Here is a 57671-nt window from a genome sequence, read left to right as displayed (position 1 = left end):
GCGGCAATCCAGGATGGTAACTTCCCCCGTTGGAAGCTCAAGGTGCAGATAATGCCGGAAGCCGATGCCAATACGTACCATATCAATCCGTTTGATTTGACCAAGGTATGGCCACATAAGGACTACCCGCTGATTGAGGTTGGGGTACTGGAGCTCAATCGTCTGCCACAGAACTACTTCGCTGAAGTAGAGCAGGTGGCACTGGCGCCAAGTAACCTGGTTCCCGGTGTTGGCGCGTCGCCGGACAAGATGTTGCAGGCTCGCCTGTTTGCCTATGCCGATGCCCAGCGTTATCGGATAGGAGCCAACTATAACCAGTTGCCGGTGAACTGCCCCCATGCGACTCAGGCCAATCACCATCAACGTGCCGGTGCCATGGCCGGGGCTCAGTGCCCTTATCAAGGAAGCCAGACAGGTGGCGATGCGGCGGCAAACTATGGCCCCAACTCGCAGCCAAGCGGCCTGCAGGATGCCACAGAGTTCAAAGAGCCGCCGCTGCGCCTGGATGGTGAAGCTGACAGATACAGCCGTTATGGTCAGGATGATTACACCCAGGCTGGCAACCTTTACCGCTTGTTGCCGGAAGAGGAAAAGGCCAGGCTTATCAGCAATATCTGCGGTACTCTGAGCCAAGCGACTCAGGATGTGCAGCAGCGAATGATAGGTCACTTCAGTCAGGCCGATGCCGACTACGGCCGCCGGGTGCAAGAGATGCTGGCCAGCTGATAATTGCACGCCGGAAATAACAGGGGCAGCTTGAGCTGCCCCTTTTGCGCTGTCAGCGGTTGCCCTATTCCCACAACAGGGTGGCAATCCCCAATAGGGCAAACAGCAGGGCGCAACCTCTGTGGATCCAGGTCATGGGCAGCTTGTCGGCACTGAAATGGCCGGCCAGTACCACGGGAACATTCGCCAGCAGCATGCCGACAGTGGTGCCTGATACTACCATCAGCAGGCTATCGTATTTGGCTGACAGCACCACGGTTGCGACCTGGGTCTTGTCACCCATTTCGGCGATAAAGAACAGCAAACAGGTGGCCACGAAAGGGCCATAGCGGTAGAAGCGGCTCTCTTCGGCATCGACCTTATCGGGCACCAGCACCCAAAGGGCGATGGCAAAGAAACTGCCGGCAACAAGGTAACGGCCGATATCGGCGCTGAGCCAACCCATGGCCCATTGGCCCAGCCAGGCGGCGGCAAAATGGTTGAGCAGGGTGGCGATAAGGATCCCTGAGATGATTGCGGTCTTGTTTTTGAAACGGGCGGCCAACAATAGGGCCAACAGCTGAGTCTTGTCACCGATTTCGGCTACGGCGACAGTGAGAGTTGAGGCGATGAGAGCTTCCAAAATGGGCGTTCCTTCGGGGTGGCAAAATTCCAAGCACAGTCTACCGCCCACCCCTTTATAATTAGTGCGGTATACCGTACTCAGGTCTTGCCGGGCAAGCCTAAGCTTGCTGTAAGCACCATGGCATGAGGCCAAGTGTGTTGATACTTACCCCTGGGCTGGACCCAGGTTAGCTACTCCCCTAAGACAGAGGCGGCCATTATAACTATAAAGTTCGTTATGGCAACACTGCTCTGATTTCGATAAAAATGAGATTTCTTTATCTGGGAAAGAGGGGGCTGTCGATTTTTTACGCCGCTGAAAGTCGAGAAAATGGTTTATGTTTCCGTTTGACAGCCCTGTATCAGGAATCAAGTCGAAGCATAGGGTAACTGGCCGATAGTCGCGCTTCCCCGCTTGCCCAAGGGCTGTGGCTCTGTTAATGTCCCGGTTAAGTTAATTTTTGAGAAAGAGCCTCAGTGTTGAGTTTGCATCTTTGCAGTCCCCAATTCCGCTGTCCACGATTTAGTTAGCCCCAGTGGCTTGGTGGCATACCTCTTCTGTTTGCTGAGCTGTTGGGGCCAATGAAACTCCGTAAGGCGGAATTTCATCTGCGGCCAAGACGTTACAGCTTGCCAGCTGCGCTGACAATTCGCCTTTCCCCTTGGGTAAATCTGACCTTAAAGATAACAAGACAAAAGAACAGGACGAATTTTAGTGAACTTTAAAATATTGGGCTCTGTAGCCATAGTCGCAGGTACAGCGATAGGCGCCGGTATGTTGGCCTTGCCATTGGCAACGGCTGCTCTGGGCTTACTGCCGGCCCTGCTATTGATGTTGGTCATTTGGGGCATTTCTGCCTACACCTCATTGTTGATGTTGGAAGTCAATCTGCGCTCCGGCGTGGGGGATAACCTGCATGCCATCACAGGTAAAGCCTTGGGTAAGACGGGGCAACTGATTCAAAGCGCCGCCTTTCTCAGCCTGCTGTTTGCCCTGACCGCTGCCTATCTGACCGGCGGCGCCGATCTCCTGGTGCTCAAGGCCAAGGCCTGGTTCGATATGACCCTGGATGGCCAGGACGCGGTACTCTTGTTTACCCTGGCTCTGGGCAGTTTTGCCGCCTTGGGAGTCGGTTGGGTCGATAAGCTCTCCCGCGGGCTGTTTTCTGCCATGATAGTCATGCTGGTGCTGGTGGTACTGTTTCTGTTGCCTGAGGTGAATATGAGCACCTTACTGGAGCAGGCGCCGACCGATTCCTATGCCAATGTGTGGCTGGCCGCCGTGCCTGTGGTATTTACCTCTTTTGGTTTCCATGTCTGTATTGCTACTCTGGTGCGCTATCTCGATGGTGACACGGTTTCCCTACGCAAGGTGCTACTGATAGGCTCCGGCATTCCGCTGGCCTGTTATCTGCTTTGGCTGCTGGTAACCCTGGGTACCGTCGGCGGCGATACCATTCACGGCTTTGGCGGTTCACTGTCGAAACTCATCAGTGCCTTGCAGGCTATCAGCGAGCAGCCTTTGGTGAGCAAGTGCATTGGGCTGTTTGCCGACTTGGCGTTGATCACCTCGTTTCTTGGAGTGACCCTGAGCCTGTTTGACTTCAGCGCCGAGCTTATCCGCGCCAAGAGTAACTTTGTCGGCCGCTTGCAGACTTGGTTGCTGACCTTTATTCCGCCGCTGGCCTGCGCCCTGTATCTGCCGGAAGGTTTTTCAGCGCTGCTGGGTTTTGCCGCCGTGCCTTTAGTGGTGATCATCATCTTCCTGCCGATAGCCATAGCGCTGAAACAGCGGCGTGAGTCGCCGGAAGGCTACAAAGTTGCCGGTGGCAAGCCGGCGATGGCGCTGATGGCCCTCCTGGGGATAGGCATTATAGCTGCCCAGCTGTATGCGACGCTGGGGGCCTAAGCTAAGCCCTTTGTAAGGGAATTTTTCCGAGTCTGTAGCCGCTTGGGAGTCTGTGTTAAAGTCGGGACTTGTGCCCGGCTTTTTTGTTGCACAAAAACAACAAATTGAACTAATACCAGCGAATGGACTTACTAGAATGAAAAAATGGTTACTTGCAACGGCCATAGCCACCAGTTTTGGTGTACAGGCTGATGAGGGCATGTGGCAGCCCTACCAACTGCCGGCCATGGCCGATGAACTCAAGGCCAAGGGACTGGAAATAGACGCCAAGTCTATTTCCAAGCTGACCGAATTCCCGATGAACGCCGTGATAAGCCTGGGGGGCTGCACCGCGTCTTTCGTTTCGCCCAAGGGTCTGGTGGTAACCAACCATCACTGTGCCTACGGCTCCATCCAGTACAACTCCACCCCGGAGAAGAATCTGCTGCGTGATGGCTTCCTGGCGAAAAACTTTGCCGAAGAATTGCCGGCAACTCCGGGCTCGCGGGTATATGTCACCGAAGAGGTCACCAATGTGACCAACAAGGTCAAGCAAGGCCTGGACAACAAGCAGGGCGACGCTTTCTACAAGGGCGTCGAGGCGGCCGAGAAGTCACTGGTGGCCCAGTGTGAAAAAGAAGATGGCTATCGCTGTCAGGTTTACAGCTTCCACGGTGGTCTTGAGTACTATCTGGTGAAGCAGCTGGAAATCCGTGATGTTCGCCTGGTGTATAACCCGGCGGCCAGCGTGGGTAAGTACGGCGGTGATGTCGACAACTGGATGTGGCCGCGCCATACAGGCGATTTCTCCTTCTACCGCGCCTATGTCAACAAAGATGGCAAGCCGGCCGATTTCTCCAAGGATAACGTGCCTTATGAGCCCAAGAGCTTCCTCAAGGTGTCGGCCAAAGGGGTCAAGGAAGGGGACTTTGTGATGGTGGCCGGTTATCCGGGTCGCACCAACAGATACCGCACCGGCAATGAAGTGGAAAACCAGTTTGAGTGGTCCTATCCACAAGGCAAGGAGCTGCGTGAGCGCTTTATCGAGATCATTAAAGAGACGGCCCCGGAAGGCAGTGACGAGCGCATCAAGTACGAGAGCCTGATCGCCGGTCTGGCCAACTATGCCAAGAACTTCACCTCGATGATCGAGTTCTACGGCAAGTCGACCATGCTGGAAGACAAGCGAGCCCTGGAAGCCAAGCTCAAGAGCTGGATCGATGCCGACAGCAGCCGCAAGGCCCAGTATGGCGAGGTGTTGGCACAGCTGGACAAGCTGGTCGCTCAAAGCCAGGCGGATCAGCAGCGTGATATTATCCTGGGCTATCTGGGGTATACCACCATGTTGCCAACGGCCCGCGAACTCTATCGTCTGGCCAATGAAAAGGCGCTGCCGGACATGGAACGCGAGCCGGGTTTCCAGGAGCGTGACATGATCCGCTTCAAGGCCGGTATGGAGCGTATCGATCGCCGTTATGCCGCCAGTGTCGACAAGGCGCTGGTGTTTGAGATGCTCAAGCGTTATGCGGCGCTGCCCAAGTCTGAGCGACTGCCGGCGCTGGACAAGTACTTCGGCATAGGCAACAAGCTCGATGAGGCCAAGCTGAAGAAGACTCTGGACAAGATGTACAAGAATACCAAGCTGGATAACAAAGATGTGCGTCTGGCCTGGATGGACAAGTCGGTTGCCGATTTCAAGGCCTCGAAAGATCCTATGATCCAGTTTGCCGTGGCCTTCTATGACACAGGTATGCAGCTGGAGCAGAAAAAGAAAGAGTTGGCCGGTGAGCTGATGAAGGTGCGTCCTCAGTACATGGAAGCCATCATTGCCTACAACCGTGAGCAGGGTAAACCTGTGTATGCTGATGCCAACTCCAGCCTGCGGGTGACGGTGGGGCATGTGAAGGGCTACTCACCCAAAGACGGTCTCTACGCCGTACCTTTCACTCGTCTGGAAGGCATAGTGCAGAAAGACACCGGGGTTGAGCCTTTCGATGCTCCCAAGAAAGAACTGGAGCTTATCAAGGCCAAGCAATACGGTGACTTCTACTTCAAAGATATTGACTCGGTACCGGTCAACTTCCTCTCAACTCTGGATACCACAGGCGGTAACTCAGGCTCGCCAACCCTCAACGGCCGCGCTGAGCTGGTGGGACTGCTGTTTGACGGTGTTTATGAGAGCATCATAGGTGACTGGAACTACGACGATAACATCAACCGCTCCATTCAGGTGGACAGCCGTTACATGCTGTGGGTGATGAAGTATCTGGATAATGCAGATAACTTACTGCAAGAGATGGAAATCGTTAAGTAAGCTTCGCCATTAATCTGAATCCCCGCCAAGTTGCGGGGATTTTTTTAACTAGCGCTGGGGGGGGGAGAGTTGCAGGGCCTGATTCAACAGCTGGCATACCTCGGCGGCCGGGCGCTCAACCTTATCGGGCAAAGATTGCGGTACCCCGCGGGCCTTGACCAATGATGATTAGGAAGTCTGCTGTCTTACGGTAGGGAAATGTTTCTTTGGGCCCCTTGCAGGGCCCAAAGCGCGCAGGCTTAGCCTTTGATACTGAAGCTGCCTTGCATCACGGCCCAGTGGCCAGGGAAGGAGCAGAAGAAGTTATAGCTTTCTTCCGGTGTCATGCCTTCGGTGCTGAAGCTGATGCTGACTGATTCGCCGCCACCAACCAGAGGTGTGTGGGCAATGACCCGTTCATCACCGGCTTTAACATAGGCGGCATCGGCGCCTGCTGCCATACCATCAGTGGCAATGCCCTGCATATCGGCGCTCTTGCTCAGAACCCAGTTGTGGCCCATGGCTATCACAGGTAGGGTGCCGGAATGAGTCAATGTCAGTTCTACCGTCTTGCAACTGGCGGGAACGCTGAGTTCTTTGGTATCAAATTGCATCGCATCGTTGGCTGTGATGGTCAGGCTGCATTCGTTGGCGCTGGCAGTACTGCTGATAACGGCGCCGGCTCCCAATAGGGCAATACCCGCGAGTCTCTTGGTTAACTTATTCATTTTCAATTCCTTTTCTGGTTTTAGGGTCGATATTTCTCTCGACAGTACGAGAGCCCCGCAGGCTCCCGCCTGGGTTAATCATAACGGTATCTAGCTTAAATGAGAATTAATCTCAGAATTTTAACTATCAGCCGCGGCCGGAGCAGCTGACAGCTGTTTGGGTTGTGATAGACTGACAGTCGAATCAATATTTGCCACGGAGGCACTCATGAAAGGTCCTGGTTTTTGGTCATCTCTTGTTCTGGGTGGTGTATTGCTCACCAGCCCTTTGGCGTTGGCCGATGACAGCGCTCGCCGGGCCCAGGTGGAGCAACTGCTGCTGGAAATGCAGATGGACTCCATGATGGACACGGCTTATACCCAGATGGAACAGATGATTTTGAGCATGCAACAAGAGTTCAATATCAAGGAGAGTGAAAAGCCTTTATTTGAAGAGTTTGCCCGCAAGAGTACGCAGATCTTCAAGCAGGAGCTGGGCTGGGACCGTCTGAAGCAGCCACTGACAGATATTTATGTAAAGCACTACAGTGACAAGGAAATTGCCGATATGCTGGCGTTTTATGCCAGTGACACAGGGCGCTCCATGGTTGCCAAGATGCCGGCCGTGATGCAGGAGTCGATGATGATGACTCAATCGCTGAGCCAGGGACTGCTGCCCAAAATGGAGCAACTGCAGCAAGAGTTTACCAATAAGCTCAAGGCTCATAGAGAAGCCAATCCAGGCGAATAATTTGACTGGCAGCCAGCATAAAAAACGGGAGTCTATGACTCCCGTTTTTGTGTTGTTAGTGGCTTGATTACAGCTCGCGGCGGTAGGGAATACCGCGCTGGGCGCCATGACGGGTCACGGCTATGGAGGCTGCCTTGTTGGCAAAATCCACAGCTTGCTCCATGACCAGCCCTTCACTTAAGGCCACCATCAGGGCACCGTTGAAGGTGTCTCCTGCGGCTACAGTATCAATCACCTTGACCGGATAGCTAGGCACCAGGCCCTCAAACTCGGGATGGCGCACGTAGGCACCGCGGCTGCCGAGGGTGATTACCACTGTACCAACCCCTTTGGCTTGCAGAGCGGCTGCCGCTCTGGCAGCGCCGGCCTCATCTTCGACCTCGATACCGGTAAGCGCTTCGGCCTCGGTCTCGTTGGGAGTGATGATATCCACCAAGGCCAGCATATCGTCTGCCAAGGGGCTTGCGGGAGCCGGGTTGAGTATGGTCACTGTGCCCTGTTGCTTAGCCAGTTGCAGTGCAGTTTTGACTGATTCCAGAGGCGTTTCCAGCTGTGCCAACAGATGGCTGGCGCCTTCGAACAGGTCTTGATGACAGTGGACATCGGCAGGTTCCAGGCTGGCGTTGGCACCCGCGGCCACTCCGATACAGTTTTCACCGTTATCACCGATGAAAATCATCGCACTGCCGGTCGCCATTGCCGGCATCTTCTTCAACCCCTGTGGGTGAATGCCATCGTCCAACCAACTCTTAATCATGGTATCGGCAATGGCGTCGTCCCCAAGATGGCAGATAAAGTCCACTCGGGTACCAGGCTGTGCCAGTCTGGCGGTGGCGACCGCTTGGTTGGCCCCTTTGCCGCCATGTTCCAACCGGTAGCTGCGGCTCATCAGTGTTTGCCCAGGCTCGGGCAGGTGACTGAATTCCATCACATGATCGGCGTTGGCACTGCCGATTATCACTAGTCTGCTCATATTTTAATCCTGATAGGCGTAGAGGCTATCAACCAGCAGATCCACAAAGCCTTCACGATCCAGATGCATCAGCACCTTGGCGTTGGCGGGTTTACCGGTCAGGTGGTAACGATCGACAACAGTCATCCCTACAGTCAGTTCGCTCTGGGTTTCGATGGCCACATGGCAGTCCAGGCCGATGAACAGCTCAGGCTTGAGCAGCCAGGCTATGGTGCAGGGGTCATGCAGTGGTGCGCCATCAAAGCCCCACTTGGGATCCTTGTGGTAGATAACAAAGAATTCCAGCAGATCGGCAACACACTTGGCAACCTTGTTGGGAATAGCGCGGAAACGGGCCACATCCTGTTCCATGATCTGCGCCTCATGGGTCACATCCAGCCCGGCCATGACGATGGGGATATCTGACTTGAACACCATGTCGGCCGCTTCCGGGTCAACAAAAATGTTGAATTCGGCGGCAGGAGTCCAGTTGCCGACACCGGCGGCGCCGCCCATCAGCACTATCTGTTCGATACGGGATTTGAGTTCGGGATAGGCACTCAGGAAAATCGCGATATTGGTTAATGGCCCGGTGGGCACCAGAGTCACCGGCTGGCTGCTTTGGCGGATTTTTTCGGCCATCAGTTCCCAGGCCATTACCGGCTGAGGTTCAAAGGCGGGATCCGGTAGTTCAGGACCATCGAGCCCGGATTCACCGTGAACATTGTCGGCAATGATCAGCTCTCTTGCCAAAGGCTTGGGGGCACCGCTGGCTACAGGTATATCGGTTCTGCCCAGTAGAGTAAGCACTCGCATGGCATTGTTGAGTGTTTTTTCCTGGGTTTGGTTACCGGCGCTGGTAGTCACGGCCAATAGTTCCAGTTCAGGGTTGGCCAGGGCCAGGATCAAGGCAATGGCATCATCATGGCCGGGATCGCAGTCGAGAATGATAGGGCGTTTCATGCTGTTACTCCTTTCGCAATTTGCCCGAGCATAGCATGACTCAGTGGCGTGCGCAGACCCCAATGGCAAACTGTGAAGTGTTCCTCAACTGATTGTTGAAATCTGCTACAATCCGCGGCCTTAAAGGATTGAATCAAAGGGGGCTCGGTGGGAAAGATACGGGCAATCTGGAAAGACCTGGCTTTTATCGGCTCTTTTGCGCTTGCCGGTGGACTGTTCTCGGCTCTTGGGCTCTTTTTTGTCAAGGATAGTGTTGAATCCTGGCAGGAAGTGAATATCCTGCTCGAGCGAGGTGTCGAGACCCAAGGTTATATCGCCCGGCGTGCTCAACAATATGTGCCCCCGGGGCGCTGGGGTGTCGGCCGTTATGAGTGGGATTGCCTGGTGCATTACCAGTTGCCTAACGGCGGTGAGCATTATATCTGGAATCCCCCAGACCTGCTTTGCGACTCAAAAAGCGTCGGTGAGGCTGTGACCCTTTGGTATTTGCCTGAGGAACCTGGCATAGCGCGCACCGATATCCAGTACTATCGAGAGCAACAAAATACCTGGCACGAACTGTTGGGTATTCTATTGGCGTTGCCTATGTTGGCGCTAGGCGGTTGGACTCTGACCAAAGCGGGTCAATGTTTACGCTTTTTCCTGGCCAGAGAGCGACTCTCTCCTCGGCTTGAGCCGTTGCTGGAGGCCGATACCCCCGACGAGTTACTGGCATTTCTTGAAGTCAACCGGGCCAGCCCGGCCAGTAGCTTTTTGGGGCGGCAGGCTCTTGGCTACATTGCCGCCAGACCTGAATGGCAGACGCGTTTTCTTGCCTGGTTTGTCCCTGTGTGCCTCAAGTGGGAGTCGTCAAGTAAAGGCGAGGGCGCCTCTGGCCTCGAACTTTCATTGCAATGGACTCTCGGTCGTCGTTACCCTGAGTTTACTCTGGCACTGCTCGATGGCATTCGCAGCCTGTTTACTGAGCATGAACTGGCGAAGATGGTCTTCTCCCAGCATCTGACCGAGCTGCAACGCAAACCTTGGAGCACTGAAATTCAGGGGCAATTCAATGCCTTGTTATTGGGGCGGCAAATGCCTTTGGGTGACAACGGATTTATCCACACCGAGGTGAGTCGCTTGGTATGTCTTGGCTGGCTTTTGAATAACCTGGAATCGCTGCCAGAGGTTTGGCGAGGCGCTACTGCAGCCTTGCTCAAGGCGCTCGCAGCGCAGCTGCCACTCAATCCTTTGAGCCGTAAACAGCGTAAAAAACAAGTGTCATACTGGCGCAATATTCTCACCAGTCTGGCATCCAAGTCTAACTCGGGGGCAATAGGTCGAAAGCGCCAGGCACAGCTGGATCAAATGGAAGCCGATATCCAGGCTCTGGCCGCTAGCCGCGGTTTTAAGCTGACCAGGTAAGATGAAAAAGCGTCGATGTGCTATCTATTGGCGATATCTGTAAACCAATGACGACTGACGGGGTGAGATATCTCTGATTCTGTGGCGAACGGAATGTAAATCTCTTTTCTGTCACTTTGCAGTTCATTCAGGTATGTTAAAATTGTTTGCTGTTTCAGGGAGTCAGAAACTCTGGTGAAACTTTGGTTGCCTTAAGCCATTCAATAATTGGTGCGGCGTTTTCGGATCTTGGATCTGTTATTGGGAGAAAACATGGAACATTTCATCGGAGCCATCAAAAAATACGCCGACTTTACCGGTCGAGCCCGACGGACAGAATACTGGATGTTTGTTCTGTTCTATATCATTTTCAGTATGGTTGTCAGTGCTATCGACTATGCTCTGGGTACCACAGTGCTGGGGCTGATTTATTCTTTGGGTCTGCTATTACCCTCTATTGCGATTGCGGCGCGTCGACTGCATGACACTGACCGCAGTGGTTGGTGGCAGCTGTTGGGGCTAATCCCTGTTATAGGTTGGATTGTACTGCTGGTCTTCTACTGCCAGGACAGCGAAGTGGGTGACAACCGTTTTGGCAGTAACCCCAAAGAGCTGGGTTAATAGCTAAGAGCATAAAAAGGGAGCCTCGGCTCCCTTTTTGTTTTTCAGGGTAAATCTGCGGCGGTCCGTCGTCGTCAAAATTAGACATTTATCCATATAGACGTCTATAATGCCCGCTCTCGGCCAGGCCGGGAATGACAGCACAGTATTTCAGTCAACCTCTCGTGGTGCCCCGGAATTAAAGACCGGGGATAATCGGGAAGCCGGTGAGAATCCGGCACTGCCCCCGCAACGGTAAATGGTGAGAGACAGGCGCGCCCAAGCGGCGTCATAAAAGCCGGTTCTTGCGCGGTCAACCGCATAGCCAAAGTCCGGAGACCGGCCCTGGAGGTATTTCGATGATTTCGGTGGGCAGATCTCGAAATGCGGCAGCCAAGGGGCTCTCCCTGCCGTGGCACTCTTGCCCCGTTTCCCTTTCAGGAGTCAAAGGAAAATGGGTTTCAAACTAAATCATCTCGCGCTGCTTTGCGGTGCATTTACCTCTGTTCCCGTCATGGCGAGCGTGACACCCAAGGCTGTGGATGAACAGCTGGTGGTCATTGGCCGTCAGGATGACACGCCGCTCAATATTGCTGCCAATGTGGTGGTCATAGATGCCGCCGATATTCAGCAAAGTGGTGCCAGTAATCTGAGCGAGTTGCTGCGTGGCCGCAGTGGCATTCAAATATCCGACAATAACTCAGGGCCTGTGCTGGCGATGCGCGGTTTTTCGGCCAGTCAGGCGGTGAATAACACCCTGATACTGATTGATGGTCGCCGACTCAACAATATCGATATTGCCGCTCCCAGTCTGAGTGCCATTGCAGTCAATCAGATTGAAAGGGTGGAGATCCTATCCGGCAGTGCCGGGGTGCTTTATGGCGATCAGGCCGTCGGTGGGGTGATCAATATTATCACCAAGGCACCCAATGCCAGCGGTGGCAACCTGACCCTCTCAGGTGGCAGCTTCGATACCTACGAAGGCCGTGGCGATCTGTCCGGTGCCATCAATGACAACTGGCGTTACTATTTGGCTGCTGCTTATAACGAGAGTGACAACTACCGTAAAAACAATGCCAACGAAACCGGTTCTGTGCTGGGGCGTCTGCAATATGATTCAGAGTTGACCAACTTCTTTGTCGAAGGCAGTTACTACGATAATAAGCGTCAGACCCCTGGTGCGTTGACCAAGGCACAGTTTGAGGTCGATCCTCGCCAGGCGACATCGACGCCGGGGGATTACAACCATGAGATGACTTCCGCCTGGCGTGCTCATATTCAGCGCCAGGTGCACGCCAACTGGGCTTTGGTTGCGGACCTTAACTACAGTGACACTCTAGTGTCCAGCGTCAGCTATGGCAGCCCGGGTCGGAATGAGCGCTCGTTGTTGGAATTCAACCCCAAGGCGCTTGGGCGTTATCAGACCCGCAATGGTGAGCTGAGCATAGTCATAGGCGCAGATATTCAACGGGGTGAAACCGAGTTCGATCTCAGTTATATGCAGCGCAGCAATACCCAAACCATGACCAGCACCTATCTACAGGCCAATGTGCCACTGACCAGCAGCCTGAGCTATGTGGTGGGTGGGCGCTATGCCAAGGTCAAGGATGAACTCAAGGATGGTAAAGTTTATCCCAATGGCATAGATCTGGATGAAGACGCTCACGCGCTCGAGTTGGGGCTCAACTATCGGCCGCTGGAAGGCCACAGATTTTATCTTCGCGGTGATGAGAGCTTCCGTTTCGCCAAGGTCGATGAGCAAGCTTATACGCCGCCAACGGTCGTCGGCCTCAAGCCGCAGACCGGCCGTTCCATTGAAGCCGGCTGGGATTGGACCTTGAGCAACCAGAGCCTGCGTCTGAACCTGTACCGGCTGTCGCTGGAAGATGAAATTGTCTTTGATCCCAGTGCCGATATGCCTATCGGCGGCGCTTTCCCCGGTGCCAACGTCAATGCCGATGCTTCCCGTCGTTATGGCGCCAGCCTCGACTGGGACTGGCAGCTCAATGAGATGCTGCAGTTGGGACTTGAGTACAACTATATCGATGCCGAATTTACTGAAGGCGCCAACAAAGGCAAATCTCTCTCCTGGGTGGCCGAGCATTCAGGGCGTGTCTACACCAGTGTGGACTTTGGTCAGCACTGGCAGCTATTTGTCGAGGGCCAGTATTTGGGTGACAGATATATGGAAGGTGACAATGGCAATCAGCACGATAAACTGGACAGCTACTGGCTGGGAAATATCGCCCTCAACTACAGCCGTGATGCCTGGCTTGCCAGCCTGAGGGTCGACAACCTGTTTGACAAGCAATATGCCAGCTCAGGTTATTTCAGTACCTGGGGCGATGGTTATTACTCAGGAAGCGGCCGGGCGCTGAGATTCAGCGTCAGCTATCGCTTCTGATAGCATAGAAAGCCGGGGTTTCCCGGCTTTTTTCTGCCCGTATTTCTATCGGTTGTAGTTTAGAACCTGGGCCTTTTCGAGCACCGACAAGGAGGCAAGAGTCGAAATATGAAAGCTGATTTTAGGTATGGTTTGAGAGGCGGGGTTATAGCCCTGTTGTCGCTGTTTTTGCTGGCGTGCTCAGAACCCAAGCTGGCTTATATCGGCAGTAATGGCAAACTGCTGGCCTTCGGTGACAGCCTGACCCAAGGCGTGGGTGCCAAGGCCGGGCATGATTATCCCAGCCGTCTGGCTGAGTTGTGCCGTTGTGAGGTGATCAACGCCGGGATTTCCGGTGAGCAATCGGCTGCCGGGCTTGAGCGTTTGCCGGCGCTGCTGGATGAAACCAAGCCGGATCTGCTTATTTTGCTTGAAGGCGGTAACGATATTCTCCGCGGTCGCAGCCAGGCGCAATTGACGCAAAACATTGAGACCATGTTACTTGAGGCCAAAGAGCGGCAAATTCCGGTAGTGCTGCTGGCTGTGCCGCAAAAGAGTCTGTTGCTGTCACCTCTGCCTTTATATGCCGAACTGGCCGACAAGCACGGTGCCATATTGCTGGAGGATACTTTATCTGAGCTTTTGCGTTCAAACGAGCTCAAGTCAGATAATGTACATCTTAATCAACAGGGTTATTTACGTTTGGCACAAATCATCTTCTCCAAGCTGCAGGAGGCGGGCGCTTTTTGATGCTACTTTTTTGATTCTATTTAGCAAAAACCGGGCTAATTATCGATTGAACTTGACCCTGGTGGGCGTTTTGTGGGTAAATTCTCTGCCATAATAAATGGCAATAGTGCCTTCATAATAAATAACAGCAGGTTTAAAGAATCACATGACAGATCTTGAGCAGCAGGTTTTTACTCAAGTGCGTGCCATTATTGCCAACGAAGAGCAGGTGATAGGGCGCCGCGGCATCCTGATCCCGCTTAAGAAGGCTATTATTGCCGATGGTGATATCCGCAATGTGATCGATATTGTCGCGACCGATCCCGCGCTGGCAGCCCATTTGCTGTGGCGCAGCAATAACGCGCTCTCACCTTCAGTCCAGCCCAACCGCAGCCTCAAGGATGCCTTGGTGCGCCTTGGACAGGTCAATATCTACCGTTATGCCTTTAGTTTCTATCTTAAGGAGCGGCTCGATGAATTGCCGCAGCCATATCGCAAGCTGGTACAAGGCTATTGGCGTTTGACCGAGTCAGTGGCGATCGAATCTGTGGACAGTTTGCATCAGATGCAAGGGGTGCAGATAGACGCGGACGAAGTGCAGACTCTGGCACTATTCAGCGTATTCGGTCAGATAATAGCCCTGACAGCGTTTGCTTATCTCAACGCCGAAGCCGAGCAATGCTTTCCGCTGGGCATTATCAAGACATTAATAGATACCCAGCAGCAGACGCTGACGGTGGAAGCTTTTGAATCTCTGGGGTTGGATGATGAGCTGCAAAGCGAGTTTATGGTTGCTCATAACCTGAGACAGACCCGGGATCCCAATTCGCCCGGACTGGTACTGAGAAGGGTATTGTCCCAGCGCGGTCTGCTGCTGAATCCTCTCTAGATGCTTTGTGACTGCCGCCGCCTTTAAGGGACGGTGGCAGCCGCTCAGTCAGTGTCTGTCCTGACGCTGTAATCCCTCTTTGGCAATCAATTCCAGCAGCCTTTGCAGTTGCACTCTATTGCTGCTGTCGCGGCGGTAGGCACCGAACAGCGGCCGTTTCAGGCCTTCCTGCCCCAGTTTCACCGAGGTCAGGCTCAAGCCCTGGGCTTCGGTCAGTGACCAGCTGGGTAAGGCCGCTACCCCTTCTTTACAGGCGATGCGTTGCAGCAATACATTGGTGAGATCGCAGCGTTTTTGTGGGCCAGGCACCACCCCGGCCGGCTCAAGGAAGTGACGGAAAATATCCAGCCTTTCCAGCGGTACCGGATAACTGATGATAGCTTCCCCGGCCAGTTGCTGCGGCAGAATATAGCTGTTGCCTGCCAGCGGGTGATCTTTGGCCATCACCAGTCTCACCTCAAAATCAAACAGATGCTGGTAGGCAAGGGCATGGCCGGGTACAGGATCTGAGGTTAGCACTATATCCAGCTCACCGGTTTCCAGTGCATTGAGTGAGTCGAACAGGTGGCGGCTGGAGAGATCCAGATTGGCATCCGGATAAGACTGATGAAAGGCTTCCATCACAGGCATTAACCAGCGAAAGCAGCTGTGGCACTCAATACCCACCTTCAAGGGGCCGCAGTTTCCTGATAGGCCTCGCTTGAGTACAAATTCGGTTTCCTGTACCCGAGGTAATATCTCTTCTGCCAGGGTCAGCAGACGACTACCTTCAAGCGTGAAGGTCAGAGGTTTGCTTTTGCGGACAAATACCTGGGAGTTAATCCGGGTCTCCAGCTCTTTAATTTGGTGCGACAGTGCCGACTGGGTGACAAAACGTTTCTTCGCCGCGCCGGCCAGACTGCCACTTTCTTTCAGTGCTATCAGAGTACGAAGGTGTCTCAGCTCTATCATTTCCTCTCCACATGAATGCCGCTCATGTTGCCCTTGAATTCAATTCGGTTGCCTGTGTTGAGACTAACACAATAAACTTCTAGACGTCCAGACGCCCATGTTTATTTGTTGTATTCCGGCGTCATCAGTCATTTGCCGCATGTTTTATAAAGGATGGTATACATTATGCGATTAAACAGTCTTGGCTTTCCCCGTATCGGGCGTCGACGTGAACTCAAGTTTGCTTTGGAGAAGTATTGGCGTGGTGAGTCCAGCGTGGCCGAATTAGAAAGCGTTGCCAATGAGCTTAGGCGCACCCATTGGCAGTGGCAGGCTGATGCCGGGGTGGAGCTGTTACCGGTCGGCGATTTTGCTTACTATGATCAGGTGCTGACCCTGAGTGCGACTCTGGGGGTAATCCCAGAGCGTCACTGTGATGGCGGCGCTGTCAATCTCGATACCCTGTTCCGGATTGCCCGTGGCCGAGCGCCCAGTGGCAAGCATGCGCCGGCGTCTGAAATGACCAAGTACTTCAACACCAACTACCATTATCTGGTGCCTGAGCTCAGCGAAGATCAACGCTTCGATATCGCCTGGGAACAGTTGTTTGAAGAGGTGACCGAGGCTCAGGCGTTGGGCCACACCGCCAAGCCGGTACTCTTGGGGCCGGTCACTTTCCTGTATCTGTCCAAAACAGTGGGTTCAGAGTTCGACCGTTTGACACTGCTGCCGGCGCTGCTGGAATGTTATCAAACCATTCTGGCCCGATTTGCCGCCCAAGGCGTCGAATGGGTGCAATTGGATGAACCTGCGCTGGCACTTGAGCTGGATGACAACTGGCAGCAGGCCTTTAATCAGGCCTACGGCGTGTTCAAGTCGGCGCCGCTCAAGCTGTTGCTGGCAACCTATTACGGCACTGTCGCCCACCATCAAAGTCTGTTGTCGGCACTGCCGGTGGCGGGTATTCACCTGGATCTGGTCACCGCGCCCGAGCAGTTGCAGGCCTTTGCTGGTGCATTGGCACCCGAGCAGGTGTTGTCGGTTGGGGTGATCAACGGCCGTAACGTCTGGGCCGCCGATCTGGATCTTGTGGCCGAGCAGTTGGCGCCACTGGCACGGGATCTGGGAGACCGGCTCTGGCTCGCTACTTCCTGCTCCCTGTTGCATACCCCGGTGGATCTTGAGGTGGAAACCGCGCTGGCGCCCGAGCTTAAAAGTCTGCTGGCCTTTGCCCGGCAAAAACTCACCGAGTTGCAGGAGCTCAAGGCGCTTTTGGAGGCGCCTGAGACTGAAAATGCCAAAGCCGTGGTCACCCGTTGCCGGAGTCGGCGCGCGGCCAGGGCGCAGGGGCGTAATCAACCGCTCAGTGCCAGAATTGATGCCTTGATTGCGGCTGATTACGACCGAAACCATGAGTTTGAGGTGCGCAGACAAGCCCAGCAGGCCAGGTTCAAGCTGCCTTTGTTGCCGACGACTACCATAGGTTCATTCCCGCAGACGGCGGCCATTCGTAACCTGCGTAGCCGCTGGCGCAAGGGGGAGTTGGACGATGCTGTATACACAGAGCAACTGCAACAGGTGACCCGGGATACCATAGAACGGCAGCTCAAGCTGGGAATAGATGTGCTGGTACACGGTGAAGCCGAGCGCAACGACATGGTGGAATACTTTGGTGAACAGCTCGACGGCGTTGGTTTTACCAAACATGGCTGGGTGCAGAGTTATGGTTCTCGTTGCGTTAAGCCGCCGCTGATCTATGCCGATGTGACCCGTCCCAAGGCGATGACAGTCGACTGGGCCGAGTATGCCCAGAGTCTAACCGATAGACCGGTGAAAGGCATGCTGACCGGGCCTGTGACCCTATTGCATTGGTCCTTTGCCCGCGAGGATATTAGCCGCGAACAGATAGCGACTCAGTTGGCTCTGGCGATACGCGATGAAGTGGTGGCATTGGAGCAGGCGGGCATAGGCATTATTCAGATTGATGAGCCGGCGTTTAGGGAAGGTTTGCCGCTCAAACGCAGCGATTGGGCCCATTATCTCGATTGGGCTGTGGCCGCCTTCAAGCTCAGCGCCGCCGGTGTCAGGGACGAGACCCAAATTCACACCCATATGTGCTACAGCGAATTCAACGACACTATTGCCGCAATTGCCGCCATGGATGCCGATGTGATCACCATAGAAACATCGCGCTCACGGATGGAGTTGTTGAATGCCTTTGAAGACTTTGACTATCCCAATGAAATCGGCCCCGGGGTTTACGATATTCACTCCCCCAACATTCCAACAGTGGAGGCCATGGTGAGCCTGATTGAAAAGGCGGCGCAGAAAATTCCTCTGCGCCAGCTCTGGGTTAACCCGGATTGCGGCTTGAAGACCCGTAATTGGGAGGAAGTTGAGCCGGCTTTAAAGAACATGGTTGATGCCACCAGGGAGTTGCGACGTCGACTCGGGTGATAAAATTCTGTGGTTAATAACAGTCAGGGGCGCAATGCGCCCCTGATGTTGATTGACTTCAACGCGGTAAAGATTCAACTCATGCTTATTCCCAGTATCATCAGGCCCACAGTGCCCATGATGATCAAGCTTGAAAAGATTGTGCCCAGAATGGCGAAGATTTTCTGCCGCTCTTTTTGTACCAGGCCACCAATACCCAACCCCAAAGACACCAGACAGACCAGCATCATAAAGATGATCATTAACCCTACAAGAACCGCTTCCATGGAGTTTTCATCCATGCCGCCCGGTGTTGTTGTTTCCAGGGTTCCGGCAACAATAAAAGTAATAAACAGGGCGATTCCACTCAATATGCTGGTGACAAATGAGGCTATCCCTGGACCTGAATGTTTTAATTGCATGGCAATCCCTTGATTTTTTCTGATGGTTATCCAACTGAGAAATATACAGAAACTGAGGGAAATATGCCATCGGCCATTTCTGTCTATACTCAGGTCAGCAACCGGACTCAGATAACTATCAGGAGAAGCCCCATGAGTCATGTATACAAGATAATAGAACTGACAGGTTCATCCCCCATCAGCTCAGATGAAGCGGTCAAGAATGCCATCGCGGCGGCCAGTCAGTCGCTGCACAATCTGCGCTGGTTTGAAGTGATAGATACCCGCGGCCACCTGGAAGCCGGTGTCATCGCTCATTGGCAGGTCACCATCAAAGTGGGTTTTACCCTGGATTAGACTTGAATTTAGGCATCTCTTGGCAGGCCTTTTTCCACTATCCGGATCAGGCGTCCTGTCTTGCGGGCGGGAATGGGCACTGTGTCCTTGCCGCTGAGTTTTTCTGCCTGCTGCGCCAGTGCCCACGTTATGTGCTCGGCGACCAGCTCCGAGGCATCTGTCAGTCGCGCCTGCAGGGCGACAACTATGGTTTCACTGCCGGGGGCATTGCCCAGCGCCACTGCAATATTACGTAGCCAGCGTTCATGACCTATGCGGCGAATGGCGCTGCCTTCGGTGTTTTTCAAAAACTCGGTCTCGCTCCAGGCGAACAGCTCCAGCAGTTTGGGTTGCTTAAGTTGTGGCCTTAGATGAAAGTCTGTCTCTGCGGTCAAGGGGGCGGCGCGGTTGATGGGGCATACCAGTTGACAGTCATCGCAACCGTAGATGCGATTGCCGAGCAGTGGTCGAAACTCCAGCGGAATGCTGCCGGCCAGCTCTATGGTGAGGTAGGAGATACAGCGGCGCCCATCGACCACATAAGGCTCGACTATGGCGCCGGTTGGGCAACTTGTGATGCAGGCAACGCAGGTGTTGCAGCCTTCGGCTATGGCGACATCCAAGGGTAGCGGCAGGTTCACCAGCAGTTCGCCGAGGAAAAACCAACTGCCGGCCTCATGGTTGAGGATCAGTGAGTGTTTACCTGTCCAGCCGATCCCGGCCTTTGCTGCCAGCGGCCGTTCCAGAATGGGAGCCGAGTCGACGAAGGGCCGAAAGCCACTGCCTTCAAGTTGCAGGGTTTTGAGCGCTTCATCTATGCGCTCGCCCAACTTTTTCAAGCGATTACGCATCAGCTTGTGATAGTCGCGGCCACCGGCATAACGGGAGATATAGCCAAGGTTAGGATCTTTGAGATTGAAGGCAAACCCCGCTTCTGGCGGCAGATAGTCCATCCGTACTGAGATGACTCGCAAAGTGCCGGGATGCAGTTCGGCCGGGCGGGCCCGCATCATGCCGTGGCTGGCCATATAGCCCATTTCACCGTGATAGCCCTTATCGAGCCAGGCCTGTAACCTGGGCTCTTCGCGGCGAAGATCTGTATCTGTGATCCCCACTTGAGCAAAACCCAGCTCTTTGCCCCAGGCTTTTATGTCGCGGGCGAGCTTTCCAAGCATACAGGGATCAAATTGTGGTGGTTGAGGAGCTGACATGAACAGAGGCTGACCGGGGAAAAGACCTGATTATATCAGTAAAGCAGAATCGCTCACAGTTGCCGCAAACGGCGATTTTGGCTTTTGTCGGTGCTATGCTGAAACCGAGGGGGAATGAATATATGCCGACAATTAAGCCTCTGTTTTGGGCCTGCTTGATTGTGTGTGGCTGCATTTTTGCTGGTTTCGTCCAGGCCGGGAATGAGCCTCCCGAGTCCAGACTTGTGCCTCTGAGGCTTTTGACCGAAGCCTGGCCACCCATGAGTTATGAATACCAAGGACAAACTGATGGTTATGCCGTTGCCTTGGTAAAGGCGTTGAACCACAAAGTCACCGCCACCGATGATGAGCCAGTCATAGAGATCTTGCCTTGGGCCCGCGCCATAAATATGGCAACTCATCATGCCAATATCCTGTTATTTGCCACTTCTATTGATAAACAGCGACGGCAGCAATTTGATTTTGTTGGCCCGATTGCCGAAACCCGTATCCAGCTTTATGCTCGCATGGATGATGATTTCACTCCGGCAGATCTATCACAGGCGGCTGCGGCCGGTAATATAGCGATTTATCGTCACTCTCCGGCGCAAAGGTTGTTGAGGGATATTGCGGATGAGCGGTTGCTAATCTCGGGGTTTCCTCAGTATTCGGCCAGGCAGTTGCTGCATAAGCGGGTGCGTTATTGGTGTCAGGCAGAGATCGCGGTTCAGGGCGTCTTGCGGCAATTGGATCAACCGTTGACTGCTGTGAGACCTGTGCTGGAATTGGCACACTTGCGGTTATATCTGGCGTTCTCCAGTGGCACAGATCCTGCGCGAGTCGAAGCCTGGCACAAGGCGCTGCTGGCATTGCAGCGAAGTGGCGAATTTGATGCTCTGTATTTTGAATGGTTTGGAGCAAAGGCGTCACTGCCTGAGGCTGAAGTGTTATGGCATAGCCACTGAATTACTGATTGGTGGGGGAGGTTCAGGCGCTTTCTACCCTATTACGCCCTTTATTTTTGGCGCGGTATAGAGCGTTATCTGCCAGTTTCAGCAGCTCTGAAAATTGTAACTCGGTATTGAGAGTCGCCACCCCGGCACTGATGGTGACTCTGGACTCGCCTGCAAGCGCCTCTGGACTTGACTCTGCCAAGGTTTGACGTAAACGCTCAGCAATCTTCAGGCATTCTTCTCGACTGGTTTCCGGCAACAGCAGCAGAAACTCTTCACCACCGATCCGCCCCAGTAGATCTTGCTCACGAATAAGCGTTTGGCTCACGCTAGCCAGGTGTTGCAGTACCTTATCACCGCCATCATGACCAAACTGGTCGTTGATATCCTTGAAGTTATCGGCATCAAACAGAATAACAGACATAGGTACGCCTGAATGTTTGGCCTGATTGAATAACGCTTCTCCCCTCTGATAGGTATAGCGTCGGTTGGCCAACTGAGTGAGATGATCCGTATGGGCTATCTTCTGAAATTGACGTGACCTTCCGGTTTGTTTATAGGCCAGAATCGCCATAATGAAAATAATGATGCTGGCAAGGATCAGCACCGCCAGCTGCAACAGGCGGTTTTGCTGCAGTATCTGCACCTCCTGTTCTTTGAGACGCTCGCTTTCCAGCAGACGTTGGTTTTCTTTTGCCATGCGGTCGGCATTGAAGCGGGTACGCATCTCTGTGGTGCGGTATGACTGAAGCTTACTATCCAGTTCAGAATGCAGGGAGATATATGATTTGAGCACGTTTGTTGATTCTTGCCAAAGTCCCTGTGCGGCCAATACTTCACTTTTGAGCAGATAGAGTTCGGCCAATCCCCTGTCATTACTGATATCCCGAAAACTCTGTTCTGCCTTGGCCAAGGGGACCATAGCTTGTTCCGCCTGACCTTGGCGCAGCAGCACATCGGCGCTGTAGAGTTGCATAAAGCTGTAAAAGCCACCCTGTTGCTCGGTCACAAATGGTTTGGCGCGTTCCAATGCCTGTTTGGCATCCTCTATTCTGTCGAGTTTCAACAGCGAACCTGCCATATTGACCGAAACTCCTGCGGCTTCGACAGTCATTCCTTGTCGTTTGAGATAGTTGTAAGACTGCTGGAATTTGGTCACAGCCGCTTCGAAATCTCCCAATTCCTCGAGAGCTATGGCCATCTCGCCATTGACAATATAGGCTTGTTCTTCATGGCCTCCTTGGCGATAAGCCTGTTCCAATTGGCGGTAATAGTTGAGTGCACTCTGCGGATCGCCGAAACGACGAAAGCTGGTAGCGAGATCAACCAAGTTGTAGCGGCTCCAATAATCCAGTTTGAGTTGTTCATAGAGCTGTTGGGCGGTCAGAAGATCTTCCAATGCCAGTGCAAAATTGCCCTGAAAAGAATACATGGCACCACGCATACTGCGGGCATCCGCGATTAACCGGCGGTCTTCGAGTTGGTAGGCTTGTTGTAAGGCTTGGTCATAGTCGGCTTTGGCCTGCTCCATATTACCTTTGAGTTGAGAGTACCAACCATGGCACAGGCGAAAGTCGGTCAGGGCTTCCGGATAAGCTTGATTTTCAGCCATCTGTTCTTGGGTATTGGCGTAATCTATTGCTGCATCAACCTTGGCATTATTATTGATGTCATAGCTCCAACAGCGGGCGCGCCTGAGTCTTACTTGGCGATCAAGATCGTTATCTGCCAACAATTGGGCTATCCGCTCCAGAGTTTGCTCCACCTTGGCAACATTATTGACCTGCCCATTTTCAAGCAGTTTGAATAACTTATCTGCCTCGGGGTTATCCAATGCCTGAGCGAGCGGAACCATGCCGGACAAAAGTAGCAGAGCGAAGGCTGATTTCAAAAAGTATGACTTCACGCTTACCGATAGAGATATGTTTATATTATGTTACTAAGCATACGCACCAGGGCATTGGCTGACCAGCAATAAATCGTTAAATTTGCGCACCAAGTAGGGTTTCATCCAATGCCTGTTACCTGGTTTTGAGCCCGCTTGGCTCCGTTATTTCGCTGACTTTTTGGTATTTTCATGGTGCCAATTGGAGATGGATTGCTGTTTCATGCCGGTGCTATACTCGCCGCCAATCGCTTTTAGACGGAATACACAATGACTCAAGTTGATGCTCAATACCGGCAACAGGCACATAGTGCCGCCATCAATATCTGCTCTCAAGTTCTGCCCATGGATAAGTTGCCGACGGCGCTGAAAGAAGCCTATGACAATCTGTTTGAACAACTGCTGGAGGATAAGGAGTCTGAGTTCAAACAGGCTTGGGACAAGCTGCCGCCAAGTGCTGCCAAGTTGCTGCCCAGAGCCGATTTTCACGGCTTTTTTATCGCTTCGGCCTGGTTGCAACTGAGTTTGATGGCCCAGGATATCGCCCAGCTGGCGGATACCGATAAGGCTATTGCCGAGCAGGAATATAGCGGCATATATGATCGTATTTCACAGTCGGCGCTCAAGGAGAGTGTGCGCAAGTTGAAAAAAGCTCGTACCGACAGGCGCTTACTCAACAGTATTCGAGATGTGATAGCCAATGGCTAAATAAAAAAACCGGCATTATCTTCTTAATATGCCGGTTTTTTATGTGTGCGGACGCTCTTAGAAGGAAGTACGCTTGTAGCGGCGATACTCAGGCTGCCAGAAATTACTCTCGATAGCCTGTTGCAACATCTCATCGGAAGTCGGCAATGCGTGGCCTTGCTCGATGGCGACCTTGCCGACGGCAAAGGCGATGTGCTTGCTGACCTTCTGGATCTCTTCCAGCTTAGGCAGCAGGGAACCACTGCCGTTGAGCGCCAGCGGCGAGCATTCTGCCAAGGCGCGGCTGGAGGCCATCAGCATCTCATCGGAGACCCGCTTGGCACCACTGGCCAATACCCCAAGGCCTATGCCGGGGAAGATATAGCTGTTGTTGCACTGGGCGATTTCATAGGTCTGGTTGTCTATGACCACAGGCTCAAAGGGGCTGCCGGTGGCAACCAGCGCCTGGCCATTGGTCCAATGCAGAATATCTTTGGGCGTGGCTTCAACCCGGCTGGTGGGGTTGGACAGCGGGAACACTATCGGTCTTGGGCAGTGGCTGTGCATGGCGCGGATGATCTCCTCGCTGAACAGCCCAGGGGCGCCGGAAACCCCGATAAGCACTGTCGGCTTGCCGTTGTTGACCACATCCAGCAATGAGATGTTGTCACCGAAGTTGCTCCATTGCTGCAGCTCTTCGCGCTTTTGCGCCAGCTTCTGCTGGAATGGCAACAGGTTGGGCATATTGTCCTGCAACAATCCCCAGCGATCGACCATAAACACCTGGCGTCTGGCCTGCTCATCACTTATCCCTTCGGAAACCATCTGCGCAATAATCGCTTCGGCGATGCCGCAACCTGCGCTGCCGGCGCCGAGGAAGGCAACTCTTTGCTGGCTCAACTGAGTGCCGGCGGCCTTACAGGCGGCGAGCAGTGAGCCAACTGTGATGGCGGCGGTTCCCTGAATATCATCGTTGAAACAGCAGTATTTATCCTTGTAACGCTCCAGCAGCGGCATGGCGTTTTTCTGGGCGAAGTCTTCGAACTGGATCAAGGCCTCGGGCCAGCGGCGATGAACCGCCTGCATAAAGGCTTCAATAAATTCCAGATATTCTTCACCGCCTATGCGCTGGTGGCGCCAACCCATATACATGGGATCTTCCAGCAGATGCGGATTATCTGTTCCCACATCCAAGGTGATGGGCAGAGTGTAAGCCGGGCTGATGCCGCCGCAACTGGTATAGAGCGACAACTTTCCAATCGGGATCCCCATACCGCCGATCCCTTGATCGCCGAGTCCCAAAATACGCTCACCATCGGTAACTACTATCACCTTCACCTTGTGACGGGTGGAGTTGTTGAGTATGTCGTCGATGCGATCCTTGTTCGGATAGGAGATAAACAGGCCGCGGTTACGGCGGTAGTCTTTGGAGAAGCGTTCACAGGCCAACCCGACGGTTGGGGTGTAGATGATAGGCATCATCTCTGTGATGTGGTTCTGAACCAGACGATAGAAGAGGGTCTCGTTGGTGTCCTGGATATTGCGCAGATAGATATGCTTGTCCAGATCATTGCTGAAGTTCTTGAACTGATCGTAGGCACGTGAGGCCTGCTCTTCGATCGTTTCAATCACGTAGGGCACCAAGCCTTCGAGGTTGAAGAAAATACGCTCTTCCTCGGTAAATGCACTACCTTTGTTGATCAACGGCGCTTCGAGAATAGCCGGACCGGCAAAAGGCAGATATAAGGGGCGTTTATTATCGTCCATGGCTAACCTTTTATGTTCTTTGTTGGTGGATGACGGGCTGTGATCTAAATCCGCATAGATTACCACGAAATGTGATCTTTGTTGCCTGCGGGCGAGGGCTTGAGCAAAAATTTTGTTTAAAACGCGGCAAACCGGATTGGCCTGAGCCTAAGAGGGTAACGACACAAAACAAAGAACCAGGCGGATGCCTGGTTCCAAAGGAGAAATCAGTCGTTGCTTGTTGGCTTACTTACCGCGATATTTAAGTGACAAGCCTTTGATAAAGTTACGCATTAACTGATCACCACAATAGCGGTAATGCTTGTGCTCCGGGTTGCGGAACAGGGCGCTCAGCTCAGCCTTGCCGATACGGAAGTTGGCCAGTTCAAGAATGGCAATAATATCTTCTTCTTTCAGTTCCAAGGCGATTCTGAGTTTCTTGAAGATGATGTTGTTGTTCAGGCTGGATAGCGGCTGCGGAATGCCACTGCCGGGACGCAGGCCGCGTTTGTCGATGATCACGGCATCGAGAAATTGGCACAGGGTGCGATCGTCACAGGGACGGAACCCTTCTTCATCTTCTTTCTTGAGCAGGCCGGCCAGCTCAGCTTCACTCATTTCACGCTTCATTTTAGCGTAGAGACGCAATACCTTGGAGTCGTTGAAATTAAAGACAAAGCGCAAGCGGCGCAGAATATCGTTGTTGGTCATGAATGTCCCTGGGCCGGTTTGACTCCCGGCTTAGTTTTAACACTGTCTGGCGATTGACTTAGGTGCGTTAGGCGCGGAGGCTCCGCAGTATTGCGGCATTATACCTAAAAGCCGGGCAGATTTGCCGCTTTTTCCAGTGGACAGTTCGCGGCCGTTTCGCGCACCGCTTGTCGCAGCTTGTCGTGAAGGGCGAACACCCGGCCTATATCTTTGAGTGACCAAGAGGTGTTTTCCAGCACCACCAGATTGAAGCCCGAGTCCGGATAATAAATCGCCGTGCTGATATAACCCGCTATGTAACCACTGTGGCTGAACTCCAGGGGCAACTCAGGGCTCAGTTGTATTCCGGCGGCATAATTCAGCTCGCCCCAACGATGGGGGCGTTTGCCTCTTGGCGCCAGCAGTTGCAGATAGCCGCCAGGGCTCAGTAGTTGCCCCTGATGCAGGGCCTGCTGAAAGTCGGCAAAGGCAGAGGCGGAGCCAATAAGGGCGCCGCTGGCCAGCAGCTTATCTGTGAGAGTCAACTGCTCGGCCACGCTCTCAAAGCCGCTGTCTGTCTCGGTTCTTCCTATCGCCAGATGGGGTAACTGTTCCTGGATACTTTCAATACTGCCGGTGCGGGCCTTGAGCTCAAGCCCCTCGGCATCAAAGAAGCGTTGCAGCAATTGAGTACTGCTGCTGCCGTTACGCTTGAGGATCTCGGCCAGCAGCCAATAATTGTCATTGCTGTATTTAAAATCGCTGCCCGGGGTGAACAGCAAGGCTTGTCCTTGGATGCCTATGCCGGATGTGTGGCTCAGCAACATGGCGACTGTGATGGCCGGATCCAGTTCGGCCTTTTTGCCGAGCAGGGCGGCGGCGCTGTCATTGAGCTTGAAATCGCCTCTTTCTATCGCCCGCATCACCAAGACGGCAAACACTTGCTTTGACAGTGAACCCAGCACAAATTGGCTATCAGAGGTGATGGGTTTGCCCTGGCTTTCTCCGGCCGCATGGCTCAGCAGTGTCTTTTTACCTTGCCTTAACTCGATTACGCCGCTGAAGGGCAGGGGGTTTTGCTTGATTATCAGCTGCAGCTGTTGTGTCAGCTCTTGGCTGTGGCAGGCAGATGGCGCCGAACCCTTGCCTGGTGCCGGCTCTTGTTTGGGCCCTGGCGCCGCGCTCAGGCTTAAAGTGAATCCCAGCATGCAGGCCATGGTGATGCCTTTGACTGTCGATGAGAGGTTTGGCCCTAAAAAGCGCGGCTTTGCCAGCGGTGAGCAGTTCATGCAACTTCCTTATTTGATGTAGCAAGACCAATAGATAAACAGCAGCGCAAAGCCAAACAGGTAACCGAGTCCCAGCCAGCCCCAGAGTTGCATGCCCTTGCCGTAACGGATCTCAGTCGGCAGGGTTTTGGAACTCATCAGCCGTAGATTCAACCAGGCAAAAATGCAGGTGGTCATAAAGGCCTGGATCATCACCAATTCCAACAGTGATAGCAAGGCACCCTTGAAGAACAGGAACAGCAGCAAGGCCAGCAGCGACATAACCAGCAGGATCACCGCCAGGCGTTTACCGCTGGGGCGGCGCTCAAGCAGCAGGCGCCAACCGGCATCCAGGGTGCTGTTGTAATCATAGAGCACAGTGACAGTGGTGGAGAAAATACACAGCAGCGCCACCAAGGCGATAAGCATACGGCCCCACTCCCCGAGCACGCTGGCGTAGAGGGAGATCAACTGCCCGGCAAACTGGGCTCCCGAGTCGGCAAAGGAGGCTCCTGAGTCATGCATGGTACCGGCACCCAGGTTGAGAAACACCAGTGCCAGCACTGCGGCGCGAAATCCGTCAGCATCGACTATGCCAACCAGGCTTATCAGGGCGTCATTGCCGGATTGTCCGGCGGTTTCCTGCTTGAGTTTCTTCAGACCGAACAGGCGCATCAGTGGCCGCTGAATAAGCGCCATGTCGGTGATTTTATCCAAGGGCACAGTATTTTCGGTGCGGGTCAGCAGGCCGCGGCGCACCACTAGCTTACGCTCGGTTAGCTCGGCGCTTATGTTGGCGATATTATCGGCAAAGCGAGCCTGAAGCAGTGGCGCGGCGGCTGTGGACATGGCGACTTCCTATATCAGTAAAATCAAATTTACCTCGGGTAGAGGCATTGACTTTAGATATTAAAGAGTTAAGTTGAATCGGTAAATGTTAAGAAATATGACAACACGGAAGTTTGTAGTCGTGGTTGTTTTCCACAAAAACAGCTGAAGAAATTAGGGATAATTATGAACAGACCTCACCTTGTCCTGAGTGCCTGCGCCGTCGCACTTGCCTTGACCCCTACCGGAGAATCCTTCGCGGCCGAGGAGTCTGTGGAGCGTATCGAAGTCACAGGCTCGCGGATCAAACGTACCGATATGGAAGGCCCATCGCCCATTCAATCCATAGGCAAGGAAGATATTGCCAACATGGGCTACGACAACCTGCAGCAGTTGCTGGAAAGAATGCCGGCGGCCGGGGCCGGCACTTTCTCCACCCGCGGCAACAGCCAGGACTCTACCGCCAACGGTGCCGCCGCCATCAGCCTGCGTGGCATGGGGCCGGATGCAACCTTAGTGCTGATCAATGGTCGCCGGGTTTCCATCAGCGCCTTTGCCGAAGGGGTCAGCAATTCTTTTGTCGATATCAACAGCATTCCCGTATCGGCCATTGAGCGGATAGATATACTCAAGGACGGCGCCTCGGCCATCTATGGCTCGGATGCCATCGCCGGGGTGGTCAACATAGTGCTGAGGAAAAACATCGAAGGCATTGAAGTCAATCTCGGCTATGGCGCCACAGATGGCCCCAATTACAACGAAAAGACCGCCAGTCTGGTGTGGGGCACCATGAGTGACAAGGGCAGCGCGTCTGTGATCCTGGATTACTTCAGCAACTCGACCCTGAGCGCCGATGAGATGGGGCAGTTTGGTACCGCCAATCAGTCGCCCTGGGGCGGGGAGGATTTCCGTTCCTCGCGGGGCTTTCCCGGGTATTTCTATGTCAATGGCGTCAAGACCATAGATCCGGCTTGTCCGGCCGATTCCGCCACATCGAGCGGCAGCTGCCTGTTCGATTATGGCCCCTATAACTTGGTGATCCCCGAGGCCGAGCGCATAGGCGCCATAGGTCAGTTTGAGTATCACCTGAGTGACTCCCTGACCGCCTTTTTGGAGTTGGCGGCTCAGCACAATACTTCCAAGGCCGGTGGCGCCGCCACACCGCTGGATGAAACCGCCGGTTTGACGGTTCCCGGTTCACATCCCAACAATCCTTTTGGTCAGGATATTGACATAGGTCGCTTCCGCACAGTGGATGCCGGTCCCCGCCGCTGGGATATCGAGTCCGACAGCTTGAGATTAGTGGCCGGTCTGCGCGGCAGCTTCAAGGAGTGGGACTGGGAAGTCTCGGCCCAAAAGGGGCGCAGTGAGTCGACCCAGACAGGGGATCGCAGCCAGGGCTGGGTGCGGGTGGACTATCTGCAGGAGCAAATCAATCTCGGCAACTACAACCCCTTTGGCGGCACCATCAACTCACCCGAGGTGATAGATGCCATTACCACCAGTCTGGTGCGTCAGGGCAAGTCACATATTACCGCCTATGATGCCAGCATTTCGGGGCATGCCTTTACCCTGGCAGACAGGGATATCATGCTGGCCGCCGGGATGGAATATCGTGAAGAGGATGTCAGCGATGTGCCCGATGAGCAGTTCCAGCGCGGGCTTATCTTCGGGACTGAAGCGGTTTCCGCCGCGGCCGAGCGCGATCAGTATGCCGCCTACCTGGAGTTTTCCATTCCGGTGACCGACAGCTTTGAGCTGCAACTGGCGGGGCGCTACGATCATTACAGCGATTTTGGCTCCACCACCAATCCTAAGGTGGCATTCCACTGGGGCATGACGGAAGACTTGAGTATGCGCGCCTCCTGGGCCCAGGGATTCCGGGCACCATCGTTGGCTCAGATAGGCCTGGGCCCTTCGGAAAAGAGTAACTTCTTTAAAGATACCTATGCCTGCGCCGCTCAGGGTATCTCCGAGGCCGACTGTGAGGTACTGGATTACAACACGGTATTTGCCGGTAACCCGGATCTGGACGCCGAGGAGTCGGAAACCTGGAACATCGGCATGATCTGGGCGCCGAGCCAGAAGTTCGATATCGGCTTCGATATCTGGAACATCACCCAGGACAACAAGATAGACGAGCAGCCTCTGGGCGATATCTATGCCGCCAACTGTAATGATCAAAACAGCGCTATCTGTGTGCGCCTGCCCCCCGCCGGTGGCGAGCCGCTCGGGGTGCTTGATGTGATTCACTCAAGCTTTGTTAACTTAAGCTCCCAGGAGGCCCAGGGCCTGGATATCTCGGCTCACTACGGCCTGGAGCTGGACAGCTATGGCGATCTCAAGTTTGGCCTTGAGTGGAGCTATCTGGACAAGTTTGAAAAGGACGGCCTGGATTATACCGGCGAGTATGAGTATCCCCAGTACCGCTGGCTGGCCAGCACTAACTGGACCATGGGCGACTTTGCCGCCAACCTCAATGTCAGCTACATAGGTGAATTTGAGGATACGCCGGATATCAACTTCGACGGCGCCCTCGACTTTACCGAGAACAAGTCACGTATGGTGGATGCCCAGTTCCTGGTGGACTTGCAGGCTTCCTACCGTTTCAACGAGATGTTCAAGTGGACGCTCGGGGTCAACAACCTGTTGGATGAAGAGCCGCCGTTTGCCATAGGCGATGGCGATGGCGATCTCTATGGCTATGTGATGTCTGTGCATAACCCCAGAGGCCGTTTCATCTACACCAAGGTTAGTCTTAACTTCTGAGCAGGCCCCCGGCCCTTGATGGCAAACTGACAAGGGCCGGATGCTGGAGAGTTAAGATAAGAAGTGAGACATAAGAGCCGAGAAATAAGGACTGAGTGACAAGCTTGAGGCAGTGGGAGTATCTTGTTGCTGTTGACCTTATCATCATGGCGCCTGCGGGCGCCTTTTCTGCCACCATACCTGCGTTAGCCATTGCTTATGGCGACAGGGCAATTTAAGGAAAGTAATATGATTCGACTCTATGGCACGCCGCGAAGCCGGGCGCTGCGGGTTTCCTGGTTGTTGGAAGAGCTGGAACTGCCCTGGGAGTTTCACTTTGTTGATATGGCCAAGCAGCAGAACCGCACTCCTGAGTTCCTGGCGCTTAATCCCTGCGGTAAAATCCCCGTGCTCGAGGATGACGGTCTGGTATTGACCGAATCGGCGGCCATTATGCTCTATCTGGCCGAGCGTTACGGTGAGGGGCGTCTGTTGCCCAAGCCAGGCACGGCAGCCTCCGGGCATCATCATCAATGGTTGAGCTTTGTGATAACCGAGTTGGAGCAGCCGTTATGGACCATGGGCAAGCACAGGTTTGCCTTGCCGGAGGAGCAGCGGGTGGCGGCGATTCAAGCCACTGCCGTATGGGAGTTCAACAAGGCCGCGGCCATTGCCGAGCAGTGGCTGCCTGATAGCCCATTCTTGCTCGGTGATGAATTGACTGTGGCCGATATACTGCTGGCCCATACTCTGAACTGGGCCACCATTTTTGAGCAGCAGATCCCGCCCAAACTGGCGGCTTACCGAGACAGGCTTAACCTGCGTCCGGCAATGAAAAAGGCGCTGGACAAAGCCAGCGCCAATTTAACTGATTAATCAAACTCTGGTTTAAAGCCGCAGTATTTCGGGGCCGTGATATTTCAGAGCTGTGCGGCCGCCCACTTGGCGCGGCTTTCGCGGCTCTCCCCCAGCCCGCCTTGCTGCTCTCTGAAGGCCTTGTAGGATTCCACATCCAGTGGCACCAGGCTGATATCCACTTCCAGCACCAGTTTGCACTCTTTCTTGATCCGCCAGGCGGCGGTATTGTACAACTCAGTGAGTGGCAGCGAGCTTAAAAACTCAGGGTTGTACTGGGTGTAAATCGCCTGGGTAGGATAAACCACAAAGGCCAAACGGCGCTTGGGTTCTTTCTTGAACATGGCCTCGATACCATCACAGGTGTTCAGCACCTGCATCTCGATAATATCGTCGATTTCCAGCAGTTTTTTCTGAGCCAGTTCGCTTACCTGCGCCTCGCCCGTTTCCCAGGAGAGCAACTCGGCTTCATCGACTTTCAGTAACTCGGCGGCCTGGGCGGTACCCAAGCCAAGAGATTGGCGCAGGCACTGAAATTCGATGGCGTTGAGCGGATATTGTTTGGACATAATGCTTCCTGTTTTTTCTATGTGTCTGATGGGGGGCGCCCAGGGCATGCCGGCCTGTGTCAGCTTTGCAGCCAGACGTCTTCGACCCATTGCCAGAATGACTCCCAGCAATCTTCTTCATCCAGGCCGTCTTGATTCCAGAAGTAGACCACACCTTCCTGATCTATGCAGTAAAAGTCATCACCGGTTTGGCAGATGGCAATCAGATCTCTGGGCATTCCCAGCGACCAGGCATAGGAGGTCACTTCCGGCAGATAGGTGTGGGACTGGGGATCGGCAGCGGTCACCGGCTCCAGGCTGCCATAGATAACATCGCTGGCATGCAGCAGATATTCTTTCAGCTCCGCAGGCAAAGGGATGAGTATTTGCTCTTCGATATCCACCAGATCGTCAAAGCCGGGCAGATCCAGCGGTACAGGAACCTGCTCTGACAGTTCCTGCAGTTGCTCTATGATTTCATGCATGATTTTACGCTTTGGCCGAGGGTCAATGCGCTGGAGTATAGCGGCTTGTTGGCCGTTGACAAGCTTTGTCAGGCGACTATGGTATTTTCTATGCCAAGAGTCTGGGTTTGTTGGCGTTTATAACCTAACCAGGCCTTGTGGTACAGCTTGTGTGATTCCTGGCGCAGCTTCTGGATCCGGGCCAGTTCCAGCTCGCTCAGCGGCCTTTGCTCGCGGGCAGCCTTATGTTCCATCGCCTGCACCTCTTCATAGACTTGGTGCTCGGCGCCGTTTTTGATGGCGGCAATCTCCCTTAAGTGCAACTGAACTTCGGCAATCAGGCCACTTTTCGGCAGTTGCAGCAGCAGGTTGATATCCCGATAGCCAGAGGCCTTTGGCTGGGCAAACCTGTCTTTGACCTGTAGCACATTGGCCTGTTGATTCAGGGTGTCAAAGGCCAGCTGCAGGTCATCAAGGTTGTCGGCTATCAGGGTGGCTCGCACCAGATCTGTCAGGGCGGCGGGGTCGTTATTCAGCTTGTGCGCCACCTTGGCTTCGGCCCGTTGACGCTCTTTCACTTTGGCAAGGAGCAGCTCAGTCTCGCTCTGATTGGCTATCTGTGACAGGAGACTGTGCAATTCATTTTGTGCCATCGGTGCCTGCTGGTAGAGGGCATTGAGGCTGGAGACGGGCTGCCTTGGGGCGCTGAAGCTTTGTTTCTTGAGGGCATTGAATGGATGGGCCGAGTTTTGGCGCTGGCTGTAGCCGCTGTCGTCTCTTGGTTCAGCTTCATACTCTGAAGGCTGAGCGTAGGCGGTGCGCGCCGAAAGCAATAACAGGAAAACCAGGAAAGTGCGGAATAATCGGGTCATGGGGCCTCGCATCCAGAATGACTTCTAAGTGGCTTTGACTCCAATGTAGCACTTGGCTCTGAACCCTTGCTGAACCTCAAATGAAACTTTATTCATCTAAAAACAAAGGCGCCTTGAGGCGCCTTTGTTGGCAAGCGTAAAATTACCAGATTTTTACGCGCTGGGCCGGCTCAATATACATGCCGTCACCTGGCTTCACGTCAAATGTGCTGTAGAACTGCGGCATATTGGACAGTGAACCTATGGCGCGGAACTTAGCCGGTGAATGAGGATCTGTGGCCACTCGGTTGCGCATGGCTTCCTCTTTGATCTTGGCACGCCAGATTTGGGCGAATCCGAGGAAGAAGCGTTCATCACCGCTCAGACCGTCGATTACCGGAGCCTCTTTGCCCGCCAAGGATTTTTTGTAGGCCTTGTAGGCTATGGTGACGCCAGAGAGATCGCCGATATTTTCACCCAGGGTCAGACTGCCGTTAACGTGTAGGTCGTCAAACACATAGTAGCCGTCGTACTGGGCGATAAGCGCCTTGCCGCGAGCGGCAAATTCTTTCAGATCCTGCTCGGTCCACCAGTCGCGCATATTGCCTTCGCCGTCGAACTTGGCACCCTGATCGTCAAAGCCGTGCCCCATCTCATGGCCGATAACCGCACCTATACCACCATAGTTGACGGCATCGTCGGCAGCCATATTAAAGAAAGGTGGCTGCAAGATGGCGGCCGGGAACACGATTTCGTTCATGGTCGGGTTGTAGTAGGCGTTGACGGTTTGTGGCGTCATGTGCCATTCGCCCTTGTCTATGGGGCTGCCCAACTTGGCCAGTTGTTTCTGATGTTCCACTTCACCGGCGCGGATCTCGTTACCGACCAGGTCGTCAGCCTTGATAGTCAGCTTGCTGTAGTCTTCCCACTTGTCGGGATAGCCGATTTTCGGGTTGAACTTGGCCAGTTTTTCCTTGGCGGCAACTTTGGTGTCTGCGCCCATCCACTCAAGTTCATCTATGCTGTCGGCGTAGGCACCGCGCAGGTTTTCCACCAGATGCTCCATCCGCTCCTTGGCTTCAGGGGCGAAGTGGCGCTTGACGTATACTTTACCCACGACTTCACCCAGCAGGCTGTTGACCTTGGCAACACCGCGCTTCCAACGAGGTTCCTGTTCTTGCTGGCCGTTGAGTGTCTTGGCGAAGAACTCGAAGTTTTCTTTATCCAGCGGCTCGCTCAGATCTGAGGCGAAGTGGGTCAACAGCTGCCAGCGCATATATGTTTTCCAGGTCGCCAGATCTGTGTCTTTAACTATCTGGTTCAGGCCTTCGATAAAGCTGGGCTGATTGATGATGATATCGGCTTGCTTGTCGGCGCCAAGCGCAGTCAGGTAGGCGTTCCAGTCGATGTCCGGCGCCAGTGTTGACAGTTCTTTGACCTCAAACTTGTTGTAGGTCTTGGTGCTGTCACGGCTTTCAACCACATCCCAATGCTTGGCGGCAATAGCGGTTTCCAGCTTCATGATGGCTTCGGCGCTTTGTTGTGGCTCGGCAAAACCGGCCAGGGTGAACATCTTGGCGATATGCTCAACAAAGGCCTTGCGGATGTTGACGAAACGCTCACCTTCGTTGAAGTAATAGTCTTTCTCCGGCAGGCTCAGGCCGTATTGCCAGATATGGGTGGCATAGCGGCTGGAGTCCTTGGCATCGACATCGATATAGAAGGCCATGGGCGTGCCGCCACCGAGAATTTGGCTCTTGCCGAAGTAGGCCGCCAGTGCTTGCTTGTCTTTGATGGCATCTATGATTGCCAGCTCGCTCTCCAGTGGCTTGATCCCTAGCTGGTTGAGCGTATCGCTGTCCATAAAGGAGCGGTAAAGGTCGGCCACTTTTTGCTCGTCGCTGCCGGGCTTGAGATCTTTGCTCTGCGCCACTTCTTCAATAATGGCTTTGACATCGTCACGGGATTTTTCCCTGAGGTCATAGAATGCGCCTGTGCTGGTGCGATCTGCCGGGATCTCTGTGTTCTTGATCCAGCCGCCGTTGACATAGGTATAGAAGTCATCCTGAGGACGAACAGACTTATCAAAGTTGGCAAATTCAATCCCCGAGCCCAGGGCTTGGCTGACGGCGGCGGCAGTTGCGGTTTTGGCGACTTCCGGCTGTTTGGCTGCTTCAGCCTGGGTTTCAGCCGTTTTGTCATTACAGGCAGATAGGCCTGCGATGAGTGAGGCACACAATCCCCCAATGAGTACTTTTCTCATGCTGTTTCCTTTTCTTTGTTCTTTGCTGTCCCGCTAGGGGACATTTTTATCAGATTGGCTGCACACCCGTTTGTTCGGGAAAAACCGCAGTGATGCCTATGTTAAGGCCTGTGTGGGAATGTAAACAAGTCCCGCTGCGACGACAGTGAGCTTCGGCGACGCGGGAGTTGTAAGCAAAGGTTACAGGCGCTTATTTGAGTGAGCGTTTGACAGTCTTTGCCCTTTAGCTTGTCAGGCTCCATAATGGCGCGCAATTGACACGGCATAACTCAAGAGGTTGGATAGCCAAGTGCGTTTAGATAAATTTATCTGTGAGTCTACAGAGCTGACCCGTTCCATGGCCAAGAAGGCGCTGCACCGCGGTGAAATCAGTGTCGATGGTGAAATCGTCAAGGACTCCAGCTTCAAGGTGCGTGACGGCATGAAAGTGTGCTTCGACGGTGAGCCTATCAGCTTGATAGGCAACAGATATCTGATGTTGCATAAGCCGGTCGATACCATTTGCTCAACCGTGGATGAGGTCTATCCTTCGGTCATCAGTCTACTGGAGATAGAAAAGCCCGAGAGCCTGCACATTGCCGGGCGCCTGGATGCTGATACCACAGGTCTGGTGTTGATTACCGATGATGGCCAGTGGTCGCATAAGCTAACCTCTCCCAAGAAGGAATGCGGCAAACGCTACCGGGTGTGGCTGGCCAGCCCTGTTACTGAAGACTTGATCCCACAATTTGCCGCTGGCCTGGCGCTGCACCGGGAAGAGGGGCTGACCCGGCCGGCGCAGCTGCAGTTAATTAGCCCGACTGAAGTCTTGTTAACCATTACCGAAGGTAAATATCATCAGGTGAAACGTATGTTTGCCGCTGTGGGCAACAAAGTGGGAGCCCTGCATCGTGAGTCAATCGGCGCCATAGAACTGGATAGCGAACTGGAACCCGGTGAGTGGCGTTATCTGACCGAAGCGGAGATAGCCTCGGTAGGCTGAAGAAAAGGCACCAAGGCCAGCCGGAGGCCTTGGTGCGATACAGCTGATTATTGCTGCAGTTTAATCCGGCCACTGATGGTGTTGATACTGACATCGGCTTGGCCGGAACCGCTTTGGAATTGCAGCGATTCAGCCTTGGTGTACTTGGCTTTTTTCGGTGAGTCCTGGGTCAGTTGGTTGTCAATCTTGCCACCTGGGCCACCGCTGATATCAAAGGCGGCATTCGGCAGTTTGGCAAACTTGAGTTCAATATCGCCACTGACGCTATCGACATTGGCATTGCCGGCCAGGCTTTGCATGGCAATACTCAAGTCGCCACTGACGGTTCTGGCCTTGAGTGACTCGGGAGCCTTGAGGGTCAATTGACTCTTGCCCGAGACCTGATCCAGCTCCACTTCTATGGCATCACTCTCGGCGTTTAGTTCGCCGCTCACCAGGCGATAACTCACCTTGCCCAGACTCTGTTTATCCTCAATGTCGCCGGAAACGGTTTCCAGATACAGTTCACCCTGGTTGCTCTGGGTGTGGATACTGCCGGAAACCGTGGTCAGTTGCAGATTGCCTTTGAGATCCTGGCCCTTGATATCGCCACTGACATTGGCTGAGTTGATCTCACCCTCCAATCCTTGAAGGTCATAATCGGCGGAAACGCCTTTGAGCTTCATATTGACGGTGGCGGGCAGAAAGATCTCCAGCTTTGAGCCGTCTTTGTCCCGGCTGTTATAGCTCTTGGGCAGCTTGTCTTCGATAACAAAGCTGCCGCCCTGCTGACCAAACACCAGGCCTTCACTGAGCTCATCCAGCTTGCCCTTGATGGCGACTTCAGCCTTGTCCCAACTGCGGATCTTCACTTCTCCCCGTTGGATCTTGATATTCAATTTAGCTCCGGACTCCAGCGCCGCGCTTTGATCGACCTTCTCGGCCGCCTGCAATACCGGGCTCAGCAGCAGGGCTGAAGAGAGTAGGGTTAGTGATATCTTGTTCATATGCTGATTCCTTGTTGGTCGAGTTGAGTGGGCAGTTGTTCACCCCGGGTGAGCAGCTCTATCTCCCTTTGCTGTACCCAAAGCCAGAGTTGCCAAAGTTGTTGATCGGTCGGGTCTTGTTTTAGTGCCTGGAATATCTGCGTGGCGGCTTCCCTGAGTTCATCTATGCCGCGACTGAGCGGCGTGGTCATGCTGACCTTTTGCCATTGGCCGAAATTGACACTGGCTTCCAGTTGTTTCACCTGTTGTTGGTGTTGATACTGCAACTGCTCCAGCATGGCCAGCATCTGTGGGTCGACGCGGCTTTGGGGTTGTTGCTGCAAGCCCTGATAGCCGAGCAGAGACACCAATAGCAGGCTGCAGGCGATAGCCAGATTGCGCCAGCCGTTGCTGGCGTTTGCGGCCTTGGGTGGCTGAGATGGTTCCAGCCTGGCGGCGATTTCAGGCCAGAGGTCGCGCTCGGGTGTTTTTTCCCGTGGCAGTTGTTCTAGCAGTTGTTCCAATGTTGGCTGCTTGTTCATGACAACATCTCCTGAAGCAAGTTTCTTGCCCTGTGGTACTGCGCCTTGCTGGTACCGGTACTTGTGCCCATCATGGCGGCTATCTCTTCATGGCTATAGCCCTCAATGGCAAACAGCACAAACACGACTCTGGCCCGCTCGGGTAACTTGAGGATCTTGCGCTCCAACACAGAGGTTTCCTCCGTGTGGGTTGTGGTTGACTCTTCTGTGTCTGCCTCTGTGGTTACAGGCAGAAATCTGGCCCAGAAGCTGCGCTGCTTTTTCAAACTACTCAATGCCTGATTGACGCTCAGGCTGTGCAGCCAGGTACTGAATTTGCTTTCACCGCGGAATTGGTCCAGCTTCTCCCAGGCACGGATAAAGCAGTCCTGGGTCATCTCTTCTGCCAGTGGCACCTGGCCGGCCAGGTGCAAACACAATGCATAGACTCTGCCATGGTGCAGACGGTAGAGCTCGGCGAAGGCAAGTTTGTCCCCCAAACGGGCACGCTGCACCAGCGGGAAGTCCACTTCTTGCTGGTATCTGGTTTCTGTCAGCTGCGGGCTGGCATTCACTGGGCTGTCCTTAATGGTTTGGGCGAGTCATGGTAATTGGATAGTTTGACCCGCTTAAAAGGTTTAAAAAAGAATTAAAAAAACCAAGAATTTATCTGGTGGTGGAAAAGTAATTGTTAGGGAAGGTGCGAATAAGCCCTATCGGCGTTCTCTTTTGTAGAGAGCCGGTTGCTGTGAAAGCCCCGAAGAGAGTCGTTTACAGGGCCTGCCTGCTGTGTTGTGCTTCTTGCTAAGGATTTACGAACCACGCCTTGCATCCAGGTCTGTAAGCCGACGCAGAGAATACATGGGGCTTGTTCGCGCCTTCCTTAGAGCCACCTGTGATTTAGCTGTTTGTGATGGTCTGTGATGGTATTTGTGGTGATACCGCATTGCTACACACGAGCGTATTCGTATTGGAGAGATTTTGCTGTTGCCATTGCGTCAGTGGCAACGGGGGATCTTGTTGGAAGATTCGACCAAAAATCATCTGCGTTTCTGCTGATGAGGCCATACGGCTAGGCCAAGTCTCGGGTACACTTGCCACGAGAGAGCCAGAGTCTGTACACTCAGCGACTGAAAAGCGGAAGGTGTACAAAGTAGGGATCCCCATGCGCAAATCGCTGACTACTAAGTTGTTATCAATGATATCATAACGTAACCAGTCGCCCGTAAACCATTTAAGACGTTGGTGTAACTCGTTCCCGTCAAGTACTTGGGCGAGATCCAAGTTGAGTGGTTGCGTTATCCACTCTGGGTTGCCTTTGTCGAACCAACTGGTGATCACCTCATGATAATTACCATCAGGACTTTTTCCTATAACACGCCAAACTAAGGTGTTATAGGGGGTAGGTACGGCTCGCAACTCCGAAACTTCAATACCTTGGGTTTGAAAAAAGTTGGCAACACGGTTTTCAGCTGCATTTTTCCCTAACAAGCCAAATAACAGGTAGCCCGTCGAGAAGACTATAGAGATCACTAAGAGCCGCCGGATCTTGGACGAAAAACCTTTGTTTATAAAGCAAATAACGGCCGCCAATAGGGGAAGAGTATAAATGGGGTCAATAATAAAAATAGCTGACCAGCTTTCTGGCTTGATCCCAAGTGGCCAGAAAAGTTGCGTACCATAGATAGTAAACGAATCAAGTAGCGAATGAGTGATGAGAACTAGTGACAGTGTCACAAAAAGTCTGGTGTGACTGTACGAGATCCCTCGTTTACCGATCAACCAAGTCAGCAGTGCCGCGAGAAGGAGCAAAACAAAAATGGAGTGCGAAAAGCCACGGTGGTATGTCATGTTTGATACAGGATCGGCATAACGGATAAATACGTCTAAATCTGGCAGTGTCGCTAAAGCCGCCCCGTAAATTAAAGAGCGTCGCCCTTGCTGGTGCCCTAGCATTGCTCCTTGAATCGCACCACCTAAGAGTGCTTGAGATAATGAATCCATATTGCCCCCCTTTTTTTACTATCACGCTCGCGCCTTGTTGAGTGATGAGCAGCACCAGAACTCACAGATTGTGTCAATATCAGCAATCATATCGGTTCAATCAGAACGGCGAGTAGGCCTGAACGATGAACAGAAATTTTGTGTACAGAATAAACAGTCACACCTGCTTTTCTATACACTATCTATCATGGTTTCCACTTTAAATTAGACGATGGTGACTAATAGCCTTGATTGAGTAACCATTGATCATCCAACCAATATTCACTGCTGCGTTGGAATCTGATGTAAGACCAACCGACATCCCTTTCATAGGATAAGATTTGATTGCCATTGCCAACGACGACCCAAAACCAGTTACTGCTTGAGTTATTGTAGGCTTTAACCCTTACCCCAGAGACATCGACTGTCTCGTTAGTGGCGGTAAGACGTAGGGGTTTTGTATAGGTTGCTATAGAGGTAATACGCATGTTGGTGAGCAGATCGGGAGCCTGCGATGCAAGGAACTCACGGGCTACTCGCTCACTTTCTTTCTCGGAAGGCAAGGGGTGAGCCACCACGCTGGACGTAATATTCATAAAACCCATGAGTGTCCCATCTTTACTGTATAAGGTACTGAAATGCTCACCTTGTAAGCCCGTATTTTGCCCGTCTTGCCGTTCATAGCGTGTGAGTGTCATCGGCACGTCATCTTGGATAACGGAACGTTGATAGACGGCTTGATAACCCTCTGGGATAGGAAGTGAATTAGTTTGATCGTCTTGAGCCAATACAGGTGTGGCGAACATGCTCACTAAGAATAGATATCCTAAGTGATAGCTCAGCCTTCGCCTTGGTAAATAATAACTTGCCAACATGTGTAGCCCCTCAGTTAGTTTTTGTTGCTGATACCAACGGTTTATACCTCATGAGGTAACAATGGATTTGTAATGGTTATATCTTGAAATGTAAATGTAAACCATTTCAATTGGCAAACAGTTTGACATTTGAGAGTGTAACAATATCTGTGTAAGTGGCATTTTTAACTTCTTAAAAGGAATGTCGAATGCCAATAACAGACAAATTTATCAATCAGCTACTCGTTGGCTGTAATTCTCCCGATGATATTCTCGGTGACGCTGGACTTCTCAAGCAACTCACCAAAAAGGTCACTGAGCGTGCCTTAAATGCCGAAATGGAACAGCATCTTGGCTATGCAAAACATGCACCGGAAGGTAAAAACTCCGGCAACTCTCGTAACGGGAAGTCCACGAAAACAGTGCGCAGCGTTCACGGTGATATCAAGCTGGATATTCCTCGTGACCGCAAGGGCACCTTCACCTCTCAGCTGATAAAGAAAGATGAAAAGCAGTTAGGTGGTTTCGATGACCGCATCATCTCGCTGTATGCCCGAGGCATTACCACGGCTCCCAGATTGTTGTATTCTCAATCCCGTACGAAAGACTTGCCATCCAGACTCAGGGTTTCTTTATCGATTGCATTTTGGCTGTTGTATAAGTAGATCCAGTTGATATTACCGGCATGCAAAGGACTTAGCCATTTGCTGCGAACCACGCCTTGCATCCAGATCTGTAAGCCGACGCAGAGAATACATGGGGCTTGTTTGCACTTTCCTTAGATCTTTCTTGGATTCACTTCTGATTGTTGAATATCGCATGCAATTGCTGTTTGTAGGGTTAAAACCTTCCTTGAACGACAGATGCTTGGCGCTTTCGGTTTTTTTGACTCAGTTAATAGAAAAAATTTTAGTTTTTTTTGCACAGTGACAAGGCTAGTGACTGTTTTTCAATAGGTTAATCATTGACAATATAAGATGACATTTTTGTTACCGGATTAACTCAACTGACACGGGGACAGAATTGCGACTATTTTTTTAGAGTGACTCTTTTTATTGAGGTAACACCATGCTTATTCGCCACAAGTTGTTACTGAGTGCCGCCGTTTCGATCGGTGCCTTGGTATTGATGTTTGCACTGCAGCAATATTCCAGCTCGGTGCAGACAGAACTGTCCATCGCCATCCAGAAAGTGGTTGAGCTGGACAAAGAAGTATTAAGCATGCGCAAGAATGAAAAGGATTTTTTTGGCCGCCAGGATCTCAAGTATGTCGAGATACATCAGCAGGAAGCACAGGCCACGGCGCAGTTGATGCAAGAACTGGCACTGATCTTCAAGGAGTATGATCTCCCCGAGGCGCCGATAAACAGCTTTAATCGTGATTTTGCCAACTACCGGCAGTTGTTTACCGGGGTGGTGCAATTACAGCGTGAGATAGGTTTGAGCCCCAAGAGTGGCCTCTACGGTGAGCTACGCTCAGCGGTGCACAATGTCGAAAGCTTGGTGGCAGAGCATAATGTGTCTGAGCTTATGGTGTTGATGCTGCAACTGAGGCGTAATGAGAAAGACTTTATGTTGCGGCGGGATCTCAGCTACCTCAATAAGTTTGATACCAATATCGAACGTTTCAATGAGGCGCTCAATGCCAGTTTGCTGGACTTCAGTGTTCGTAGCAATATTGAGCAACTGATGAGCAAATATCAGCAAAGCTTTAAGAGTTTGGTGGCCAAGGAGCAGGAGTTGGGGCTCGACGAGTCCAAGGGCATGATGGGGCAGCTGCGAGAAGCGATTTTTGCCACGGAAAGCTCATCTACCAAGCTGAAAGAGTTGGCAATAGCCAAGGTGGAAAACGAGCAGCAGTACAGCTTCATGCTGGGGTTGGCACTATTTGGTCTTATTGCTTTGTTGTTGGTGGTCAGTACTGTGATGATTATCCGCAGTATTATGAGGCCGGTCGAGCGTATCACGGATGTCATTTCCCGCATCGAGCTTCAAAAAGATCTGTCGCTGCGCTGTGATGTGGGCTCCAACGATGAGCTGGGCATGATAGGACGTCATTTTAACAGCATGGTGGAGAGTTTCCAGAAGCTGATCGAACAGGTTATCGAATCAGTGGATGCCATGCGCCATTCCTGTGAAGAGCTGTCCCGCAATGCCATCAGCGCCTCGGAAGGCGTGTCGAAACAGCTGAATGAAACCGATATGGTCGCTACGGCGATCACCGAGATGGGCGCTACCATAGACGAGATTGCCAAGAATACTGAACTGGCCGCAGGTAAGGCGGAACAGACCCACAACAATGCGCAGGATGGTCAGGTTGAGGTTGAAGATACTATCAATAAGATCCAGTCTTTGGCGCAACAACTGAACGACTCTGCCAAGGTGGTGGCCGAACTTGAAAAAGACAGCCAGACCATAGGCAGTGTGTTGGATGTGATCCGCGGTATCGCTGAACAGACCAACCTGTTGGCATTGAATGCCGCCATTGAAGCGGCCCGTGCCGGCGAGCAGGGGCGGGGCTTTGCCGTGGTGGCCGACGAGGTGCGCAGCCTGGCGATGCGAACTCAGGAGTCGACCGAAGAGATTGCTGGTATCATTCAAACCCTGCAGAGCCGCACCCATTCGATAGTGGATATTATGGAGCAGAGCCAAAAGCAGGGCGGTGAGAGTGCCCAGCAGGCGGCCAGTGCCGGCACCTTGCTTGCGCAGATCAATGCTGATGTCACCAATATTATGGATATGAGCACTCAAATAGCTGCCGCCATTGAAGAGCAGAGTATGGTGGCCGCCGAGGTGAACAAGAATGTGGTGGTGATCCGCGATATTGCCGAGGAGTCGGCTCAGGCGGCAGAAGAGAATGCTACGGCATCCGATGAGGTTCGTCACCGCGCCGACTATCTGCATCAGGCGGTGAGCCAATTCAAAATCTAGTTTTCCAGGCACAGGCGAAAACCGCGGCATGTCCGCGGTTTTGTTTTAGTTGCAGTCGTAGTCTTTAGCGGTTGTGGCACTTTCTTGCTCTGCTGTGGAGACGGCTTTTTTCGAGGGGGCTGCCAGGAATGGCGGCAAAGTTTTTGGGTTCACAAAAGGCTTGGAGTTGGCAGGGAATAAAAAATAGGCCCCGAAGGGCCCTCAGAGAGTTAGAGACGGAAGCGGGCCACTTCGGCGCGCATGTTTTCCGCCAGATGGCTTAAGTTGCTGACCGACTCGGTTAACTCGTTGGCTGCCTGGGCCGATTGTTGGGTGATGTCGCTGATTGCCATAATGCTGCGATTGATATCTTCGGCCACGCTGCTTTGCTCTTCGGCGGCGGTAGCGATATGGGTATTGAGCTGGGCAATGGAATCGACAGACACCACTATCTCTTTCAAGGCCTCACCGGCCATATTGGCTTTGCTGTTGGCCTGTTCGACCTGAGTGATGCCTTGCTCCATCGCCGTCACCGCTTCCTGCACACCTGTCTGCAGTGTGGCTATCATGGATTCAATCTCCTGGGTTGAGCTGTGGGTACGACTGGCAAGGGTTCTTACCTCGTCGGCCACTACGGCAAAGCCCCGCCCCTGCTCGCCGGCACGGGCCGCCTCAATGGCGGCGTTCAGTGCCAGCAGATTGGTTTGCTCGGCAATTCCCTTAATCACATCCAATACCCTGCCTATGTTTTGGCTTTCATTGGCCAAGTGGGTGATCACCTGCGCTGTACCCTGAATTTGCGCTGAGAGGGCCACCATGCTGGCAATCGACTCCTGCACTATTGAATCGCCATTGGCGGCACTGGCATCGGCGCTGTGGGCGGAGTCGGCAGCGGCCGTGGTGCTTTGGGCTACTTCGGAGACTGTGGCGGTCATTTCATTCATGGCAGTAGCCGTCTGCTCTGTCTCAGCCTGTTGTCTGTGCATCCGCTCGTTGGTTTGTTGGGTGAAGCTGGAGAGCTCTGTCGCTGAGTCGCTGACCGTATTGGCGGCATTGGCGATATTGTTGAGGATCCCTCTGAGGTGAGATATTACATCTCTTAAGTTATCGGATATCTGCCCCAGTTCATCGGCGTTGAAGGTTTTGAATTGCACAGTTAGGTCCGAGTCGCTGCGAATCTTCTTTAACTGAGTGAGAATATCGCCTATGGGTAACATGACGCTGCGGTTGACCCAGACACTGAGTAGTAAGCTAGCAATAATGGCGACACTGACCAGGGAGATAAACAGCACAACGGAAGAGGAGTAGAGGTTTTGGGTTTGCTCTCTTTCTTGTTTAGCGACATCAAGTTGCAGGGTCACCAACTCGGCAATCTTGCCACTGATGGGATCTATCACCTGATAGAGAGGAATAATTTCCTGGCTGAGCTGGCCCTGAATATTACCGCTCAGGGTGGCCAATTTATTTTGCAGACGCTTTATCTGCTCATCGGCGGGAATAAACAGCCGCTTGGCTTCATTGACCAGTTGTGATTCTCTGGCGGTCAACTGAGTGGCTGTGTAATCCTGCCATTTCTGCTTGATGCTTCTGTCAGCTTCATTGAGCGCGGTACTGGCTTGTTCGGCACTGAAGTCTCCGGCATTGGCCTTGTTGATCGCGTCTATAACAAAGACGGCGTAATCATCACCTATGCTCTTGAGATCTTTGAGTGGGACAACCCGGTCGCTGTAGATATTTTCTACCCCTGAGTCGATTTGGTTCATGATATTGATGGCGATACCGCACAGTAGCAGCATCAAGAGAAGAGGCACGGCCATACCGAGCAACATCTTGTGTTTCAGTTGTAACTTCATGCTTGAGAACCTTGGTCCAGAAGGGAACTTGTCCTTGGATGAGGCCCTGTCATTCCAATTTGTTGAGCCATACAAAAGGTATAGCAAAAAGTATGAAACGCGTGAGACGAGAGAGGGGCAAATTTGAGGTTCATCGCAGATTAGCGTGGACTGGAAATGAAAACGGTTGGAGAGTTATTGTTTAGTCGCCAAACCAAAACAATAACCAACCCCAACCGTTCTCAATGTCGAATATTACTTTTCCCATTGTGCTCTGGGAAGGCTTTGAAGCCGTCCATACCGAGCAAAATCAACAAACCCTCATCATCCACCTAAAGCCGATTGATAACGGCTACTGTGCTTGCGGCAAACCGGCTAAGGCCGTTCACGACGCTTCACTTCACTTCGCAGCGTATCGGAACGAACCATACTGGCGTTTCAGGTTCAGTTACGGCTACCCGTCCGCCGTATTCTTTGCCCCGATTGCGGTATCGTTCGGGAACATATCAGCTGGTTAAAGCCCTATGCTCGCCAGACCACACGGCTCATTGAGCATGTCGAGGCGCTACTCAAGCTCTTGCCGATTAAACATATTTCGCAACTCCTTGGCCTGCACTGGCATACCATCAAGACTATCGACAAACGTCGGCTGGCAAGGGAGGTCACAGAGCCTGATTGGAGTCGTGTCAAACGCCTGGTCATGGACGAGTTTGCCCTGTTCAAAGGCCATCGTTACGCCACCGTGGTGGCCGATGCAGATACTCATCAAGTCCTTTGGATAGGTGAAGGCCGCAGTAGAGAAGCTATCCGGCCGTTTTTCGTTAAGTTGGGTCAGTACTGCCAACAGATTGAAGCCGTTGCTATGGATATGAATACTGCCTTTGACCTGGAGGTACAGATGCACTGTCCCCAAGCCAAAGTGATCTACGACTTGTTCCATGTTGTTGCCAAGTATGGCCGTGAAGTCATCGACCGAGTCAGGGTTGACCAGGCTAATCAACTCAAGCACGACAAACCAGCCCGCAAACGGGTGAAACGGGGGCGCTGGGTCTTACTCAAAAACAGAGATAATTTGACAGACAAACAGGCGGGTTATCTCAACGAGCTGTTGGAGTCGAACAAAAGCTTAATGACAGTTTACCTGCTCAGGGAGCAACTCAAGGAGATGTGGTACTGCACAGATGAAGCCGAAGCCATGGCTCAATGGAACCTTTGGTGGCAACAAGTCAGAGAGAGTGGTATCAGGCCGTTACTCCAATTTGGCCAGCGTCTTAAAAACTATCTTCATGGCATAGTTGCTTCAGCGGTTCATCCGTTGTACACCTGCCGACTGGAAGGGATGAACAACAAAATCAAACTGCTGAAGCGAATGGGCTATGGCTACCGGGATACCGAATACTTCTTTCTGAAAGTCAGAGAGGCGTTCCCCGGAGATCCGCGATGAACCAAATTTGAGGCACAAAAAAACCTCGCATTGCGAGGTTTAAATGATTGGTACAGGTGAGAAGACTTGAACTTCCACGCCCGTGAGGGCACCAGCACCTGAAGCTGGCGTGTCTACCAATTCCACCACACCTGCACTGTTTTCATTTCGACTCTTTCATGTGTTAATTGGTACAGGTGAGAAGACTTGAACTTCCACGCCCGTGAGGGCACCAGCACCTGAAGCTGGCGTGTCTACCAATTCCACCACACCTGCACATTGAGAGTCTAACGTACAGCTAACTATTATTGCAAAGTGGTACAGGTGAGAAGACTTGAACTTCCACGCCCGTTAGGGCACCAGCACCTGAAGCTGGCGTGTCTACCAATTCCACCACACCTGCACTGTACTGCCTTGCAATTTTCTCAGTCGCCTGAGCACCTTAAAGTTGAAGGTGGTGCCCGAACCCGGAATCGAACCAGGGACACGCGGATTTTCAATCCGCTGCTCTACCAACTGAGCTATTCGGGCGACGGCGTGCATTAAAAGACTTTTACGGTTTTGAGTCAACTCTTTTCTGAGAAATATTTCAAAATAACGCGTGTTTGAGCAAGTTTTACTCGAAAAGGCGCATATTGCTTAGCTTTTGAACGAAAGCCGCGTCATTGCTGGGCTAGGGGTAAATTAGCCCAATCGAAAATTCAGGCTGTAAAGCCGGGATTTCGAGGTTTAAGGGCAGGCTGGTTTTATCTTCTTCTGGAAACAAAACGCCCCACGGTAAAGTGGGGCGTTAAGGGATTAATTCTTGAGGAGGTCGTTCCCCGGATAGTTGGCACGCATGACTGTAAGTACATGCTGTTTTAACTGTTCCTGACCCAGCTCACCATAGGCGGTGGCCATGATCTCGAGCGCGCGCTCTATCGATGGGGTGCCGGGATAGGTTTCCATCACCGACTGAGCCCTGATGGCGGCAGCGCTCCAGGCATTCATCTTCAGATAGTATTCGGCCACTTTAACCGAATACAGCGCCAGACGATTTTTCAGGTGCTGCATTCTCTTCTGGGCGTCGGCCGCATACTTGCTGTTGGGATAGGTCTTGAGCAGGCGCTCGAAGTCCTTGAAGGCATCGAGGGCAAATTGAGGATCCCTGTCGCTTCTGTCTATATTGAGCATGTCATGAAACAGATAGTTGTCGGCCTGCATATTCACCAGTCCACGCATATAGTAGACATAGTCTATATCCGGGTGAGTGGGGTTGAGGCGGATAAATCTGTCGATGTTGGCGACTGCCGATGGGGTGTCATCCAACTTATAGTAGGCATAAATCAGATCCAGCTGAACCTGAGTCTTGTGTGGGCCAAAGGGGAAGCGGGAATCCAATGCCTCCAGTGAACGCACAGCCTTGGTATAGTTACCCAGCTCCATAGAGGTGCGGGCCTGGGAGTAGAGAACGTCCGGAGACAGCTTGCTGCTAATTAAGTCGTCTTCCGGTTTGCTGCTACAGGCCACAATGGCCAGCGAAAAAAAGGCTATGGCAGCGCCTTTGGCAATATTATGCATACTTGAATTCGATTCTTGAGTAAGTTGTTGTTAAGAATTTTTCCATTTCACGATAAAATGGCCGATTCCGAGTGTACCAGAAAGTACACAGTTTTTGACCCCATTAACTGGGGACGGTTCCTATGACGCAAGAGATTAATCTAAAAAGCGAGATATCAGCAACCCAAACAGGTCTGAGATTGGATCAGGCTTTGGCCGAGTTGTTCCCCGATTACTCCCGTACCAGGATCAAGGAATGGATCCTCGATGGCAAAGTATCCGTTGATGGTACTGTGGTAAACAAGCCCAGAGAGAAGGTATTGGAATCTCAGGAGATAGAGGTTCACGCCACTCTGGAAGAAGAGGTGCACGCTGAGGCTCAGGCTATCGATCTGAATATCGTCTATGAAGATGACCATATATTGGTGATCAACAAGCAGGCGGGTTTAGTGGTGCATCCCGGTGCCGGTAACAGTGACGGCACTTTGATGAATGCCCTGCTGCATCATTGCCCCGAGATAGAACATGTGCCCAGGGCCGGTATTGTCCATCGTCTCGATAAGGACACCACAGGCCTGATGGTGGTGGCCAAGACAGTTGAGGCTCAGACTCATCTGGTGGCGGCGCTGCAGGCGCGCGACATTACCCGTGAGTATGAAGCCATAGTGCTGGGCACCATGACAGCCGGTGGTACAGTGGATGAGCCTATCGGGCGTCACCCCACCAAGCGTACTCATATGGCGGTGCACCACAGCGGTAAGCCGGCGGTGACTCACTATCGTGTGGCGGAAAAATTCCGTGCCCACACCCGCTTGCGCTTGAGGCTGGAAAGTGGCCGGACTCACCAGATCCGGGTGCATATGGCTCATATAGGGCACGTGTTGGTGGGCGATCCCGTCTATGGCGGTCGTCCAAAACCCCCCAAGGCCGCCAGTGAAGCCTTTTTCGAAGTGCTGAAAAACTTCAAGCGCCAGGCGTTGCATGCGGTGCGATTGGAGTTGGTGCATCCCATCACCTGTGAGCTGATGAGTTGGCAAGCACCTATCCCCGAGGATATGGTTGAGCTGACCAAGGCGCTGCGTAAAGACACCGAAGAGCATCCGCCGGAGTATCTGTAACATGTACGGCTGTCACTGGCCGCTGCCGGCCAATGTCAGAATCGCCATGACCCAGCGTCATGGTGGTGTCAGCCTGCCGCCGTTTGACAGTCTGAATCTGGGGCTGCATGTGGGAGACATTTCCGCATCTGTGCAGGCCAACCGTGCTCTGCTGGCAAAGCGGCTGGCTCTGCCCAGCGAGCCGGCATGGCTGGAGCAGGTCCATGGCACAGAGGTGGTCGACCTGGCGCGCGATGCCCAAAGGATTGCCGATGGCAGCTATAGCGACAGCAAGGCGCATGTGGCCGTGGTGATGACCGCCGACTGTCTGCCCGTACTTCTGTGTGACAGTGCAGGCACCCAGGTGGCGGCGCTGCACGCCGGCTGGCGTGGCCTGTGTGATGGCGTTATCGAGGCGGGAATTGCCCGTTTTCGCCCCGGCTCTGAGCTTATCGCCTGTCTTGGGCCGGCAATAGGCAAAACGGCCTTCGAAGTAGGCGGTGAAGTGCGCGCCGCTTTTTGCAATAAAGACCCCAAGGCCGACAACTGCTTTGTAGCTAAGGGAGATAAGTTTCTCGGCGATCTGCAGGGGCTTGCCAGGCTCAGATTGCAGCAGGCGGGTGTCCGGCAGATATATGCCTTGGATGCCTGTACCTATAGCAACAAAGATTATTTTTCCTACCGTCGCGACGGCCGTACCGGCCGCATGGCCTCGCTGATTTGGCTCACTGATTGAGTGGTTATTTGATTCGTCTGACTTGAAATTGGTTAAAGCATCCTCATATTTAAGCTAACAAAGTAATACCTTATTTTGAGAGTTTCAGGAGGCTGTATGCGACTCGATCGTATGACCAATAAATTTCAGCTTGCTATCTCGGATGCCCAATCTCTGGCTCTTGGCCGTGACCATCAGTTCATAGAACCTGTCCATCTGATGATGGCTTTGTTAAATCAGGATGGCGGTTCAATTCATCCGCTGTTGACCCAAGCCGGTATTCAGGTCAGCACTCTGCGTTCCCTGGTAAGCCAGGAACTGGAGCGCTTGCCTCAGGTTGAAGGCACTGGCGGTGATGTCCAGTTATCCCAGGCGCTGATACGTTTGCTGAATCTGTGTGACAAGCTGGCACAGAAGCGCAAAGACAAATATATCTCCAGTGAGCTGTTTATTCTGGCGGCACTGGAAGGTAATGACACCCTAGCACAGTGCCTCAAGCAGGCCGGTGCGACCAAAGAGCTGATGGAGAAAACCATCGAAGCCGTGCGTGGCGGCCAGAAGGTAGACGATCCCAATGCTGAGGATCAGCGCCAGGCGCTAAAAAAATACACCATAGATCTGACCGAGCGTGCCGAGCAAGGCAAACTGGATCCAGTTATTGGCCGTGACGATGAAATTCGCCGCACAGTGCAGGTGTTGCAGCGTCGCAGCAAGAACAACCCTGTGCTTATTGGTGAGCCCGGTGTGGGTAAGACCGCCATTGTCGAGGGGCTGGCGCAGCGTATCGTCAACGGCGAGGTGCCCGAAGGCATCAAAAACAAACGGGTATTGTCGCTGGATCTCGGTGCTTTGGTAGCTGGTGCCAAATACCGTGGTGAGTTTGAAGAAAGACTCAAGGCTGTGCTCAACGAGCTGGCTCAGGAAGAGGGGCAGGTGATCCTCTTTATCGACGAGCTGCATACTATGGTGGGTGCGGGTAAATCCGATGGCGCCATGGATGCGGGTAATATGCTCAAGCCGGCACTGGCCCGCGGTGAGCTACACTGCGTCGGTGCCACAACTTTGGACGAGTATCGTCAGTATATTGAAAAGGATGCGGCACTGGAGCGGCGCTTCCAGAAAGTCCTGGTGGATGAGCCCAGCGTCGAGGATACCATCGCCATTTTGCGTGGCCTGAAAGAGCGCTACGAGCTGCATCACCATGTGGAAATTACCGATCCGGCGATTGTGGCGGCGGCGACTATGTCTCACCGTTATGTGTCTGATCGTAAGTTGCCGGACAAGGCCATCGACCTTATCGACGAAGCCGCTTCCAGCATCCGGATGCAGATAGACTCCAAGCCGGAGCCGCTGGATCGCCTCGAGCGCCGTATCATTCAGCTTAAGCTGGAAGAGCAGGCGTTGGCGAAGGAAAACGATGAGGCCAGTCGTAAGCGTCTTGAACATCTGCGCAGCGAGCTGGTGGAAGTGGAGCAGAAAGCGGCTGAACTCAACGAAATTTGGCACACAGAAAAAGCCGCACTGGCGGGCACTCAGCATATCAAGGCTGATCTGGAGCAAGCCAGACTGGATATGGAAGTGGCACGCCGCGCCGGTGATTTGACCCGGATGTCAGAGCTGCAATACGGCCGCATCCCAGAGCTGGAGAAACAGCTGGATCTGGCGTCTCAGGCCGAGATGCAGGATATGACCTTGCTGCGTAACAAGGTCACGGATGTTGAAATTGCCGAGGTACTTTCCAAGGCGACCGGGATCCCGGTTTCCAAGATGCTCGAAGGTGAGCGGGAAAAACTGCTGCATATGGAAGATGCATTGCATGAGCGGGTGATAGGCCAGGATGAGGCGGTCGATGCCGTGGCCAACGCCATTCGTCGTAGCCGCGCGGGTCTGGCCGATCCTAACCGGCCCATAGGCTCCTTCCTGTTCCTTGGCCCGACCGGGGTAGGTAAGACCGAGCTGTGTAAGTCGCTGGCCAAGTTCCTGTTCGACACAGAGAGCGCCATGGTGCGGATAGATATGTCCGAATTTATGGAGAAACACTCTGTCTCCAGGTTGGTTGGGGCGCCTCCGGGCTATGTGGGTTATGAGGAAGGGGGTTACCTTACCGAAGCGGTGCGCCGCTGTCCTTACTCGGTGATCTTGCTCGATGAGGTGGAAAAGGCACACCCGGATGTGTTCAACATACTGCTGCAGGTACTGGATGATGGCCGCCTGACCGATGGTCAGGGGCGTACGGTCGACTTCCGTAACGCCGTGGTGATTATGACCTCGAACCTGGGTTCCGACATTATCCAGGAGCAGTTCAGCCACCAGAGTTACGATGAGATGAAGGCTCAGGTGATGAATGTGGTGCAGCACCACTTCCGCCCCGAGTTCCTCAACCGGATCGATGAAACCGTGGTATTCCACCCGCTGGAGAGCGGGCATATCAAGAGTATTGCCGCGATTCAGGTCGAATCGCTGCGCCAACGTTTGCTGGAGAAAGAGTTCGAGCTGGAGATCACAGATGCCGCGCTGAGCTTTATTGCCAGAGCCGGGTTCGACCCTGTGTATGGCGCAAGGCCGCTGAAGCGGGCACTGCAGCAAGAGGTGGAAAACCCACTGGCGCAAAAGCTGCTTAGAGGTGAGTTACTGCCAGGTCAACCGATCAAGGTGGACTATCGCGACGACAACTTGGTGTTTGAGCAGTAATCACACCATAAACAACACACCATAAATCAAAAGGAGCGCTTTGAGCGCTCCTTTTTTTTACTTGGGCTAAACGACAAATTTAACTGATGGACTTTAAATCGTCGTCTTTAGTCTATCAGTGACTGCGGGCTACGGCGATTTTAGCCAGGCTTACCAGCGCCAGCTTGTAGTCGGACTCTGGCAGTACCGAAAGGGCCGCTACGGCCTTATCGGCTTCTTCATAGGCCCTTTGCTGGGTATATTCCAGTGCGCCACAGGTGTTGAGTGCATTGATGATCTCTTCGATATGTTCAGTGCCATCACCTTGTTCAATCGCCTGGCGGATCATCTGTCGCTGTGGCTCTGTACCGTGGGCGATGGCGTAGATCAGCGGCAAAGTGGGTTTACCTTCGGCGAGGTCGTCACCTATGTTCTTGCCCAGTTCTTCGGCGTCCGCTGTGTAGTCCAGTAGGTCATCGGTCAACTGGAAGGCGGTGCCCAGGTATTTGCCGTAGTCGGCCAGCGCCGTTTCCATTTCGCTGTCGCAACCGGCCAGCACACCGGCCAGACGGGTTGCAGCTTCAAACAGTTTGGCGGTCTTGCAATAAATAACCCGCATATAGCTGGCTTCAGTGGTATCCGGATCGTTGCAGTTCATCAACTGCAGCACTTCACCCTCGGCCAGTACGTTGGTGGTGTTGGCCAGAACCTGCAGTACCTTCATCGACTCCAACTCTGTCATCATCTGGAAAGAGCGGGTATAAAGAAAGTCGCCGACCAGCACGCTGGCGCTGTTGCCAAACAGGGCATTGGCTGTCTCCCGTCCACGGCGCAGAGTGGATTCATCCACCACATCGTCGTGGAGCAGTGAAGCGGTATGAATAAACTCTATGATAGCGGCCAGCTTCAGGTGTGCTTCACCACTATAGTCGAGTGATCTTGCTGCCAGAATCGACAGTAACGGCCGCATACGTTTGCCGCCACCGTTGATGATGTAGAACCCCAATTGATTGATCAGGGCAACATCAGATTCGAGTTGTTTGTAGATCAGTTGATTGACGGCTTGCATGTCGGCGTCAGCCAGCTGACGGATAGCAGTTAAATCCATAGTAGACTCTAGGTATGAAGGAACGCCGAATCGGCAGCTCCCGATAAGCTTAAGTATTGTAATAGACCGAAGTTTACCTAAAATTAATGAACAAGACAGTAGCAGAGGGAGCAATGTGCGAGTTAATCCGGTCTTTTTTTCTTGAGCTTCAATTAGGGCTTGCCTGTAAGGGATTATTCGCGTAAACTCCGCGCCCATTGTCATTAAAGTTTTTGTAGCACCCAGCCTCATAGAGATGAGCCGGCGTGTTAAGAATTTCGGAGTAAAATAGCTATGTACGCTGTTTTTCAAAGTGGTGGTAAGCAACACCGTGTTGCTGAAGGCCATACTGTTCGTTTGGAAAAAATTGAAGTTGCCACTGGTGAAACTATCGAATTCGATCAAGTTCTGCTGATCGCTGATGGTGAAAACGTCCAGGTGGGTACCCCTCTGGTAGCAGGCGGTAAAGTTGTGGCTACAGTTGTTAGTCATGGCCGTGGTGAAAAGGTAACTATCCAAAAGTTCAACCGTCGTAAGCACCACGAGAAGAAAATGGGCCACCGTCAGTGGTTCACTGAAGTTAAAATCACTGCTATCAACGCTTAATAGGAGTCTGACTCATGGCACACAAAAAAGCTGGCGGTTCTACTCGTAACGGCCGCGATTCAGAAAGCAAACGTCTTGGTGTAAAGCGCTTCGGCGGCGAATCAGTTCTGGCTGGTAACATCATTGTTCGTCAACGTGGTACTAAGTTCCACGCAGGTGTTAACGTAGGTATCGGTCGTGACCATACTCTGTTTGCCCTGACTGACGGCAAAGTTAAGTTTGAAGTTAAAGGTCCTAACAACCGTAAGTTCGTTAGCATCGAAGATTAATCTTCAAACCAGAATTGCTTTGAGCCCCGCCATTGGTGGGGCTTTTGTTTTGGGCGAGAGCCATAGTTTCTGTTTTTTGGCGCCTTGCAGGGTTAGGCAGTATAATTGCCTCATTCCGTGGTGCCAGGAGTATGTATGAAGTTTGTCGATGAGGCAGTGATCAGAGTTGAAGCTGGAGATGGTGGCAGTGGCTGCGTCAGCTTCAGACGTGAAAAGTACGTGCCGGATGGTGGTCCAGACGGTGGCGATGGTGGCGACGGCGGCAGCGTTTATCTGCAAGCGGATGAAAACCTCAACACCCTGATTGACTACCGTTTTGAGCGTTTCCATATGGCTGAGCGCGGTGAAAACGGCCGAGGCCGCGACTGTACCGGTAAAGGTGGTCAGGACTTGGTGCTTAAGGTGCCAGTGGGAACCCGGGCGGTTGATGAAGAAACCGATGAGGTGCTCGGTGATCTGACCCAGCATGGTCAGAAGCTGTTGGTGGCCAAAGGTGGTTTCCACGGTCTTGGCAATACTCGTTTCAAGAGCAGTGTTAACCGCGCCCCCAGACAAAAGACCTTGGGGACTCCCGGTGAAGTGCGCAGCTTGCGCCTTGAGCTGATGCTACTGGCGGATGTGGGTTTGCTTGGCATGCCAAATGCCGGTAAGTCGACCTTTATTCGGGCGGTTTCCCGCGCGACACCGAAAGTAGCCGATTATCCCTTTACCACCCTGGTGCCTAATCTCGGTGTGGTAAATCCTCGCCCAGGGCAGAGCTTTGTGGTGGCGGATATTCCAGGGTTGATTGAAGGTGCTGCCGAAGGTGCCGGTTTAGGTATTCGCTTCCTCAAACACCTTGAGCGTTGTCGTGTATTGCTGCATATCCTGGATATTGAGCCTATTGATGGTTCAAGTCCTGCAGAAGCGGCCAAGGCGATTGTCGCTGAGCTTGAGAAATACTCGCCCAAGCTGGCTTCCAAGCCACGTTGGCTGGTGTTCAACAAGACAGATCTGCTGCTGGAAGAAGAGCTTCAGGAAAGAGTCGACAGCATAGTCAAGGAGATGGGCTGGGAAGGGGATGTTTACACCATCTCGGCTTATACCCGTGAAGGCACCAAGGAACTGGCTGAAAAGCTCTATGACTTTATCAGTAGTCTACCGGCGGAAGAGCAACAGCAAGATCCTGACGCCGATGTCGAGTTCAAGTGGGATAACTACCACCAGGATAGCCTGGAAGACCTCAACGAAGACTATGATGATGAGTTCGACGATGACTTCGACGACGATGATTACGATGTCGAGGTTATTTACCAAAGATAATATCTGAGCGAGCCTGAACACCTGTGTACGCTGATACCCAAAACGATATCACCCGGCAGGTCGTCCGGGTTGCTCAGCTATTGCTGGCCTACGGCGCTGAATCTGAACTGGTTGAAGAGATCAGTCAGCGTCTAGGCCGGGCACTTGGCTTGGCCAGTGTCGAGCTATCCATCTCATCCAATTCACTGGTGCTCACCAGCTTGGTTTCCGGTCGTTGTATTACCACTACCCGGCGCATTCGCGAGCACGGCATCAATATGACAGTGGTGTGCGAGCTGCAACGTATTTGCCTGCTGGCCGAAAAAGGCCTCTATGGCCCCAATGAAGTCCGCAAACGCCTTGCCAGACTGCAACCCAAAACCTATCCCAAGTGGCTGCTTATCCCAATGATAGGTCTTTCCTGCGGCAGTTTTTGTCATCTTTTCGGTGGCGATCTGGCCGCATGCTTTATCACCTTCTTTGCCTCTGTGATCGGCATGTTTGTGCGCCTGGCTATGGCGCAACGTCACTTCAATGTGTTGGTGAATTTTGCCGTGACCGCCTTTGTCATCAGCTTGGTGGCTCAACTGGGGTATCTCTATCCTGTGACCCAAACCCCTGAGCTGACGATGGCGGCCTCTGTGCTGATGCTGGTTCCCGGCTTTCCGATGATCAACTCGATATCGGATATGGTTAAAGGCCATATGAATGTAGGGATCTCCCGCTGGGGACAGGCGACCCTGATGACAGTCTCCTCAGTGATAGGTATTACCATCGCTATGCAGCTTGGGGGTATCTTCCTGTGATGGACACTCTGTTGTTACTGCTGAATGACGCCTTTTTCTCGGCGATTCCCGCCATGGGCTTTGCCATGCTGTTTAATGTTCCCAGGCGTTATCTGCTTTATTGTGCCCTGGCCGGGGCCATAGGCCACAGCTCTCGGACCTTGATGTTGCAGTTTGGCTTGCCGATAGAGTGGGCCACCTTTGCC

48 protein-coding genes, 4 tRNA genes, 3 pseudogenes and 2 riboswitches (2 of these 57 cut by a window edge) are annotated in these 57671 nt (G+C 52.9%); of the genes and pseudogenes, 27 read left to right on the top strand and 28 right to left on the bottom strand.

Annotated features, from left to right (window positions below):
- On the top strand, positions 1 to 726 hold the end of the coding sequence (gene katB / locus AYI96_RS11125) for a catalase KatB (RefSeq protein ID WP_144361616.1). The gene continues 738 nt to the left of window position 1, outside the view; only the last 726 of its 1464 coding nucleotides appear in the window; the start codon falls outside the window, past its left edge; the stop codon is at positions 724 to 726.
- A 64-nt stretch (positions 727 to 790) separates the two neighbouring features.
- Here the strand turns inward: katB and AYI96_RS11120 are convergent, their stop codons facing one another.
- The gene (locus tag AYI96_RS11120) at positions 791 to 1348 is read right to left on the bottom strand and encodes a TMEM165/GDT1 family protein (RefSeq protein WP_144361615.1); all 558 of its coding nucleotides are present in this window, start codon (positions 1346 to 1348) and stop codon (positions 791 to 793) included.
- Positions 1349 to 1441: 93 nt separating this feature from the next.
- Positions 1442 to 1542: riboswitch (yybP-ykoY riboswitch) on the bottom strand.
- 502 nt (positions 1543 to 2044) lie between these two features.
- Between AYI96_RS11120 and AYI96_RS11115 the strand changes: the two genes are divergently transcribed.
- Both AYI96_RS11115 and AYI96_RS11110 read left to right on the top strand, forming a co-directional pair.
- Positions 2045 to 3238, top strand: coding sequence for an aromatic amino acid transport family protein (locus AYI96_RS11115; RefSeq protein ID WP_144361614.1), 1194 nt, complete (start codon positions 2045 to 2047; stop codon positions 3236 to 3238).
- 136 nt (positions 3239 to 3374) lie between these two features.
- A complete protein-coding gene (locus tag AYI96_RS11110; protein ID WP_144361613.1) occupies positions 3375 to 5531 on the top strand; it encodes a S46 family peptidase in 2157 nt (718 codons plus the stop codon).
- A gap of 239 nt (positions 5532 to 5770) precedes the next feature.
- Here AYI96_RS11110 and azu read toward each other — a convergent pair whose 3' ends face one another.
- Complete coding sequence (gene azu / locus AYI96_RS11105; protein ID WP_039035576.1) at positions 5771 to 6238, bottom strand: azurin; 468 nt, start codon at positions 6236 to 6238, stop codon at positions 5771 to 5773.
- A 208-nt stretch (positions 6239 to 6446) separates the two neighbouring features.
- Here azu and AYI96_RS11100 point away from each other — a divergent pair, with 208 nt between their 5' ends.
- Positions 6447 to 6968, top strand: coding sequence for a DUF2059 domain-containing protein (locus tag AYI96_RS11100; RefSeq protein ID WP_144361612.1), 522 nt, complete (start codon positions 6447 to 6449; stop codon positions 6966 to 6968).
- A 67-nt stretch (positions 6969 to 7035) separates the two neighbouring features.
- On the opposite strand, the gene rbsK is transcribed toward AYI96_RS11100, so the two are convergent.
- On the bottom strand, positions 7036 to 7941 hold the full coding sequence (gene rbsK, locus AYI96_RS11095; protein WP_144361611.1) for a ribokinase: 906 nt from the start codon (positions 7939 to 7941) through the stop codon (positions 7036 to 7038).
- Between the two features lie 3 nt (positions 7942 to 7944).
- Complete coding sequence (rihA, locus tag AYI96_RS11090; RefSeq protein ID WP_144361610.1) at positions 7945 to 8883, bottom strand: pyrimidine-specific ribonucleoside hydrolase RihA; 939 nt, start codon at positions 8881 to 8883, stop codon at positions 7945 to 7947.
- 147 nt (positions 8884 to 9030) lie between these two features.
- On the opposite strand from rihA, the gene AYI96_RS11085 reads away from it, so the two are divergent.
- From AYI96_RS11085 to AYI96_RS11065, 5 genes are all read left to right on the top strand, one after another.
- On the top strand, positions 9031 to 10287 hold the full coding sequence (locus tag AYI96_RS11085) for a DUF3592 domain-containing protein (RefSeq protein WP_144361609.1): 1257 nt from the start codon (positions 9031 to 9033) through the stop codon (positions 10285 to 10287).
- 252 nt (positions 10288 to 10539) lie between these two features.
- Complete coding sequence (locus tag AYI96_RS11080) at positions 10540 to 10887, top strand: DUF805 domain-containing protein (RefSeq protein ID WP_039035572.1); 348 nt, start codon at positions 10540 to 10542, stop codon at positions 10885 to 10887.
- Positions 10888 to 11035: 148 nt separating this feature from the next.
- A riboswitch (cobalamin riboswitch) is annotated at positions 11036 to 11229 on the top strand.
- Between the two features lie 91 nt (positions 11230 to 11320).
- Complete coding sequence (locus AYI96_RS11075) at positions 11321 to 13270, top strand: TonB-dependent receptor (RefSeq protein WP_039035571.1); 1950 nt, start codon at positions 11321 to 11323, stop codon at positions 13268 to 13270.
- A gap of 108 nt (positions 13271 to 13378) precedes the next feature.
- The gene (locus AYI96_RS11070) at positions 13379 to 13999 is read left to right on the top strand and encodes a GDSL-type esterase/lipase family protein (RefSeq protein WP_071477368.1); all 621 of its coding nucleotides are present in this window, start codon (positions 13379 to 13381) and stop codon (positions 13997 to 13999) included.
- Between the two features lie 145 nt (positions 14000 to 14144).
- Positions 14145 to 14867 (top strand): HDOD domain-containing protein, encoded by a 723-nt coding sequence (locus AYI96_RS11065; RefSeq protein WP_039035569.1) that lies wholly within the window; start codon positions 14145 to 14147, stop codon positions 14865 to 14867.
- 48 nt (positions 14868 to 14915) lie between these two features.
- Here the strand turns inward: AYI96_RS11065 and AYI96_RS11060 are convergent, their stop codons facing one another.
- Positions 14916 to 15818, bottom strand: coding sequence for a LysR family transcriptional regulator (locus tag AYI96_RS11060; RefSeq protein WP_039035568.1), 903 nt, complete (start codon positions 15816 to 15818; stop codon positions 14916 to 14918).
- Between the two features lie 165 nt (positions 15819 to 15983).
- Here AYI96_RS11060 and metE point away from each other — a divergent pair, with 165 nt between their 5' ends.
- Positions 15984 to 18254, top strand: a complete 2271-nt coding sequence (metE, locus tag AYI96_RS11055) for a 5-methyltetrahydropteroyltriglutamate--homocysteine S-methyltransferase (RefSeq protein WP_144361608.1) — start codon at positions 15984 to 15986, stop codon at positions 18252 to 18254.
- 74 nt (positions 18255 to 18328) lie between these two features.
- On the opposite strand, the gene AYI96_RS11050 is transcribed toward metE, so the two are convergent.
- Positions 18329 to 18655 (bottom strand): hypothetical protein, encoded by a 327-nt coding sequence (locus AYI96_RS11050; RefSeq protein WP_039035566.1) that lies wholly within the window; start codon positions 18653 to 18655, stop codon positions 18329 to 18331.
- A gap of 132 nt (positions 18656 to 18787) precedes the next feature.
- Here AYI96_RS11050 and AYI96_RS11045 point away from each other — a divergent pair, with 132 nt between their 5' ends.
- Positions 18788 to 18991, top strand: a complete 204-nt coding sequence (locus AYI96_RS11045) for a dodecin (RefSeq protein WP_025009040.1) — start codon at positions 18788 to 18790, stop codon at positions 18989 to 18991.
- 8 nt (positions 18992 to 18999) lie between these two features.
- Here the strand turns inward: AYI96_RS11045 and queG are convergent, their stop codons facing one another.
- Positions 19000 to 20145: a tRNA epoxyqueuosine(34) reductase QueG gene (gene queG, locus AYI96_RS11040; RefSeq protein ID WP_260852994.1), complete on the bottom strand. Its 1146-nt coding sequence runs from the start codon at positions 20143 to 20145 to the stop codon at positions 19000 to 19002.
- Positions 20146 to 20303: 158 nt separating this feature from the next.
- Between queG and AYI96_RS11035 the strand changes: the two genes are divergently transcribed.
- Positions 20304 to 21125, top strand: coding sequence for a substrate-binding periplasmic protein (locus tag AYI96_RS11035; RefSeq protein WP_083399901.1), 822 nt, complete (start codon positions 20304 to 20306; stop codon positions 21123 to 21125).
- Between the two features lie 22 nt (positions 21126 to 21147).
- Here the strand turns inward: AYI96_RS11035 and AYI96_RS11030 are convergent, their stop codons facing one another.
- Positions 21148 to 23004 carry a tetratricopeptide repeat-containing diguanylate cyclase gene (locus tag AYI96_RS11030; protein ID WP_144361605.1) on the bottom strand — a complete coding sequence of 619 codons (1857 nt, stop codon included), beginning with the start codon at positions 23002 to 23004 and terminating at the stop codon, positions 21148 to 21150.
- A gap of 264 nt (positions 23005 to 23268) precedes the next feature.
- Here AYI96_RS11030 and AYI96_RS11025 point away from each other — a divergent pair, with 264 nt between their 5' ends.
- Entirely contained in the window at positions 23269 to 23706 is a 438-nt protein-coding gene (locus AYI96_RS11025) for a DUF3069 domain-containing protein (protein ID WP_100142603.1), read from the top strand.
- Between the two features lie 57 nt (positions 23707 to 23763).
- Here the strand turns inward: AYI96_RS11025 and AYI96_RS11020 are convergent, their stop codons facing one another.
- From AYI96_RS11020 to AYI96_RS20505, 4 genes and pseudogenes are all read right to left on the bottom strand, one after another.
- Positions 23764 to 25452, bottom strand: coding sequence for an NAD-dependent malic enzyme (locus AYI96_RS11020; protein WP_039035563.1), 1689 nt, complete (start codon positions 25450 to 25452; stop codon positions 23764 to 23766).
- 225 nt (positions 25453 to 25677) lie between these two features.
- Positions 25678 to 26142, bottom strand: coding sequence for a DUF1456 family protein (locus AYI96_RS11015; RefSeq protein ID WP_039035562.1), 465 nt, complete (start codon positions 26140 to 26142; stop codon positions 25678 to 25680).
- A 104-nt stretch (positions 26143 to 26246) separates the two neighbouring features.
- The gene (locus AYI96_RS11010; protein ID WP_144361604.1) at positions 26247 to 27410 is read right to left on the bottom strand and encodes a serine hydrolase domain-containing protein; all 1164 of its coding nucleotides are present in this window, start codon (positions 27408 to 27410) and stop codon (positions 26247 to 26249) included.
- A gap of 537 nt (positions 27411 to 27947) precedes the next feature.
- Positions 27948 to 28190: pseudogene (locus AYI96_RS20505) on the bottom strand (PH domain-containing protein); the annotation flags it as partial.
- Positions 28191 to 28403: 213 nt separating this feature from the next.
- Between AYI96_RS20505 and AYI96_RS11000 the strand changes: the two are divergent.
- Positions 28404 to 30986 carry a TonB-dependent receptor gene (locus tag AYI96_RS11000; RefSeq protein WP_071477362.1) on the top strand — a complete coding sequence of 861 codons (2583 nt, stop codon included), beginning with the start codon at positions 28404 to 28406 and terminating at the stop codon, positions 30984 to 30986.
- A 228-nt stretch (positions 30987 to 31214) separates the two neighbouring features.
- Positions 31215 to 31841, top strand: coding sequence for a glutathione S-transferase family protein (locus AYI96_RS10995; RefSeq protein ID WP_028780886.1), 627 nt, complete (start codon positions 31215 to 31217; stop codon positions 31839 to 31841).
- 44 nt (positions 31842 to 31885) lie between these two features.
- Here the strand turns inward: AYI96_RS10995 and AYI96_RS10990 are convergent, their stop codons facing one another.
- The 4 genes from AYI96_RS10990 to AYI96_RS10975 form a co-directional block, all read right to left on the bottom strand.
- On the bottom strand, positions 31886 to 32389 hold the full coding sequence (locus tag AYI96_RS10990; protein WP_025888809.1) for a DUF4447 family protein: 504 nt from the start codon (positions 32387 to 32389) through the stop codon (positions 31886 to 31888).
- Between the two features lie 59 nt (positions 32390 to 32448).
- A complete protein-coding gene (locus AYI96_RS10985) occupies positions 32449 to 32853 on the bottom strand; it encodes an SMI1/KNR4 family protein (protein ID WP_039035558.1) in 405 nt (134 codons plus the stop codon).
- A gap of 68 nt (positions 32854 to 32921) precedes the next feature.
- Positions 32922 to 33704, bottom strand: coding sequence for a RelA/SpoT domain-containing protein (locus AYI96_RS10980; protein ID WP_144361602.1), 783 nt, complete (start codon positions 33702 to 33704; stop codon positions 32922 to 32924).
- A gap of 142 nt (positions 33705 to 33846) precedes the next feature.
- Positions 33847 to 35946, bottom strand: a complete 2100-nt coding sequence (locus AYI96_RS10975) for a M13 family metallopeptidase (RefSeq protein ID WP_039035556.1) — start codon at positions 35944 to 35946, stop codon at positions 33847 to 33849.
- A gap of 289 nt (positions 35947 to 36235) precedes the next feature.
- On the opposite strand from AYI96_RS10975, the gene rsuA reads away from it, so the two are divergent.
- The gene (gene rsuA, locus AYI96_RS10970) at positions 36236 to 36928 is read left to right on the top strand and encodes a 16S rRNA pseudouridine(516) synthase RsuA (RefSeq protein WP_144361601.1); all 693 of its coding nucleotides are present in this window, start codon (positions 36236 to 36238) and stop codon (positions 36926 to 36928) included.
- Between the two features lie 47 nt (positions 36929 to 36975).
- On the opposite strand, the gene AYI96_RS10965 is transcribed toward rsuA, so the two are convergent.
- The 5 genes from AYI96_RS10965 to AYI96_RS10945 form a co-directional block, all read right to left on the bottom strand.
- Positions 36976 to 37914, bottom strand: coding sequence for a DUF4097 family beta strand repeat-containing protein (locus AYI96_RS10965; protein WP_144361600.1), 939 nt, complete (start codon positions 37912 to 37914; stop codon positions 36976 to 36978).
- Positions 37911 to 38435 (bottom strand): hypothetical protein, encoded by a 525-nt coding sequence (locus AYI96_RS10960; protein ID WP_039035554.1) that lies wholly within the window; start codon positions 38433 to 38435, stop codon positions 37911 to 37913. Before AYI96_RS10960 ends, AYI96_RS10965 begins: the two co-directional genes overlap by 4 nt.
- Positions 38432 to 38989: an RNA polymerase sigma factor gene (locus tag AYI96_RS10955; RefSeq protein WP_371873330.1), complete on the bottom strand. Its 558-nt coding sequence runs from the start codon at positions 38987 to 38989 to the stop codon at positions 38432 to 38434. Before AYI96_RS10955 ends, AYI96_RS10960 begins: the two co-directional genes overlap by 4 nt.
- 325 nt (positions 38990 to 39314) lie before the next feature.
- Positions 39315 to 40418, bottom strand: coding sequence for a metal-dependent hydrolase (locus AYI96_RS10950; RefSeq protein WP_082014351.1), 1104 nt, complete (start codon positions 40416 to 40418; stop codon positions 39315 to 39317).
- A 218-nt stretch (positions 40419 to 40636) separates the two neighbouring features.
- The gene (locus AYI96_RS10945) at positions 40637 to 41272 is read right to left on the bottom strand and encodes a hypothetical protein (protein ID WP_143078420.1); all 636 of its coding nucleotides are present in this window, start codon (positions 41270 to 41272) and stop codon (positions 40637 to 40639) included.
- Between the two features lie 188 nt (positions 41273 to 41460).
- On the opposite strand from AYI96_RS10945, the pseudogene AYI96_RS10940 reads away from it, so the two are divergent.
- A pseudogene (locus tag AYI96_RS10940) lies at positions 41461 to 41820 on the top strand (transposase); the annotation flags it as partial.
- Positions 41821 to 42319: 499 nt separating this feature from the next.
- Positions 42320 to 44182 (top strand): methyl-accepting chemotaxis protein, encoded by a 1863-nt coding sequence (locus AYI96_RS10935; RefSeq protein WP_039035553.1) that lies wholly within the window; start codon positions 42320 to 42322, stop codon positions 44180 to 44182.
- A 209-nt stretch (positions 44183 to 44391) separates the two neighbouring features.
- Here the strand turns inward: AYI96_RS10935 and AYI96_RS10930 are convergent, their stop codons facing one another.
- Positions 44392 to 46014, bottom strand: coding sequence for a methyl-accepting chemotaxis protein (locus AYI96_RS10930; protein ID WP_071476719.1), 1623 nt, complete (start codon positions 46012 to 46014; stop codon positions 44392 to 44394).
- A 224-nt stretch (positions 46015 to 46238) separates the two neighbouring features.
- On the opposite strand from AYI96_RS10930, the pseudogene AYI96_RS10925 reads away from it, so the two are divergent.
- Positions 46239 to 47437, top strand: a pseudogene (locus AYI96_RS10925) (ISL3 family transposase).
- 48 nt (positions 47438 to 47485) lie between these two features.
- On the opposite strand, the gene AYI96_RS10920 reads toward AYI96_RS10925, so the two are convergent.
- The 5 genes from AYI96_RS10920 to AYI96_RS10900 all read right to left on the bottom strand — a co-directional run bounded on the left by AYI96_RS10920 (position 47486) and on the right by AYI96_RS10900 (position 48976).
- Positions 47486 to 47572: transfer RNA gene (locus tag AYI96_RS10920), tRNA-Leu, on the bottom strand.
- Positions 47573 to 47605: 33 nt separating this feature from the next.
- A tRNA-Leu gene (locus tag AYI96_RS10915) sits at positions 47606 to 47692 on the bottom strand.
- Positions 47693 to 47732: 40 nt separating this feature from the next.
- A tRNA-Leu gene (locus tag AYI96_RS10910) sits at positions 47733 to 47819 on the bottom strand.
- Between the two features lie 52 nt (positions 47820 to 47871).
- A tRNA-Phe gene (locus AYI96_RS10905) sits at positions 47872 to 47947 on the bottom strand.
- 267 nt (positions 47948 to 48214) lie between these two features.
- Positions 48215 to 48976: an outer membrane protein assembly factor BamD gene (locus tag AYI96_RS10900; protein WP_071475756.1), complete on the bottom strand. Its 762-nt coding sequence runs from the start codon at positions 48974 to 48976 to the stop codon at positions 48215 to 48217.
- Between the two features lie 122 nt (positions 48977 to 49098).
- Between AYI96_RS10900 and rluD the strand changes: the two genes are divergently transcribed.
- From rluD to clpB, 3 genes are all read left to right on the top strand, one after another.
- Complete coding sequence (gene rluD, locus AYI96_RS10895) at positions 49099 to 50073, top strand: 23S rRNA pseudouridine(1911/1915/1917) synthase RluD (RefSeq protein WP_039033048.1); 975 nt, start codon at positions 49099 to 49101, stop codon at positions 50071 to 50073.
- A gap of 1 nt (position 50074) precedes the next feature.
- On the top strand, positions 50075 to 50788 hold the full coding sequence (gene pgeF / locus AYI96_RS10890; protein WP_071475757.1) for a peptidoglycan editing factor PgeF: 714 nt from the start codon (positions 50075 to 50077) through the stop codon (positions 50786 to 50788).
- Positions 50789 to 50884: 96 nt separating this feature from the next.
- Entirely contained in the window at positions 50885 to 53458 is a 2574-nt protein-coding gene (gene clpB, locus AYI96_RS10885) for an ATP-dependent chaperone ClpB (protein WP_144361599.1), read from the top strand.
- A gap of 115 nt (positions 53459 to 53573) precedes the next feature.
- On the opposite strand, the gene ispB is transcribed toward clpB, so the two are convergent.
- Positions 53574 to 54545: an octaprenyl diphosphate synthase gene (gene ispB / locus AYI96_RS10880; protein ID WP_039033051.1), complete on the bottom strand. Its 972-nt coding sequence runs from the start codon at positions 54543 to 54545 to the stop codon at positions 53574 to 53576.
- A 273-nt stretch (positions 54546 to 54818) separates the two neighbouring features.
- On the opposite strand from ispB, the gene rplU reads away from it, so the two are divergent.
- The 5 genes from rplU to AYI96_RS10855 all read left to right on the top strand — a co-directional run.
- On the top strand, positions 54819 to 55130 hold the full coding sequence (gene rplU, locus AYI96_RS10875; protein ID WP_025012063.1) for a 50S ribosomal protein L21: 312 nt from the start codon (positions 54819 to 54821) through the stop codon (positions 55128 to 55130).
- Positions 55131 to 55144: 14 nt separating this feature from the next.
- Complete coding sequence (rpmA, locus tag AYI96_RS10870; RefSeq protein WP_011760936.1) at positions 55145 to 55399, top strand: 50S ribosomal protein L27; 255 nt, start codon at positions 55145 to 55147, stop codon at positions 55397 to 55399.
- A 135-nt stretch (positions 55400 to 55534) separates the two neighbouring features.
- Positions 55535 to 56701 carry an Obg family GTPase CgtA gene (gene cgtA, locus AYI96_RS10865; RefSeq protein ID WP_071475759.1) on the top strand — a complete coding sequence of 389 codons (1167 nt, stop codon included), beginning with the start codon at positions 55535 to 55537 and terminating at the stop codon, positions 56699 to 56701.
- Between the two features lie 23 nt (positions 56702 to 56724).
- A complete protein-coding gene (locus tag AYI96_RS10860) occupies positions 56725 to 57486 on the top strand; it encodes a threonine/serine exporter family protein (protein ID WP_144361598.1) in 762 nt (253 codons plus the stop codon).
- A protein-coding gene (locus AYI96_RS10855) for a threonine/serine exporter family protein (protein WP_174840187.1) crosses the window boundary here: on the top strand, positions 57486 to 57671 show its 5' end (the start). It continues 282 nt past the right edge of the window; only the first 186 of its 468 coding nucleotides appear in the window; its start codon is at positions 57486 to 57488; its stop codon lies beyond the right edge, outside the window. Before AYI96_RS10860 ends, AYI96_RS10855 begins: the two co-directional genes overlap by 1 nt.

The sequence above is a fragment of the Shewanella sp. MSW genome, from assembly GCF_007636515.1.
GTDB lineage: Bacteria > Pseudomonadota > Gammaproteobacteria > Enterobacterales > Shewanellaceae > Shewanella > Shewanella indica.
Note: the sequence above shows the minus strand (reverse complement) of the source record. Positions and strands in the feature narration are given on the sequence as shown.

What these genes read in the sequence shown, in the direction of transcription:
- AYI96_RS10965 (WP_144361600.1), bottom strand. Translation starts at nt 37,914, where the DNA reads ATGAACAAGATATCACTAACCCTACTCTCTTCAGCCCTGCTGCTGAGC.
- clpB (WP_144361599.1), top strand. Translation starts at nt 50,885, where the DNA reads ATGCGACTCGATCGTATGACCAATAAATTTCAGCTTGCTATCTCGGAT.
- azu (WP_039035576.1), bottom strand. Translation starts at nt 6,238, where the DNA reads ATGAATAAGTTAACCAAGAGACTCGCGGGTATTGCCCTATTGGGAGCC.
- metE (WP_144361608.1), top strand. Translation starts at nt 15,984, where the DNA reads ATGCGATTAAACAGTCTTGGCTTTCCCCGTATCGGGCGTCGACGTGAA.
- AYI96_RS11110 (WP_144361613.1), top strand. Translation starts at nt 3,375, where the DNA reads ATGAAAAAATGGTTACTTGCAACGGCCATAGCCACCAGTTTTGGTGTA.
- AYI96_RS11100 (WP_144361612.1), top strand. Translation starts at nt 6,447, where the DNA reads ATGAAAGGTCCTGGTTTTTGGTCATCTCTTGTTCTGGGTGGTGTATTG.
- AYI96_RS11035 (WP_083399901.1), top strand. Translation starts at nt 20,304, where the DNA reads ATGCCGACAATTAAGCCTCTGTTTTGGGCCTGCTTGATTGTGTGTGGC.
- AYI96_RS11075 (WP_039035571.1), top strand. Translation starts at nt 11,321, where the DNA reads ATGGGTTTCAAACTAAATCATCTCGCGCTGCTTTGCGGTGCATTTACC.
- AYI96_RS10985 (WP_039035558.1), bottom strand. Translation starts at nt 32,853, where the DNA reads ATGCATGAAATCATAGAGCAACTGCAGGAACTGTCAGAGCAGGTTCCT.
- AYI96_RS11065 (WP_039035569.1), top strand. Translation starts at nt 14,145, where the DNA reads ATGACAGATCTTGAGCAGCAGGTTTTTACTCAAGTGCGTGCCATTATT.
- AYI96_RS11020 (WP_039035563.1), bottom strand. Translation starts at nt 25,452, where the DNA reads ATGGACGATAATAAACGCCCCTTATATCTGCCTTTTGCCGGTCCGGCT.
- AYI96_RS10950 (WP_082014351.1), bottom strand. Translation starts at nt 40,418, where the DNA reads ATGGATTCATTATCTCAAGCACTCTTAGGTGGTGCGATTCAAGGAGCA.
- queG (WP_260852994.1), bottom strand. Translation starts at nt 20,145, where the DNA reads ATGCTTGGAAAGCTCGCCCGCGACATAAAAGCCTGGGGCAAAGAGCTG.
- AYI96_RS10980 (WP_144361602.1), bottom strand. Translation starts at nt 33,704, where the DNA reads ATGACCCGATTATTCCGCACTTTCCTGGTTTTCCTGTTATTGCTTTCG.
- AYI96_RS11080 (WP_039035572.1), top strand. Translation starts at nt 10,540, where the DNA reads ATGGAACATTTCATCGGAGCCATCAAAAAATACGCCGACTTTACCGGT.
- cgtA (WP_071475759.1), top strand. Translation starts at nt 55,535, where the DNA reads ATGAAGTTTGTCGATGAGGCAGTGATCAGAGTTGAAGCTGGAGATGGT.
- AYI96_RS11025 (WP_100142603.1), top strand. Translation starts at nt 23,269, where the DNA reads ATGACTCAAGTTGATGCTCAATACCGGCAACAGGCACATAGTGCCGCC.
- AYI96_RS10900 (WP_071475756.1), bottom strand. Translation starts at nt 48,976, where the DNA reads ATGCATAATATTGCCAAAGGCGCTGCCATAGCCTTTTTTTCGCTGGCC.
- rpmA (WP_011760936.1), top strand. Translation starts at nt 55,145, where the DNA reads ATGGCACACAAAAAAGCTGGCGGTTCTACTCGTAACGGCCGCGATTCA.
- AYI96_RS11000 (WP_071477362.1), top strand. Translation starts at nt 28,404, where the DNA reads ATGAACAGACCTCACCTTGTCCTGAGTGCCTGCGCCGTCGCACTTGCC.
- AYI96_RS11045 (WP_025009040.1), top strand. Translation starts at nt 18,788, where the DNA reads ATGAGTCATGTATACAAGATAATAGAACTGACAGGTTCATCCCCCATC.
- AYI96_RS11015 (WP_039035562.1), bottom strand. Translation starts at nt 26,142, where the DNA reads ATGACCAACAACGATATTCTGCGCCGCTTGCGCTTTGTCTTTAATTTC.
- AYI96_RS11010 (WP_144361604.1), bottom strand. Translation starts at nt 27,410, where the DNA reads ATGAACTGCTCACCGCTGGCAAAGCCGCGCTTTTTAGGGCCAAACCTC.
- rbsK (WP_144361611.1), bottom strand. Translation starts at nt 7,941, where the DNA reads ATGAGCAGACTAGTGATAATCGGCAGTGCCAACGCCGATCATGTGATG.
- AYI96_RS10990 (WP_025888809.1), bottom strand. Translation starts at nt 32,389, where the DNA reads ATGTCCAAACAATATCCGCTCAACGCCATCGAATTTCAGTGCCTGCGC.
- AYI96_RS11050 (WP_039035566.1), bottom strand. Translation starts at nt 18,655, where the DNA reads ATGCAATTAAAACATTCAGGTCCAGGGATAGCCTCATTTGTCACCAGC.
- ispB (WP_039033051.1), bottom strand. Translation starts at nt 54,545, where the DNA reads ATGGATTTAACTGCTATCCGTCAGCTGGCTGACGCCGACATGCAAGCC.
- AYI96_RS10945 (WP_143078420.1), bottom strand. Translation starts at nt 41,272, where the DNA reads ATGTTGGCAAGTTATTATTTACCAAGGCGAAGGCTGAGCTATCACTTA.
- rplU (WP_025012063.1), top strand. Translation starts at nt 54,819, where the DNA reads ATGTACGCTGTTTTTCAAAGTGGTGGTAAGCAACACCGTGTTGCTGAA.
- rihA (WP_144361610.1), bottom strand. Translation starts at nt 8,883, where the DNA reads ATGAAACGCCCTATCATTCTCGACTGCGATCCCGGCCATGATGATGCC.
- AYI96_RS10930 (WP_071476719.1), bottom strand. Translation starts at nt 46,014, where the DNA reads ATGAAGTTACAACTGAAACACAAGATGTTGCTCGGTATGGCCGTGCCT.
- AYI96_RS11060 (WP_039035568.1), bottom strand. Translation starts at nt 15,818, where the DNA reads ATGATAGAGCTGAGACACCTTCGTACTCTGATAGCACTGAAAGAAAGT.
- AYI96_RS10995 (WP_028780886.1), top strand. Translation starts at nt 31,215, where the DNA reads ATGATTCGACTCTATGGCACGCCGCGAAGCCGGGCGCTGCGGGTTTCC.
- AYI96_RS10935 (WP_039035553.1), top strand. Translation starts at nt 42,320, where the DNA reads ATGCTTATTCGCCACAAGTTGTTACTGAGTGCCGCCGTTTCGATCGGT.
- pgeF (WP_071475757.1), top strand. Translation starts at nt 50,075, where the DNA reads ATGTACGGCTGTCACTGGCCGCTGCCGGCCAATGTCAGAATCGCCATG.
- AYI96_RS11070 (WP_071477368.1), top strand. Translation starts at nt 13,379, where the DNA reads ATGAAAGCTGATTTTAGGTATGGTTTGAGAGGCGGGGTTATAGCCCTG.
- AYI96_RS10975 (WP_039035556.1), bottom strand. Translation starts at nt 35,946, where the DNA reads ATGAGAAAAGTACTCATTGGGGGATTGTGTGCCTCACTCATCGCAGGC.
- AYI96_RS10960 (WP_039035554.1), bottom strand. Translation starts at nt 38,435, where the DNA reads ATGAACAAGCAGCCAACATTGGAACAACTGCTAGAACAACTGCCACGG.
- rluD (WP_039033048.1), top strand. Translation starts at nt 49,099, where the DNA reads ATGACGCAAGAGATTAATCTAAAAAGCGAGATATCAGCAACCCAAACA.